51 protein-coding genes, 1 other RNA gene, 1 pseudogene and 1 riboswitch (2 of these 54 only partly in view) are annotated in these 57,671 nt (G+C 62.9%); of the genes and pseudogenes, 23 read left to right on the forward strand and 30 right to left on the reverse strand.

Features of this window, described 5'->3' with window-relative positions:
• The 5 genes from NCR98_RS03190 to NCR98_RS03210 form a co-directional block, all read right to left on the reverse strand.
• Positions 1-158 carry the beginning of an SIMPL domain-containing protein gene (locus NCR98_RS03190; RefSeq protein WP_250463523.1) on the reverse strand. The gene continues 574 nt to the left of window position 1, outside the view, so only the first 158 of its 732 coding nucleotides appear in the window; the start codon lies at positions 156-158; the stop codon falls past the left edge of the window.
• 93 nt (positions 159-251) lie between these two features.
• Entirely contained in the window at positions 252-710 is a 459-nt protein-coding gene (locus tag NCR98_RS03195; protein WP_250491911.1) for an EVE domain-containing protein, read from the reverse strand.
• 77 nt (positions 711-787) lie between these two features.
• Positions 788-970, reverse strand: a non-coding RNA gene (ssrS, locus tag NCR98_RS03200) — 6S RNA.
• Positions 971-1,092: 122 nt separating this feature from the next.
• On the reverse strand, positions 1,093-1,407 hold the full coding sequence (locus NCR98_RS03205; RefSeq protein ID WP_244827262.1) for a cell division protein ZapA: 315 nt from the start codon (positions 1,405-1,407) through the stop codon (positions 1,093-1,095).
• The gene (locus NCR98_RS03210; protein ID WP_244827263.1) at positions 1,404-1,790 is read right to left on the reverse strand and encodes an ATPase; all 387 of its coding nucleotides are present in this window, start codon (positions 1,788-1,790) and stop codon (positions 1,404-1,406) included. Before NCR98_RS03210 ends, NCR98_RS03205 begins: the two co-directional genes overlap by 4 nt.
• A gap of 236 nt (positions 1,791-2,026) precedes the next feature.
• Positions 2,027-2,350, forward strand: a riboswitch (cobalamin riboswitch).
• An 86-nt stretch (positions 2,351-2,436) separates the two neighbouring features.
• On the opposite strand from NCR98_RS03210, the gene NCR98_RS03215 reads away from it, so the two are divergent.
• The 6 genes from NCR98_RS03215 to NCR98_RS03240 all read left to right on the forward strand — a co-directional run bounded on the left by NCR98_RS03215 (position 2,437) and on the right by NCR98_RS03240 (position 8,591).
• Positions 2,437-4,314 carry a TonB-dependent receptor domain-containing protein gene (locus NCR98_RS03215; RefSeq protein ID WP_250525495.1) on the forward strand — a complete coding sequence of 626 codons (1,878 nt, stop codon included), beginning with the start codon at positions 2,437-2,439 and terminating at the stop codon, positions 4,312-4,314.
• A 26-nt stretch (positions 4,315-4,340) separates the two neighbouring features.
• Positions 4,341-5,339: a FecCD family ABC transporter permease gene (locus NCR98_RS03220; RefSeq protein ID WP_250525637.1), complete on the forward strand. Its 999-nt coding sequence runs from the start codon at positions 4,341-4,343 to the stop codon at positions 5,337-5,339.
• Positions 5,336-6,118 carry an ABC transporter ATP-binding protein gene (locus NCR98_RS03225; RefSeq protein WP_250525496.1) on the forward strand — a complete coding sequence of 261 codons (783 nt, stop codon included), beginning with the start codon at positions 5,336-5,338 and terminating at the stop codon, positions 6,116-6,118. The genes NCR98_RS03220 and NCR98_RS03225 overlap by 4 nt, the downstream gene beginning before the upstream one ends.
• Positions 6,119-6,128: 10 nt before the next feature.
• Positions 6,129-7,181 (forward strand): nicotinate-nucleotide--dimethylbenzimidazole phosphoribosyltransferase, encoded by a 1,053-nt coding sequence (gene cobT / locus NCR98_RS03230; protein ID WP_250525497.1) that lies wholly within the window; start codon positions 6,129-6,131, stop codon positions 7,179-7,181.
• 88 nt (positions 7,182-7,269) lie between these two features.
• The gene (locus tag NCR98_RS03235) at positions 7,270-8,031 is read left to right on the forward strand and encodes an adenosylcobinamide-GDP ribazoletransferase (RefSeq protein WP_250525638.1); all 762 of its coding nucleotides are present in this window, start codon (positions 7,270-7,272) and stop codon (positions 8,029-8,031) included.
• Entirely contained in the window at positions 8,016-8,591 is a 576-nt protein-coding gene (locus NCR98_RS03240) for a histidine phosphatase family protein (RefSeq protein ID WP_250463537.1), read from the forward strand. Before NCR98_RS03235 ends, NCR98_RS03240 begins: the two co-directional genes overlap by 16 nt.
• A gap of 17 nt (positions 8,592-8,608) precedes the next feature.
• On the opposite strand, the gene NCR98_RS03245 is transcribed toward NCR98_RS03240, so the two are convergent.
• The 4 genes from NCR98_RS03245 to cobU form a co-directional block, all read right to left on the reverse strand.
• Positions 8,609-9,475, reverse strand: coding sequence for a cobalamin-binding protein (locus tag NCR98_RS03245; RefSeq protein ID WP_250525639.1), 867 nt, complete (start codon positions 9,473-9,475; stop codon positions 8,609-8,611).
• 235 nt (positions 9,476-9,710) lie between these two features.
• Positions 9,711-10,715 (reverse strand): threonine-phosphate decarboxylase CobD, encoded by a 1,005-nt coding sequence (cobD, locus tag NCR98_RS03250; RefSeq protein ID WP_250525498.1) that lies wholly within the window; start codon positions 10,713-10,715, stop codon positions 9,711-9,713.
• A gap of 53 nt (positions 10,716-10,768) precedes the next feature.
• The gene (cbiB, locus tag NCR98_RS03255) at positions 10,769-11,710 is read right to left on the reverse strand and encodes an adenosylcobinamide-phosphate synthase CbiB (RefSeq protein ID WP_250463543.1); all 942 of its coding nucleotides are present in this window, start codon (positions 11,708-11,710) and stop codon (positions 10,769-10,771) included.
• Between the two features lie 6 nt (positions 11,711-11,716).
• Complete coding sequence (cobU, locus tag NCR98_RS03260) at positions 11,717-12,283, reverse strand: bifunctional adenosylcobinamide kinase/adenosylcobinamide-phosphate guanylyltransferase (protein WP_250525499.1); 567 nt, start codon at positions 12,281-12,283, stop codon at positions 11,717-11,719.
• Between the two features lie 55 nt (positions 12,284-12,338).
• Between cobU and NCR98_RS03265 the strand changes: the two genes are divergently transcribed.
• From NCR98_RS03265 to NCR98_RS03275, 3 genes are all read left to right on the forward strand, one after another.
• A complete protein-coding gene (locus NCR98_RS03265) occupies positions 12,339-13,811 on the forward strand; it encodes a cobyric acid synthase (RefSeq protein WP_250525500.1) in 1,473 nt (490 codons plus the stop codon).
• A gap of 125 nt (positions 13,812-13,936) precedes the next feature.
• Complete coding sequence (locus NCR98_RS03270; RefSeq protein ID WP_250525501.1) at positions 13,937-14,710, forward strand: hypothetical protein; 774 nt, start codon at positions 13,937-13,939, stop codon at positions 14,708-14,710.
• Between the two features lie 238 nt (positions 14,711-14,948).
• On the forward strand, positions 14,949-17,159 hold the full coding sequence (locus tag NCR98_RS03275) for a TonB-dependent receptor (RefSeq protein WP_250525502.1): 2,211 nt from the start codon (positions 14,949-14,951) through the stop codon (positions 17,157-17,159).
• 47 nt (positions 17,160-17,206) lie between these two features.
• On the opposite strand, the gene NCR98_RS03280 is transcribed toward NCR98_RS03275, so the two are convergent.
• Positions 17,207-17,623: a PaaI family thioesterase gene (locus NCR98_RS03280; RefSeq protein ID WP_244827275.1), complete on the reverse strand. Its 417-nt coding sequence runs from the start codon at positions 17,621-17,623 to the stop codon at positions 17,207-17,209.
• A 192-nt stretch (positions 17,624-17,815) separates the two neighbouring features.
• Between NCR98_RS03280 and NCR98_RS03285 the strand changes: the two genes are divergently transcribed.
• Entirely contained in the window at positions 17,816-18,442 is a 627-nt protein-coding gene (locus NCR98_RS03285; protein WP_250525503.1) for a nucleotide-binding protein, read from the forward strand.
• Positions 18,443-18,493: 51 nt separating this feature from the next.
• Here NCR98_RS03285 and panD read toward each other — a convergent pair whose 3' ends face one another.
• From panD to NCR98_RS03305, 4 genes are all read right to left on the reverse strand, one after another.
• Positions 18,494-18,880, reverse strand: coding sequence for an aspartate 1-decarboxylase (gene panD, locus NCR98_RS03290; RefSeq protein ID WP_244827277.1), 387 nt, complete (start codon positions 18,878-18,880; stop codon positions 18,494-18,496).
• Positions 18,881-18,901: 21 nt separating this feature from the next.
• Entirely contained in the window at positions 18,902-19,735 is an 834-nt protein-coding gene (panC, locus tag NCR98_RS03295; RefSeq protein ID WP_244827278.1) for a pantoate--beta-alanine ligase, read from the reverse strand.
• Positions 19,736-19,801: 66 nt separating this feature from the next.
• Positions 19,802-20,587 carry a segregation and condensation protein A gene (locus NCR98_RS03300; protein WP_244827977.1) on the reverse strand — a complete coding sequence of 262 codons (786 nt, stop codon included), beginning with the start codon at positions 20,585-20,587 and terminating at the stop codon, positions 19,802-19,804.
• A 116-nt stretch (positions 20,588-20,703) separates the two neighbouring features.
• Positions 20,704-20,892, reverse strand: coding sequence for a DUF3460 family protein (locus tag NCR98_RS03305; RefSeq protein ID WP_244827978.1), 189 nt, complete (start codon positions 20,890-20,892; stop codon positions 20,704-20,706).
• Positions 20,893-21,380: 488 nt separating this feature from the next.
• Between NCR98_RS03305 and NCR98_RS03310 the strand changes: the two genes are divergently transcribed.
• The 7 genes from NCR98_RS03310 to NCR98_RS03340 all read left to right on the forward strand — a co-directional run bounded on the left by NCR98_RS03310 (position 21,381) and on the right by NCR98_RS03340 (position 33,712).
• Positions 21,381-23,123 carry an autotransporter assembly complex protein TamA gene (locus NCR98_RS03310; protein WP_409014971.1) on the forward strand — a complete coding sequence of 581 codons (1,743 nt, stop codon included), beginning with the start codon at positions 21,381-21,383 and terminating at the stop codon, positions 23,121-23,123.
• Between the two features lie 15 nt (positions 23,124-23,138).
• The gene (locus NCR98_RS03315) at positions 23,139-27,329 is read left to right on the forward strand and encodes a translocation/assembly module TamB domain-containing protein (protein ID WP_250525505.1); all 4,191 of its coding nucleotides are present in this window, start codon (positions 23,139-23,141) and stop codon (positions 27,327-27,329) included.
• Positions 27,330-27,684: 355 nt separating this feature from the next.
• Entirely contained in the window at positions 27,685-28,233 is a 549-nt protein-coding gene (locus tag NCR98_RS03320; protein WP_250525506.1) for a fimbrial protein, read from the forward strand.
• Between the two features lie 99 nt (positions 28,234-28,332).
• Positions 28,333-29,076, forward strand: a complete 744-nt coding sequence (locus NCR98_RS03325) for a fimbrial biogenesis chaperone (protein ID WP_250463562.1) — start codon at positions 28,333-28,335, stop codon at positions 29,074-29,076.
• A gap of 216 nt (positions 29,077-29,292) precedes the next feature.
• Positions 29,293-31,992, forward strand: coding sequence for a fimbria/pilus outer membrane usher protein (locus NCR98_RS03330; RefSeq protein ID WP_250525507.1), 2,700 nt, complete (start codon positions 29,293-29,295; stop codon positions 31,990-31,992).
• A 73-nt stretch (positions 31,993-32,065) separates the two neighbouring features.
• Entirely contained in the window at positions 32,066-32,602 is a 537-nt protein-coding gene (locus tag NCR98_RS03335; RefSeq protein ID WP_250491926.1) for a fimbrial protein, read from the forward strand.
• Between the two features lie 39 nt (positions 32,603-32,641).
• Positions 32,642-33,712 carry a fimbrial protein gene (locus tag NCR98_RS03340; protein WP_250525508.1) on the forward strand — a complete coding sequence of 357 codons (1,071 nt, stop codon included), beginning with the start codon at positions 32,642-32,644 and terminating at the stop codon, positions 33,710-33,712.
• Positions 33,713-33,815: 103 nt separating this feature from the next.
• Here the strand turns inward: NCR98_RS03340 and metG are convergent, their stop codons facing one another.
• Both metG and NCR98_RS03350 read right to left on the reverse strand, forming a co-directional pair.
• Positions 33,816-35,972: a methionine--tRNA ligase gene (gene metG, locus NCR98_RS03345; RefSeq protein WP_250463575.1), complete on the reverse strand. Its 2,157-nt coding sequence runs from the start codon at positions 35,970-35,972 to the stop codon at positions 33,816-33,818.
• A 335-nt stretch (positions 35,973-36,307) separates the two neighbouring features.
• The gene (locus NCR98_RS03350) at positions 36,308-36,964 is read right to left on the reverse strand and encodes a YiaD family glycine zipper/OmpA-like lipoprotein (RefSeq protein ID WP_244827286.1); all 657 of its coding nucleotides are present in this window, start codon (positions 36,962-36,964) and stop codon (positions 36,308-36,310) included.
• A gap of 267 nt (positions 36,965-37,231) precedes the next feature.
• Here NCR98_RS03350 and apbC point away from each other — a divergent pair, with 267 nt between their 5' ends.
• From apbC to NCR98_RS03370, 4 genes are all read left to right on the forward strand, one after another.
• Positions 37,232-38,320, forward strand: coding sequence for an iron-sulfur cluster carrier protein ApbC (gene apbC, locus NCR98_RS03355; RefSeq protein WP_244827287.1), 1,089 nt, complete (start codon positions 37,232-37,234; stop codon positions 38,318-38,320).
• Positions 38,321-38,440: 120 nt separating this feature from the next.
• The gene (locus NCR98_RS03360) at positions 38,441-38,980 is read left to right on the forward strand and encodes a superoxide dismutase family protein (RefSeq protein WP_250491930.1); all 540 of its coding nucleotides are present in this window, start codon (positions 38,441-38,443) and stop codon (positions 38,978-38,980) included.
• A 192-nt stretch (positions 38,981-39,172) separates the two neighbouring features.
• Positions 39,173-39,742 carry a dCTP deaminase gene (dcd, locus tag NCR98_RS03365; RefSeq protein ID WP_086972352.1) on the forward strand — a complete coding sequence of 190 codons (570 nt, stop codon included), beginning with the start codon at positions 39,173-39,175 and terminating at the stop codon, positions 39,740-39,742.
• A 106-nt stretch (positions 39,743-39,848) separates the two neighbouring features.
• Positions 39,849-42,134: an arginine/lysine/ornithine decarboxylase gene (locus NCR98_RS03370; protein ID WP_244827289.1), complete on the forward strand. Its 2,286-nt coding sequence runs from the start codon at positions 39,849-39,851 to the stop codon at positions 42,132-42,134.
• Between the two features lie 28 nt (positions 42,135-42,162).
• Here the strand turns inward: NCR98_RS03370 and NCR98_RS03375 are convergent, their stop codons facing one another.
• The 7 genes from NCR98_RS03375 to NCR98_RS03405 all read right to left on the reverse strand — a co-directional run bounded on the left by NCR98_RS03375 (position 42,163) and on the right by NCR98_RS03405 (position 49,566).
• Positions 42,163-43,137 (reverse strand): Csu type fimbrial protein, encoded by a 975-nt coding sequence (locus tag NCR98_RS03375; protein ID WP_244827290.1) that lies wholly within the window; start codon positions 43,135-43,137, stop codon positions 42,163-42,165.
• 1 nt (position 43,138) lies between these two features.
• The gene (locus NCR98_RS03380; protein WP_250525509.1) at positions 43,139-45,559 is read right to left on the reverse strand and encodes a fimbria/pilus outer membrane usher protein; all 2,421 of its coding nucleotides are present in this window, start codon (positions 45,557-45,559) and stop codon (positions 43,139-43,141) included.
• Positions 45,560-45,595: 36 nt separating this feature from the next.
• A complete protein-coding gene (locus NCR98_RS03385) occupies positions 45,596-46,321 on the reverse strand; it encodes a fimbrial biogenesis chaperone (RefSeq protein ID WP_250463589.1) in 726 nt (241 codons plus the stop codon).
• Between the two features lie 91 nt (positions 46,322-46,412).
• Positions 46,413-46,919 (reverse strand): Csu type fimbrial protein, encoded by a 507-nt coding sequence (locus NCR98_RS03390; RefSeq protein ID WP_250463592.1) that lies wholly within the window; start codon positions 46,917-46,919, stop codon positions 46,413-46,415.
• Positions 46,920-47,176: 257 nt separating this feature from the next.
• Positions 47,177-47,683 (reverse strand): Csu type fimbrial protein, encoded by a 507-nt coding sequence (locus NCR98_RS03395; RefSeq protein WP_244827295.1) that lies wholly within the window; start codon positions 47,681-47,683, stop codon positions 47,177-47,179.
• 265 nt (positions 47,684-47,948) lie between these two features.
• Entirely contained in the window at positions 47,949-48,554 is a 606-nt protein-coding gene (gene gstA, locus NCR98_RS03400) for a glutathione transferase GstA (RefSeq protein ID WP_250463595.1), read from the reverse strand.
• Between the two features lie 82 nt (positions 48,555-48,636).
• Positions 48,637-49,566, reverse strand: coding sequence for a bestrophin family protein (locus tag NCR98_RS03405; protein WP_244827297.1), 930 nt, complete (start codon positions 49,564-49,566; stop codon positions 48,637-48,639).
• Positions 49,567-50,161: 595 nt separating this feature from the next.
• Between NCR98_RS03405 and NCR98_RS03410 the strand changes: the two genes are divergently transcribed.
• Positions 50,162-51,649: a lytic polysaccharide monooxygenase gene (locus NCR98_RS03410; protein ID WP_250525510.1), complete on the forward strand. Its 1,488-nt coding sequence runs from the start codon at positions 50,162-50,164 to the stop codon at positions 51,647-51,649.
• A 70-nt stretch (positions 51,650-51,719) separates the two neighbouring features.
• On the opposite strand, the gene NCR98_RS03415 is transcribed toward NCR98_RS03410, so the two are convergent.
• Positions 51,720-52,580 (reverse strand): 2OG-Fe(II) oxygenase, encoded by an 861-nt coding sequence (locus NCR98_RS03415; protein WP_250525511.1) that lies wholly within the window; start codon positions 52,578-52,580, stop codon positions 51,720-51,722.
• Between the two features lie 270 nt (positions 52,581-52,850).
• Here NCR98_RS03415 and NCR98_RS03420 point away from each other — a divergent pair, with 270 nt between their 5' ends.
• Entirely contained in the window at positions 52,851-53,738 is an 888-nt protein-coding gene (locus NCR98_RS03420) for a lytic transglycosylase domain-containing protein (RefSeq protein ID WP_250525512.1), read from the forward strand.
• A gap of 97 nt (positions 53,739-53,835) precedes the next feature.
• Here NCR98_RS03420 and NCR98_RS03425 read toward each other — a convergent pair whose 3' ends face one another.
• From NCR98_RS03425 to NCR98_RS03445, 6 genes and pseudogenes are all read right to left on the reverse strand, one after another.
• The gene (locus tag NCR98_RS03425) at positions 53,836-55,443 is read right to left on the reverse strand and encodes a glycoside hydrolase family 19 protein (RefSeq protein WP_502799717.1); all 1,608 of its coding nucleotides are present in this window, start codon (positions 55,441-55,443) and stop codon (positions 53,836-53,838) included.
• Between the two features lie 204 nt (positions 55,444-55,647).
• Positions 55,648-55,890 (reverse strand): annotated as a pseudogene (locus tag NCR98_RS33650) (carbohydrate-binding protein); the annotation flags it as partial.
• An 18-nt stretch (positions 55,891-55,908) separates the two neighbouring features.
• The gene (locus NCR98_RS03430; protein WP_250463611.1) at positions 55,909-56,445 is read right to left on the reverse strand and encodes a type II secretion system protein; all 537 of its coding nucleotides are present in this window, start codon (positions 56,443-56,445) and stop codon (positions 55,909-55,911) included.
• Positions 56,420-56,797, reverse strand: a complete 378-nt coding sequence (locus NCR98_RS03435) for a type II secretion system protein (RefSeq protein ID WP_244827303.1) — start codon at positions 56,795-56,797, stop codon at positions 56,420-56,422. The genes NCR98_RS03430 and NCR98_RS03435 overlap by 26 nt, the downstream gene beginning before the upstream one ends.
• Before the next feature lie 5 nt (positions 56,798-56,802).
• A complete protein-coding gene (locus tag NCR98_RS03440) occupies positions 56,803-57,270 on the reverse strand; it encodes a type II secretion system protein (protein ID WP_244827304.1) in 468 nt (155 codons plus the stop codon).
• Between the two features lie 22 nt (positions 57,271-57,292).
• On the reverse strand, positions 57,293-57,671 hold the 3' end of the coding sequence (locus NCR98_RS03445; protein ID WP_250525514.1) for a secretin GspD/PilQ domain-containing protein. Its footprint extends 1,550 nt past the window's final position; the window shows 379 of its 1,929 coding nt (coding positions 1,551-1,929); its start codon lies beyond the right edge, outside the window; the stop codon is at positions 57,293-57,295.

Below are 57,671 nucleotides of genomic sequence, written 5' to 3' on the forward strand. Positions count from 1 at the left end.
TGCGGCACTTGCGCGCTGGCTTGCGCGGATAGCGAGAGCACGCCGGATGGCTGCGGATTGGTGATTACCGTCTGAGCGGCGGCCGAAAGCGGAAGCGTGAGCGCGGCGCTCGACATCGCGACGAAGGCGAGGGCGGCGGCGGTTTTCTTGTCGATCATCTAAGGACTCCGAGTGCAAGAGCATCGCGTGATTCGCGACCGCACTTAGGCGCTTCGTTCGTTCCCTTAGTTCCCTTGAACGATTCGCGCGCCCTAGACCAGACGCTCGGTTATGAAGCGCCACTGCGCCTCGGTCACGGGCGTGATCGACAGCCGATTACCGCGCGCGAGCACTTGCATGTCGGCGAGTTCTGCGTGTTCGCGCAATGTCGCGAGCGGAATCAACGGCGTCTTCTTGACGAAACGCACATCGACGAGCATCCAGCGCGGCGTCTCCTGCGTGGACTTGGCGTCGAAGTACGGGCTTTTGGCGTCGAACTGAGTGGGATCGGGGTAGGCCGTAGAACAGACTTTGGCGATGCCCGCAATGCCCGGCTCCGGGCAACTCGAATGATAGAAGAGCACGCCGTCGCCGACTTGCATCTGGTCGCGCATGAAGTTGCGCGCCTGATAGTTGCGCACGCCCGTCCACGGGAGGGTTTTCTTCGGCGCGTGCGCGAGATGATCGATGCTCGCTTCGTCCGGTTCGGACTTCATCAGCCAGTAGCGCATGATGGATTCGGCAACGGGGTTTTAAAACGGGCTCAACAAAAGCAAACGGCATCGGTATGAACCGATGCCGCTGGAGTAGGGTCCCCACCTCGGCCGCTAGGCCGGCATCCTGAACCTGGGTTCAAGATTGGTCGCAGTAAGCAACACTTCGGGTACATCAGACAGAGTGACGCGCGCGCCCGTGCTGCAAGTTTCCACAACCGTGCCAATGTAGCATTGGTTCAAGGAATATATGACCTTGGCGAACCAGGCAGGGAGTAGTCACTCTACACCAATCGAATGTCTAATGCAGCCTCTCGACACCAATTGCGCAGTTTCTTTTTTCGATTGACATCGCGCGACCGATTAGCGTTCGCCAAGGAGCGGCGTCGCGGCACTTCGGTCACTGCACTTCATACTGCGCGATGACAGCACCAAGCTGTTCGTTCATGGAGTGCATCGTGCGGCGAATTTCCTCGGCGGGGAAGGCCTCGCCATGACGCACGCTTTCTTGCAGCCTCAGCAATTCGGAAGCGAGTGAAAGCGCGGCCATCACCGCGATGCGGTCTTGCCCGCGCACGTTGCTTGCATTGCGCACCTTGTTCATCTCGGCGTCGACGCGTGCCACCGCTTCACGCAGCGCACCTTCGGTTTCCGGCGAACAGGCGAGGCGATATTGCTGGCCGAGAATGGATACTTCGATCTGCGTGGTCGTCATGCCTTCTCTCCGTGATGATGCTCACTGTGCTCTCCCGCGTGCGCATGCTCGTGCGCGGCTTGCACATCGTGAGAACGGGCATCGAGGAGATCGAGCTGATTTTCCGTCTCGGCATGATTCGCGGACTTGCCGCGCGGCAACTTTTCGAGAATCGCGTTCAGGCGGACCTGCGCGTCGTCGATCTTGGCCGAGAGGGAATCGCGTTCGGCTTGCAGCGTGTCGCGCTCTTCGCGCATTTGCACAAGCTCTGCCTGCACGTTCGCGTAGTCGCTACGCAGTTGTTCGATTTGTGCTTCAAGCGCGAGACGCGCCTGATTGTGCCGCTCGCTGATCTGGATCAGCCGGCCGATATTTCCTGACAGTGATTCGAGTTCGTTGAGCATGTGCTGCGTCCTCTAAAGACCTCGCATTCTAGCGCGGTTCAACGGAGCTTCCGATAATTGTCTCGTTTCGAGACGTAACAGCACGCGATCATGCGTGCATCGCGATGCATTCGTGTGTGGAAAGCGCGGGCGCTGCCGATGTGTTGCGACGGCGGGTTCTAGTTGGGTTCGTCGTGAGCCGTGTGTCTTGCGATGATCGGCCAGGGTCGTTTCTTGACGGTCCTGAATCGCGCTCCTACACTTGCCGCACTTTTGGTGCTCGCGTCCGCATTCTTTTGCGGGCGCAGTCAAACGGGAAACAGGAAGCGGCGCCGCCAAGGCCACGCCAACCTGTGCTGCCCCCGCAACGGTAAGCGACCGCAACGCAAGTTGCAAGTCGTCCCTTGCGCGTTTTTCGCCGCGCCGTCGTGTGAGTTTGCTTGCGAGTTTGTCTGATTCGCAAGAATCCGCCGCTCGACGCAGGCCAGGCGAAGAACGTGTCGATGCCACTGCGCTTCATGCGTGGGAAGGCGGGACGGTGTGTCGCCAGCCCGGATACCGGCCAACTGTTCAGCGCGTTCGTCTGTTCGCATTCGAGCGCGCTCGTCGCGCATTGGCCTTGCGGGGAGCGAGGTCGCGCCAGCCTACGCATGGGAACATTTCACGCATGGTATCGCCACTTGCCCGACACGCGGGCAGACGCAAAACGATCGAACGCGCCGCGCTCGTCGCCCTCAACACATGGTTGCTCGCTCATGAAGCGCTCGCGGACGAAGCCTCGCAACCGCCGCTCGCGCCCGTCGTCGTGACCGCGACGCGCACCGCGCAACCTCTCGCCGATACGATCGCGCAGACTTCGCTCTTCGACGCCCAGGATATCGCCGATAGCAATGCCTACGACGCGCTCGGCGTCATCGGTCTTGCGCCCGGCGTGCAGGTGACGCGCAACGGCGGCCCGGGAGCGAATGCAAGCGCGTTCATACGCGGCGCGTCCTCGACGCAATCGCTCGTTTTGATCGACGGCGTGCGTGTGGAATCCGCATCGCTCGGTTCGGCGCAGCTTGCGCAGATCATGCCGGATCAGATCGACCGCATCGAAGTCGTGAACGGCAACGTGTCGGCGCTGTACGGCTCGGGCGCGATCGGCGGCGTCGTGCAGATCTTCACGAAAGACGGCGAGGCGCATCCGCCGCGCTTCTACTTCGAGACGGAATACGGCAGCTATCACACGCAGCGGCAAGCTGCGGGCGTTTCCGGCGCGCTCGATAGCGAAGGCCGCACGACCTTCAGCTTCAACGTATCGCGCGAGAAGACCGATGGTTTCTCGTCGATCGATCCCGCGCTCGCGCCCAACGCCAATCCGAACGCGAACGGTTATCTGAACGAAAGCGTCGCGGCCACGCTGCGCCACAAGTTCGGCGACAAATGGGACGCGGGCGTGCGCTTCTATCAGTCGAACGGCATCGACAGTTTCGACGATGCCTACGGCTTGCCCGGCGATCTCAACGATTCGCACAGTCGCGTGCGGTCGACATCGGTGTTTGCGAACGGCCGTATCACGGACCAGTGGACCACGCATTTCACGGTCGCGCAGGGACAGGACCGCGCGAACATCGAGCAGAACGGCATCTATACGAGCCGCTTCAATTCCGAGGATCGCCAGTATCTGTGGCAGAACGACTTTCGCCTGACGGAGGCGCACAAGCTCCTGTTCGGTTACGAGCATCTCGACCAGACGCTCGATTCGGATCAGTTCAGCGCGCCGGATCGTCACGTGAATTCGGTGTACGCGGGCTATGTGGGACGCTTCGGTCCGAGCGAAGTGCAGGCCAATCTGCGCCACGACCAGTATTCCGATTTCGGCGGCGCGAACAGCTACTATCTGGGCTATGCGTACAACATCGACACGCACTGGCGCGCGAGCGCGAGTTACGCGGCGTCGTTCCGCGCGCCGAGCTTCGACGATCTCTACTATCCGTTCAGCGGCAATCCGTCCATTCAGCCCGAGCGCAGTCATTCGGTGGAAGCGGCGCTGCAGTACGCATCGGACCAAGTGGGCGTGCTGCGCGTGACGGCGTTTCAGACGCGCTATTCGAATCTGATCGATTACGTATCGGACGGCAGCGGCTTCTATATCGCGCAGAACGTCGGACGCGCGAAGGTGCAGGGCGTCGAGGGATCGTGGGCAGGGCATGTCGGCGCCACTGATTTACGCGCGGGCGTGACGTTCCAGAATCCCGTCGATGAAACCGGCAATCAGGACCTGACGCGCCGTGCGCGGCGTTTCGCGAGTTTCAGCGCGCATCGCTCGATAGGAAGCTGGCGCGTGGGTGGCGAGTGGATCGTGAGCGGTGCGCGCAGCGATTACGATTCGACGCTCGCGGGCTATGGCGTCGTGAATCTGTCGGCGCGCTATGACATCACGAAGTCGTGGTACGTGAGCGCGCGTGTCGACAACCTCTTCGACCGGAACTATGAACTGGCTTATTCGTACAACACGCCGAGGCGCGGCGCTTATGTCACGCTCGGCTGGCGCCCGTCGTGAGCGACACCGTTGACCTGCGCCGCGCGATGAACGCTAAACGCGCGTTAGGCATCTGGGCTGCGCTCGGGCTTGCCGCGTTGCTTGTGTTTGCGGCGTCGCTCGCGCTCGGCAGCGTCGCGTTGCCCTTGCCGCGCGCCATCGCGGCGTTGCTGCACGCGCATGCGGCCGCGCCCGATATCGCCGATGACATCGTGCTCACCTTGCGTTTGCCGCGCGCGCTCGCGGGTTTCGCTTCGGGCGCCTTGCTCGCGCTTTCCGGCGCGCTGCTGCAAGTGCTGTTGCGCAATCCGCTGGCCGAGCCGTACGTGCTCGGCGTATCCGGCGGCGCGGCGACCTTCGCGCTCACGGCGATGCTCGCGTCGCTGCCGTGGTGGGGCATCGATCTGGCGGCGTGCGCGGGCGCGTTCGCATCCATCGTGCTGGTGCTCGGACTCGCGCGACGCGACCTGTGGCACGGCGATCGCGATGCCTCTCCGCGTCTTCTGCTGACAGGCGTGGTGATAGCGGCGGGCTGGGGCGCGCTCATCACGTTGATCCTCAGCATTGCGCCGGAAAATCGCTTGCGCGGGATGATCTTCTGGCTGACGGGCGACCTGAACGGCGCAGCGACGCCGTGGCCCGCGCTGATTGCGCTCGTCGTCGCGATGATCGTCGTCGTGCCGCTCGCACCGCAACTCAACGTGCTGTTGCGTGGCGATACGGCCGCGCGTTCGCTCGGCGTGCCTGTCTCGCGCGTGCGGCTGTCGGTGTATCTCGTCGCATCGCTTGCGGCAGCGGCGGCTGTCACGACGGCGGGCACCATCGGCTTCGTTGGGCTCGTCGTGCCGCATTTATTGCGGCTCCCGTTCGGCAACGATCAGCGCATGCTCGTGCCGGCGTCGGCGCTGGCGGGCGGCCTCGCGGTGATGAGCGCCGATCTCGTCGCGCGCACGGCGATCGCGCCCGCGCAATTGCCGGTGGGTGTGGTGACCGCACTCGTCGGCGTGCCGATGTTCCTGTGGATGCTGCTGGCGAGACCGCGATGACCCTGCATATCGAACACGTCAGCTTGCGCGCGGGCGCTCGCACGCTCGTGGAAAACCTCACGCAAAGTATCGGCGCGGGCGAGATGTGGTGCATAGCCGGGCCGAACGGCGCGGGCAAGACCACGCTCATTGGCGTGCTCGCGGGTTTGACAAAGCCGGCCGAAGGCGCGATATCGCTCAATGGCCGCGCGCTCGCATCCTGGCGCGCGGCGGATCTCGCACGCGCGCGCTCGCTGATGCCGCAAAGCTCGCACGATGCCTTCAGCGCGACCGTACTCGACACCGTGCTGCTCAACCGCTTTCCGTATGTCACGGGCTGGGGCTGGGAGAGCGCCGAAGACCGCGCTGCCGCGCGTGCTGCGCTCGATGCGCTCGGTCTTCTATCGTTCGCCTCGCGCGATGTCCTGACATTGTCGGGCGGCGAACGGCAACGCGTGACGCTCGCCGCCGTGCTGTGCCAGAACACACCGCTCTTGCTGCTCGACGAACCGCTCGCGCATCTGGACCTGCATCATCAAATCGATTGTCTGCACGTACTGGCCGACGCCGCGTGCAAGTCGGGCCGCACGGTGATTTTCTCGTGTCACGATCTCAATCTCGCGCGGCGCTTTTCGACGCACGCGCTTTTGCTCGATGGCAAGGGCGGCGCGCACGCCGGTCTCGTCGCGGACGTGCTCACGCCTGAACGCGCGAGCGCCGCGTTCGGCTATCCGCTAGCCTTGATTCGCGATGGCGAGCACGAAGCGCTCGTGCCGTCCATTCCCGTTGCACGCACCTGAAGGATTGCCGATGTCAAACGCCCACGACTTGCCTACGCCCCGCGCGCCAGACCGTTCGCGCGAAGCCGAACTGCAACGCATCATCGATACGAAAACGAAGCCGCCGGGCAGCCTCGGTCGGCTCGAAACGCTCGCGCTGCAAATGGGCGTGATTCAGCGCACGACGAAGCCGCGCATCGAGCGCCCGGCGATGATCGTGTTTGCGGGCGATCACGGTATCGCGGCCGAGGGCGTGAGTCCGTATCCGCAAGAAGTGACCGCGCAGATGGTCGCGAATTTTCTGGCGGGCGGCGCGGCGATCAACGCGCTGTCGCGTTCGGTCGGCATGACGCTCGAAGTGGTCGATGCGGGCGTGGCGACACCGATTCCCATCGATAGCGGCTACGAGCGTCTGTCGCTCGGCCTCGGCACGCGCAACTTCGCGAAGGAAGCGGCGATGTCGCGCGAGACCGCGCTCGAAGGCATCGCGCGCGGCGCGGCGCGTGTGCGGCATCATGCGGCGCTCGGCACAAACGTGATCGGCTTCGGCGAGATGGGGATTGCGAACACGTCGGCGGCGGCGTGCCTGATGAGCCGTCTGTGCGGTGTGCCCATTGGCGAATGCGTCGGACGCGGCACGGGTCTCGACGATCGCGGCCTTGCGCACAAGCGCGACGTGCTTGGCCGAGCGCTCGCGTTGCATGCGGCCGAAGGCGATGCAATCGACACGCTCGCGACGTTCGGCGGCTTCGAAATCGCGATGATCGCGGGTGCGTGTCTCGCTGCGGCGGACGCGGGCATGACGATTCTCGTCGATGGCTTCATCGCGACTTCCGGCCTGCTCGTCGCGGCGAAGATCGCACCCGAGGTGCTCGACTACTGCGTGTTCGCGCATGCGTCGAACGAGGCGGGGCATCGGCGCATGCTCGCGCATCTCCATGCGGAGCCGCTGTTGGAACTCGACATGCGGCTTGGCGAAGGCACGGGCGCGGCGCTCGCGTTGCCGATCCTGCGCGCGGCCGTGGCGTTCGTCGATGAGATGACGAGCTTCGAGGCGGCGGGTGTCACGGATAAGCGAGAGTGACGGCGATGAGCATCATCCGCAAGCGCTGCGCGAGGTCGGGGCGCGTCACTGCGTTCAGGCGCGCGGGCGTCTCGACTCGCTTGCCGCAATGACCCGTCCGCTCGACGAACTGCGCTACTTCTTCACCGCGCTCGGTTACTTCACGCGCGTGCCGGTGCCGCGTTGGGTTGGCTTCGAGCGCGCTTATCTGAACGCGGCGGCGCGTTATTTTCCGCTCGTCGGCGTGATGGTCGGCGGTGTTGCCGCGCTCGTCCTGGTCGCGGCGTTGCGCGTGCTTCCGTTGGGCGTTGCCGTGTTGCTGTCGATGGCCGCCACGCTCGTGCTGACCGGCGCGTTCCACGAAGACGGTCTTGCCGATTGCGCCGATGCCTTCGGCGGCGGCTATACGCGCGATGACGTGTTGCGCATCATGCATGACTCGCGCATCGGGGCGTTCGGCGCGATTGCGCTCGTCATTGCACTGGCGCTCAAGTGGCAGACGCTTGCGAGCACGCCGCCGCTTATTGCCGCATGGTTGCTGATCGCCGCGCACGCCGCGAGCCGCGTTTTCGCCATCAGCTATCTCGTCACGCTCGACTATGTGCGCGCCGAGGGCAAGGCGAAGCCGGTCGCACAGCGCATGAGCGCGGGCTCGTTTCTGATTGCGATGATCTTCGGCGTGCCGTGGCTCTTTGTCATCGACTGGAAATTCGCCTGCCTGACGCTCGCGTTGCTCACGGTGCTGCGCTGGGCGATGGGACGGTACTTCGTGAAGCGCATCGGCGGCTACACGGGGGATTGTCTCGGCTTCGCGCAACAGGTGTTCGAACTGGCCATTTATCTCATCGGGCTCGCATGGATCTCGTACTGATCCGGCATCCAGCCGTGCGCGTCGATGCAGGCGTGTGCTACGGCCAGAGCGATGTTCCCTTGCTGCGCGATGCGAATGCATCGGCTTGCGCTCTGAAGGCGCGCATGCTGTCGCTGAACGTGCCCGCGTGTGTCGATGGCTGGCATTCGAGCGGACTCGTGCGATGTGCATCGCTGGCCTCGGCGTTGAGCGATGGCATCGCGCCTCACGTCGATGCGCGCCTCGCCGAGATGAACTTCGGCGCATGGGAAGGGCGCGCGTGGGATGCGATCGATCGCGCGCTGATCGATGCCTGGGCCGCGGATATCGAACACGCGAGGCCGCACGGCGGGGAGAGTCTCGTGCAGTTCGCCGGGCGCGTGGAGGCCTGGTTGCGTGATATCGAGCGTGCCGAACGGCCGGTGCATGTGATCGCGCATGCTGGCGTCATGCGCGTGCTGACAGCGCATATGCTCGGGATGGAGCGCGCGAGCGTGTTGCAATGGCCGATCGAATTCGGCGCGATCGTGCAGTTCAGGCGCGTGAGAGGGAAGTGGCTGCTGGTGCGGTGGAATGCCTGAGGGCAGGGCCGCTTCGGTCACTTTTCGCGACGCCCGCGCGCTTGCTCCAGATCCCTGCAAAGCTCGGCCGCGCCCAGCGCGATGCGCGGCGTAGGCCGATTGATCAGATCGCCATCGATACCGAAGAGGTTGCCGCGCGCCACCGCGGTGAGCGAACCCCATCGCTTCCATCGATCGAGTGCGGGCAACGCGCGATTCGGCGTCGTCGCGCCGGGCGTCGCGGTGACGATGGCTTCCGGGTTCGCCGCGAGCACGGCTTCGGTCGAGATGGTCGGCACGCGCGTGTCGTTCGCGGCGAAGACGTTGACGCCGCCGCACAACGCGATCACTTCGCTGAACACGTTGTCGCGGTTGAGCGTCATGAGCGGGTCGTCCCACACCTGATAAAACACGCCGACCGGCGGACGTTGCGCATAACGCGTCCGCAGACCGCCGATATCGCGCGTGAATGCAGCCGACGCCGCGCGTGCGTTCGCTTCCGTGCCGAGCAACGCGCCGAGCCGGTCGATGTTGCTCGCGATATCGTCGAGATGGCGCGGTTCGCTGAAGAAGATCGGAATGCCGAGCGCTTGCAGCCGATCCATCTGCCGCGCCGCATTGCCATGCCGCCATACGACGATCAAGTCCGGATGCAATGCGACGATGCGCTCCAGATCGAGCGCCTTGTTGTCGCCGACGCGCGGGATAGCCTGCGCTTCCTTCGGATAATCGCTATACGTCACCGCGCCGACGATACGCGACCCGCCGCCCGCCGCGAACAGCAATTCGGTGACATGCGGCGCGAGACTCACGACGCGCGTGGCGGGTGTCGCGAGCGTGATGCTGGAGCCGCTGTCGTCGGTGACGGAGATGGCGGCGAAAGAGGGCGATGCGCTCAGCGTCAACGTCGTTGCGAGAAGGACATGCGGAACGGCGTGTCGAAGCGAATGCGCGGCGAACGCGCGCAGACCTTGGTTGCTTGCGCGCCGGAACAAGCCGATTCGCGCAGCCAAGGTGCGCAAGACGAGTTCTAAGCTCACGCGCAAGCCTCCGGGAGCGAGCGTTCAAGCTGCGCCCGATTGACTTCACTGCCAAGCAAGCCGATCCGCGCAGCCAAGGTGCGCCAGAAAGATTTCGACGTCACGCGCAAACCTCCGCCATCGCTCGTTCAAGCCGCGCCCATTCTCCTTCGCTGCCTGGCAAGCCGATGCGCAAACTCGGCGTCATCCCAGCCGGATCGAAGAGCCGCGTCCAGATACCGCGCGTGGCAAGCGCATGCTGCAAGCCGCTCGCATCCAATGTCTGGAACGACGTAAAAAGCGGCGTCGCACGCGCGTCGAACCCATGACGCGCGATAAGCGCCGCGAGCCGTGCGCCATCGCGCTGCAAGCGTTCGCGGGTTTCCCGTTGCCACGCGCGATCCTCGAACGCCGCCCGCACCGCGTGACGCGCGGGGCCGCTGACGGTCCATGAACCCAGCGCATCGGTGAGCATGGCGATCACATCGGGTGCGGCAAGCACGAAGCCCGCGCGAATTCCCGCGAGCCCGAAGAACTTGCCGACCGAGCGCAGGACGACAAGCCCCGCATCCGCGCTGCGATCGGCAAGAGACTCGGCCGGATCGACATCGGCGAATGCTTCATCGACGATCAACGTACCGCCGCGCGATGCCAGCTTCGCATGCCAATGCAGCAAGACGTGGCGCGGGAGACGCTCGGCGGTCGGGTTGTTCGGATTGGCGACGATCACGTGATCGACGGCATTCGGCAACGTGGCGGCATTCACATCGAGCGGTACGACCGAATGGCCCGCGCGCACGAACGCCGGCGCGTACTCGCCATACGTCAACGGTGCGATGGCCACCGTGCCCTTCTTCAAGAGCCACGGCAAGGCACGAATGGCGGCCTGCGAACCCGCGACGGGCAGCGCGAGCGGCGCGCCGTAATGAGTCGCGGCGAGTTCGGCGAGACCATCGGCGTCTTCGGGCAAACGGCGCCAGGCATCGGGCGGAATGGGCGGGACCGGATAGCCTAAAGGGTTGATGCCCGTCGAAAGATCGAGCCAGTCGTCGAGCGCGATGCCGTATCGACGCGCGGCTTCGCGCAGATTGCCGCCGTGACGGATGGGACGCAGTGGATCAGACATGATGGCGTGTGGAAGGCGCGAAGTGATGGACGCGTCGAATCGAAACAGAAGAATCACCCATGTCCGGACGCGCTCATCAAGGCAAAGACGAGCAGGATGGCAAGCCACAGCAAGATCGAACGCTCGACGAGCCGCAACGCCGCGACCACGTGCCTCGGCGTGGCCTCATGCCCCGCGCCGAGCGTCGGACGCGCTTCGAGCACGCCGTGATAAACCGCCGCGCCGCCAATCAGCACATTGAGGCTGCCCGCGCCCGAGGCCATCACCGGCCCTGCGTTCGGACTGTCCCACGCACGCGCCTGCGTGCGCCAGCAATGCCAGGCCATGCGCGTGTCGCCCGCGAGCGCGTAGCTCGCCGCCGTGAGGCGCGCGGGAATGAAGTTGAGCACATCGTCGATGCGCGCCGCCGCCCAGCCGAAGCGCAAGTAACGCGGCGTGCGATAACCCCACATCGCGTCGAGCGTATTGGCGAGGCGAAACGCGAGCGCGCCCGGCCCGCCCGCGATCACGAACCAGAAGAGCGCCCCGAAGATCGCATCGTTGCCATTTTCGAGCGCGGATTCGACGGCCGCGCGCGAAAGGGCGTTCTCGTCGGCTTGCGAGGTATCGCGCGACACGATCCGCGAGGTGAGCTTGCGCGCGCTTTCGAGGTCGCCGAGCGAGAGGGCGCGGGCAATCGGCGCAATGTGCTGACGCAAGCTCTTGGCACCAAGCGCAAACCACAGCAAGATCACATGCACGGCCGCGGCATACGCGGGCGGCAGCACGCTCACGAGCGCCCATGCGACCAACACCGGCGGCACGACGGCCGCAAGCCACGCAAGCATGCCCGCCGGCCGCGCCCGATGCCCCGTGTTCATGCGCGCTTCGAGCTTCGTCGCATATCGCCCGAAGGCGACGAGCGGATGCCGCGTGCGCGGCTCGCCGAACATGCGATCGACGATCACGCCGAGCACCGCGAGCAAGGACATCGAGTAAAAGGAAAGCAGGAGCATCGCCGGTCAGCCTTTCAGCGCGATCGGCAGACCCGCGACCATCAGCGTCGTGCGCGTGCTTGCGGCGGCGACGCGTTGATTCAATCGGCCGAGTTCATCGACATAAAGGCGCGTGACGGAACCGAGCGGCACCACGCCCAAGCCGATTTCGTTCGATACCACGATGACCGTGCCGCGCACGGCGGCGAGCGCGCGGTCGAAGGCATCGAAGGCATCGGTGGCCTCGCGCGGCAGTGACGCGTTCTGCGCGTCGGCGTTATCGGTTGTGAAGAGCAGATTGGCGAGCCAGAGCGTCAGGCAGTCGATGAGCACGCACGCGCCCGGCCTGTCCGCGTCGCGCACGGCATCGGCAAGACTGAGCGGCGCTTCGACGAGCGTCCAGTGCGCGGGCCGTCTTTCGCGATGATGCCGCACGCGCTCGGCGAACTCGGCGTCGCTGCCGATGCGCGCAGTCGCGATGTATGTCACGGGCAAACCGCTCTCGTTGGCAAGGCGTTCGGCGTGCGCGCTCTTGCCCGAACGAGCGCCGCCGAGAACGAAGATGAGGTCGCGTGGAGAGTGGGTCGTGGTCATCGCAATATTGTACCGGCGGGCTAAGATGCAGGCTTTCACCCGAGGACCGCATTCCATGTCTTTCACGCCGCGCGGCACGCTGATGATTCAGGGCACGACTTCCGATGCCGGCAAGAGCACGCTCGTCGCGGGCCTGTGCCGGCTCGCGCGGCGCGGCGGCGTGAAGGTCGCGCCGTTCAAGCCGCAGAACATGGCGCTCAACAGCGCGGTCACGGTGGATGGCGGCGAGATCGGCCGGGCGCAGGCGCTGCAGGCAATCGCGGCGGGCGTGCCCGCGCGCATCGACTTCAATCCGGTGCTGCTCAAGCCGACGAGCGATCGAGGCGCGCAAGTGATCATCCACGGTCACGCGCAAGCGAATCTGGACGCGCGGGCGTATCACGAATACAAGCGCACCGCGTTCGATGCCGTGCTCGCGTCCTACGCGCGGCTCACGGCCGAATTCGACGCGGTGATCGTCGAAGGCGCGGGCAGTCCCGCCGAAATCAATCTGCGCGATCGCGACATCGCCAACATGGGGTTCGCGGAACGAGTCGATTGCCCGGTCGTGCTGGTGGCGGACATCGATCGCGGCGGCGTGTTCGCGCATCTCGTCGGCACGATCGCGTGTCTTTCGGAAAGTGAGCGGGCACGAGTGCGCGGCTTCGTCATCAACCGGTTTCGCGGCGATATCGGCTTGCTAACACCGGGGCTCGAATGGCTCGAAACGCAGACCGGCAAGCCGGTTCTCGGCGTCTTGCCGTATCTGCATGGCCTCACGCTCGATGCCGAGGACATGCTGCCGTCGCAGGCGCGGTCGCGCGGCGCGGAATCGACGCTGAAGGTGATCGTGCCGGCGTTGCCGCGCATCAGCAATCACACGGACTTCGATGCGCTGCGGGCGCATCCGCAAGTCGATTTCGAGTACGTTCGGCCGGGCATGGCGCCGCCGCCCGCCGACTTGATCGTGTTGCCTGGGTCGAAAAGCGTGCAGCGCGATCTGGCGTGGCTGCGTTCGAACGGCTGGGAGCGGGCGATCGAGCGGCATCTGCGCTACGGCGGCAAGGTGCTGGGCATCTGCGGCGGCATGCAGATGCTGGGGCGCACGGTCGACGATCCTTCGGGCGTCGAAGGCGCGGCGGGTTGTGTCGATGGCCTGGGGCTGCTCGATCTCGCCACCGTGCTCACGCCCGACAAGCAGCTCGCAAACGTGACGGGGCGGCTTGTCATCGACGGCAAGGAGGCGCCCGTGCGCGGCTACGAGATTCATATGGGACGCACGAGCGGCGCGGCGCTCGCGCGGCCGGCGGTGGCGCTCGACGACGGCCGCTTCGACGGCGCGGTGTCGCAAGACGGGCAGATCGCGGCGACGTATCTGCATGGCATCTTCGATACACCCGAAGCCTGTGCCGCGTTGCTCGCGTGGGCCGGCGTGAACGATGCCGCGCCGCTCGACTATCCGGCGTTGCGGGAGGCGTCGCTCGACCGGCTCGCGGATTCGTTCGAGCAGGCGCTGGATCTGAAGGCGGTGCTGGCGGCGTTCGCTTAAGGACGAGCTGCCGCGGGGCGTGCTTTTCCGCATTCAAGTTTTGCGGCAGCGGTCCGTTATCTGATTGTCGGCACGCCGTGACGAGCGGCGGCCTGTGCTCAATCCGATACCAAGAACACGTTCTCATGAAACTTCGCTCCAAGCTTATGCTGCTCGTATTGCCCGTCCTCGCTGCTTGCGGTGGCGGCGGCGGCGACGACAAGACCTGCACGACCGACCTCGGTAATCTGCAGAAATCGTGCGTAACGAATCCGTCGCATACGCTTCCTGAAGGCTTCTGGTACGGCTCGGTGAATTCCGGGCAGTCGTTCGCGGCGCAGACCATCGTCCTCGAATCGGGTCAGTACTTCAGCATCTATTCGCGAGATGGCTCGTTCGTCTGGCTGATCGAAGGCATCATGACGGCGACCGATGGCGCGTTCAGCGACGCGTCGACGGTAGGTTTCCACGAAGCAGGCGCGATCCGTGCCGGCTCGCTCAGCGGCAACTTCACGCAGAAGAGCACGCTCACCGCGACCACCTCGCTCTATGTTTCGCCCGATACCGCCGCCACCGCGTACAACGGCAACTACAACGCGACGTACGACACGCCGATCACCATCAACGACGTGGCGCGCACCTGGACGAGCGCATCGGGCGTCTCGCCGATCTCGTCGATCACCTTTGCGGCGGACGGCACGGCCAAGGGCACGCAGAACGCCTGCACGTTCACGGGCAGCTTCAAGCCGCGCTCGACCGGCAAGCATCTGCTCGATGGCACCTTGAACTTCGCGGGCGGCGCGTCTTGCACGCTCAATAACGTGTCGATGCCCGTGGAGGCCACGGTCGTCAACGGACAGCTCACCGTCGTCGGCGTCACGACGCAGCGGGATCAGGCGTTCTATCTGTCGGGACAGTGAGCCTGTTGCTGGTTTCCTAAAATCCCGGTTCTTTGCTTAGGATTTAGCCCGCCGCGCGCGGGCTTTTTCTCGTCCAGTGTGCCGTGACGCCTCGTACACGTCGCAGCACGACAACAGTTTCTGATACGACAAATACAATTTTTGTACCGTCCGTTTAATAGACACTTTACAATTGTTAACGATTCGCATTTACGCGCTCAGACGGCTCAATTCACCTTTTTTCGAATATCCACGCCTTATGTCACGATCGGTCACCCAGCAAGAAGTCAGTCGCCGCACTGCGGTATCGAAGGCGGTAGAACGTCTTTTCGTGGGACTGGTCGCCGCCGCCGCAATGCAGGCGAGCGCTTACGCGCAAGGCGCGTCGGCGGCGGACGGCACCTCGGCCGATAGCGCCGGTGCTGCTCAATCGACGACCTTGCCCACCGTGATGGTCAAGGGATCGGCGGCGCCCGGCGATCTGCCCGCGCCCTATGCAGGCGGACAAGTGGCGCGCGGCGGCAGCATCGGCGTGCTTGGAACGGCGAACGTGATGGACCAGCCTTTCAGCACGACGAATTACACCGAGCAGATGATCCAGGACACGCAGGCGCGGACCATCGGCGACCTCGTCGTCAACAACGCGTCGGTGCGCACGGAGCAAAGCGGCGGCGGTTTCGGCGACGTGTTCCAGATTCGCGGCTTCGACGTCCAGCCGACCGATGTCGCGCTCAACGGCCTCTACGGCATGGTCTCGGCGGCGCGCGTGCCGGTCAACCTGCTCGAACGCGTCGAAGTGCTGCAAGGCCCGGGATCGCTCATGTACGGCATGGGACCGGGCGGCAGCGTCGGCGGCGCGATCAACATCGTCACCAAGCGCGCCGACGATACCCCGCTCACGCGTCTCACTGCGCTGTTTCAATCGAAGAGCCAGTTCGGATTTGCCGCCGATATCGGCCGCCGCTTCGGCGATGAAGGCCAGTGGGGCGTGCGCTTCAACGGCCAGATCAAGGACGGGCAGACCGGCATTGCGCACGGCAACCAATTGCAGGGCGACAGCGCGATCGGCCTCGACTATCGCGGCAAACAGTTGCGTTGGTCGTTCGACGCCTACAACGTCTCCGAGAACACCGACGAGTACCGCTCGCAGATCGGTTTCGGCACCGCGACCGCCGTGCCCGCCGTGCCTTCGGCATACAACAATCTCTATCCCGGCTCGAAGCTCAAGCTGCGCGATTCGGCCGTCATGACGCGCGCCGAGTACGACATCAACCAGTACGTGACCGTGTACGGCGCGGCGGGAGAGCATTACGGCACGTCGCAGCAGAACTTCCCGTATGCGGCGGGCATGACGGCGGCGGGCGAGTTCAGCGCCTATAACGGCTATTACGACCAGTACACGCGCACCAAGACCGTCGATGCGGGCCTGCGCTTTCACTTCGATACCTTCGGCGTCAAGCACACGCTGGTCACGGGCGTGACGAGCCTGAATCAGGAGATCGGCTACTTCTACGCGCTGGGATCGACCGCGGTGGCGTCCAATCTCTATTCGCCGTCGCCCCTTGCACCCGTCGATACCCCGCGCGGCGACATGCAGCGCAGCAGCCAGACGCGTCTGAACAGTCAACAGGTCATCGATACGATGTCGTTCTTCAACGACCGCGTGCTGCTGACGGGCGGTTTCCGTCGTCAGACGATCGGCCAGGACAATTACGATCCGACCACGGGCGCGCAGCAAAGCTCGCTCGACCAGCAGGCGATCTCGCCGCTCGCGGGCATCGTACTCAAGCCGCTCTCGAATGTTTCCGTGTACGGCAACTTCACGTCGGGTCTTTCGAATGGCGGCACGGCGCCGGCGGGCACCGCGAACGCGGGTCAGGCGTTTGCGCCGTACAAGTCGAACCAATACGAAGCGGGCGTGAAGGCGGATTGGGGCCGCGTGCTGACATCGGTTTCGGTGTTTCAGATCTCGCAGCCCAACGCCGTCACCGATCCCACCACGAATTTCTACGGCTACAACGGCAAGACGCGCGTGCGCGGTCTCGAACTGGCTGCTTACGGCGAAGTGTTCCGCAGTCTGCGCCTGATGGCGAGCGCGACGTTCTACGATCCGAAGGTTTCGGGCACGGCGGGCGGCACGCAGGACGGCAACGATCCGGGCGGCGTGCCCAAGTTCGCCTTCAACCTCGGCGCGGATTACGACTTGCCGTGGGTGCCGGGCCTGAGCGTCAACGGGCGGATCATCCATACGGGCGCGCAGTACTACGATTCCAGCGATACCTTGCGCTTGCCGTCGTGGACGCGTTACGACGTCGGCGTGCGTTACGGAATGCGCATCGCGAAGAAGGACGTCGTGTTTCGCGCCAACGTCGAGAATCTCTTCGGCAGCCGGTACTGGATGCAGCAGGGCACCTACGTGACCAACGCCGCGCCGCGGACCTTGCTGATTTCCGCGCAAGTCGATTTCTGATCGCGACTTGAAAAGCCGGGACAGTCGCGCCGCTGTCCGGCTTTTCCTCAATAAAGAATCATCTGCGTACACCGGAACATGGCGATCAGCTTTCCTTCGCCATTGGTGACGCTTGCATCCCACACTTGCGTGCTTCGTCCGGCATGCACGGCCGTCGCCCGCGCGATGATCTTCCCTTCACGCGCCGTCGACACGTGATTGCTCTTCAATTCGAGCGTCGTGAAATTCTGCGCGTTCTCCGGTAAATGAGCGATGCACGCGTATCCGCAACAGGTATCCGCCAGGCCGACGACCGTTGCCGCATGCAGAAAGCCATTGGGCGCGAGTAACTCCGGCCGGATGACGAGTTCGCCCGTCAACGCGCCTTCTTCGAGTGAAATCAGTTGCACGCCGAGCAACTCGGGCAGACGGCCCTTCTGACGGTTGCGAAGAAAGTCGAGCGTCACATCGGAACGAAGGGGCATGGCGGTCGTTTAGAAGAGAGGGAAGAAAAGGAAAGGGTAGTCCGTTCGGCCAGCGCTTCGCGTGAGCGCCATTTTGCCGATAATATCAACGGCTCGAAATCATGTATCGGTTCCTAAAACGAAACCGCGCGCAGGCGTATCCCGGCGAAGGGCGTCGAAATCAAGCGCGTCGAACAATCTTCTGGACAATTCATGACCGTGATCGTGGTGGCAAATCCGAAGGGCGGCGTCGGGAAAAGCACGCTCGCAACCAATCTGGCCGGGTGTTTCGCGGCAAACGGCGAGTGGGTCGCGCTCGCCGATCTGGACAAGCAGCGCTCCTCGCACGCGTGGCTTTCGCTGCGCCCGGACACGCTGCCAAGAATCGAAGAATGGAATCTCGATGTCGACGCGCCCGCCAAGCCGCCCAAGGGCCTGGAAAAAGCCGTCGTCGATACGCCCGCCGGAGTCCACGGCAACCGGCTCGCGCTCGCGCTGGATATTGCCGACAAGGTGATCGTGCCGCTGCAACCGTCGATGTTCGACATCCTCGCCACGCAAGACTTTCTGTCGAAACTCGCGAAGGAAAAGGCGGTGCGAAAGGGCGCGATTCAGGTCGGCGTCGTCGGCATGCGGGTGGACGCGCGTACGCGCTCGGCGGAACAACTGCATCGTTTCGTGGAAGGTCTCGACTTGCCCGTGCTCGGCTTTTTACGCGACACGCAAAACTACGTGCAACTCGCCGCGCACGGACTCACGATCTGGGACGTCGCCAAAAGCCGCGTGGAGAAGGACCTGGAGCAGTGGCAACCCATCATCGAATGGGTCAGCAAAAAATAAGGCCGGCGGTCCTTGCGGAGCGCCGGCCAAGTCGCGGATGAACTCGGACGATCAGGTCCAGTTCTGCGTCGGCACGTGATCGCGGTTGCCCTTGATGCGGTTCGCTTCATCGACGAAGACGAGGTCCGGCTTCCAGCCCGCCGCGATCTCTTTTTCGTCGACGGCCGCGAAAGCCGCAATGATCACGAGGTCGCCCAACTGCGCGCGCCGCGCCGCCGAGCCGTTCAGCGAGATCATGCCGCTGCCGCGCTCGCCCTTGATGGCATAGGTGGTCAGGCGCTCGCCGTTGTTCACGTTCCAGATGTCGATCTGCTCGTTCTCCAGCAGATTCGCCGCTTCGAGCAGATCCTCGTCGATTGCGCACGAGCCTTCGTAGTGAAGCTCGCAATGCGTGACCGTCGCGCGGTGAATCTTCGATTTGAGCATGGTGCGCTGCATGATGCGTGTGGTTCCTTTACTTCAGATTTCCAGATTGTCGATGAGACGGGTGTTGCCGAGCTTCGCCGCCGCCAGCACGACGAGCGGCGCGCTCGCATCCGCTTCGCCCGGCGCGAGCAGGTCGACGCGCTTGCGCACGCTGATGTAGTCGGGCTTCCAGCCGCGTTCGGCGAGCGCGTTCATGGCCGTGCGTTCGAGCGCGGCCAGATCTTTCTCGCCCGAGAGCACGGCTTCGCGCACGCGATTCAACTGCAGCGCGAGTTGCGGCGCTTCGGCGTGCTCGGCGGCCGACAGAAAGCGATTGCGCGATGACAGCGCGAGACCGTTTTCCTCGCGCACCGTTTCGGCGGCGATGATCTCCGTGGGCAGCGCGAACTGGTGGCACATCTGCCGCACGATCATCAGTTGCTGATAATCCTTCTTGCCGAACACCGCGACGCGCGGCTGCACGCACGACATCAGCTTCATCACGACCGTGCACACGCCCGTGAAGAAGCCGGGACGGAATTCGCCTTCGAGAATGTCGCCGAGGTTATGCGGCGGATGCACGCGATACTGCTGCGGCTCCGGATACATATCCACTTCGGTCGGCGCGAACAGCACGTAGACGTTCTCCGACTGCAGCTTTTCGATGTCGTCCAGCAGCGTGCGCGGATATTTGTCGAAGTCTTCGTTCGGCCCGAATTGCAGCCGGTTCACGAAGATGCTCGCGACCACCGGATCGCCATGCTGGCGCGCAAGCCGCATGAGGGAAAGATGGCCTTCGTGGAGGTTGCCCATCGTCGGGACGAAGGCGGTGCGGTTCTGACCGCGCAACTGATCGCGCAGTTCGTGAATTGAGCTGATGACTTTCATCGAGCGGGTGTCTCCTGGCGGGCGGCAGCAACAGGCCGCACCGAGGCAAGGGTAGAGAAAATGCTTTTAAGCGGGAGAGTACGCGAGTCTCACGTAAATGGGCGCAAAAGGCTCGGCCTGAGTGATTTCGATCAGCGATTCGCGCGACAACTCCAGCATGGCGATGAAGTTCACCACGACCACCGGTACGCCGCGCGTGGGATCGAATAGCTCGGAGAACTCCATGAAGCGCGCATGCTGCAGGCGCCGCAGGATCACGCTCATATGCTCGCGCACCGAGAGTTCTTCCCGCGAAATCCGGTGATGCTGAACGAGCTTCGCGCGCTTGATGACATCGGCCCAGGCGGAGCGCAGGTCGTTCATGTCGACGTCGGGGAAGCGTTGCGTCGACGCCTGCTCGATATAGACGTCCGCGCGCAGGAAGTCGCGGCCGAGTTGCGGCAACTGGTCGATACGTTGCGCGGCGAGCTTCATCTGCTCGTATTCCAGCAAGCGGCGCACGAGTTCGGCGCGCGGGTCTTCGGCGTCCTCGCCGGTGTCGGCCTTCTTGACCGGCAGCAGCATGCGCGACTTGATCTCGATGAGCATGGCCGCCATCAGCAGATATTCCGACGCGAGTTCGAGATTCGACTCGCGAATCTGATCGACATAGCCGAGATATTGCGCGGTGACATCCGCCATCGGAATGTCGAGCACGTTGAAATTTTGCTTGCGGATGAGGTAGAGCAGCAGGTCGAGCGGGCCTTCGAACGCTTCGAGAAAGATTTCGAGCGCGTCCGGCGGAATGTATAGATCCGTCGGCAGCTTCCAGAGCGGCTCGCCGTAGAGATGCGCGAAAGCGACGCCGTCGATGGTGTCGGGCGTCGAGTCGGTCGCAGGCTTGGCGAGCGCGGCGGCCCGTTCATCTCGCGAGTCGTCCGGGGCCTGACGGCGGGGCGACTGCGGCTCGCGGCCGGCTGTGCTCACGTTCAGAAGTTCTGGTAGTAGACGTATGGCGTCTGGTTCACGCGCGCCTTTTGCTGGCGTTCGCGTTCGTCGAGGTCGACCGGCTGCTTGTCCCACAGGAGCGCGCGGCCGCGACGCTGTTCGTCTTCGAGCGTCGGCTTCTGGCTTTTCAACTGATTGATGAACTGGGTGATGTCCGACTGGTACATGATCGGTTTTCCGTTGGCTCGATGCGGTGAATAGGGACGACGCGCCCGGCAGCCTTTGCTGGCGCCGATGCCGCGCGGCACTGGGTTCGATCTCCGGGATTTTACAGCAAGCGTGAAGCGGTAACGCATGGGACTTGGGGCTGCCACGTAAGCGATTATTGGAACCCGCGGAACCCCGCGAGCGTCTGACCGTCCAAAGCCGCACGACAGCGCGCCCGGCAGCGGTCCGCGGACGGCACGCGGCAAACCACACCGCCGCAAGCCGCCGTTGCACATCCGTGCTCGGTTCCCATGCGAAGCTGTGGTGAAATAGCGCCTGCGCGCCGTGACCGGCTCATCGCATTGCAGCCGCGCGTTCGAGGTTCATCTTTCAGTCTCATTCATCCAGATGCCGGAGGTCACGTTTGGCGGGGCGTTCGTTTGATCCGCTGCGCGCGTTGCGCGCCTGTCCGCCGAAACGGCCGCACATGGCGATGTCCACGTCGCCCGGAATGAAGCGCTTGCCGGCTGCACTGCGCAGCTTCCTGGCATGTGCGCTCCTGGCGGCCGCTTGGCCTGCGTTCGCCAAGTACGACATCGACATCGACGCGCCGCGCAGCGTCAAGAAGCTGCTGAAGGACCATCTCGATCTGTCGCGCTTCGCCAAGCGCGACGACGTCAGCGACGACCAGTTCCAGTTCCTCGTCACCGCCGCGCCGAAGGACGTGCGCGACCTCGTCGCGACCGAAGGCTATTTCACGCCGGTCGTGCGCACCGACGTGACGACCGATGGCGACAAGCGCAAGGTGACCGTCAGCGTCGATCCAGGTCCGCAAACGAAGATCGCCTCCGTGCAACTGCATTTCACGGGCGCGGTGACGACCGAAGACCGCAATCAGGAGAACGCCGCGCGTTTCGCGTTTTCAGTGAACGAAGGCGATCCGTTCTCGCAAGGCGCGTGGGACGACGCCAAGAACGCCGCGTTGCGCGCGCTCCAGTCGCGGCGCTATCTCGGCGCGAAAATCGTGCGCTCGCAGGCGCGCATCAATCCGCGCGCGCACCTCGCCGATCTCTCCGTGACCTTCGACAGCGGTCCGACCTTCACATTCGGCAAGCTCGATATCAGCGGCACGAAGCGCTATCCGGAAAAGATCATCGACAACGTGAACCCGATTCATCCGGGCGAGATCTACGACGTCTCGCGCGTGAACGAACTGCAACGCCAGGTGCAGAACACGCCGTATTACGCGAGCGTGGCCATCGACGCGGACAACGACGTCAACAAGCCGCTCGAAACGCCGGTGCATCTGAAGGTGAGCGAGTATCCGTACAACAGCATCCGCTACGGTGTGGGTTATGCGACCGATACCGGCTTTCACGTGCAGGGCGCCTACAGCTATCTGAATACGTTCAACGCGGCCTATCCGTTCACCATTTCCGGCCGGCTCGATCAGACGCAGCAGTACGGCCGCGTGCAACTCGCGATGCCGCCCGATTCGCGCGGCTGGGTCAACGCGGTGTTCGGCTCCTACACCATCACCGACGTATCGAGCACAAAGATTTATAGCGGACGCGTGGGCGTGCAGCGCTCGCGTTCGACGCAGAACATCGACACGACGTATTCGCTCGCTTTCTACGACGACCGCATCACGCAGAACGAGCCGAATCCGTCGACGGCGCGCGCGCTCGTGCCCGCGTGGACGTGGGTGCGCCGCGATGTCGACGATCCGCTGTTCCCGCGTCGCGGCAACATCATTCGCGCGGAAGCAAGCTTCGCGGTGAAAGGCTTGATGACCGATCAGACCTTTGCGCGTCTCTACACCAACGCGCTGCAGTATCTGCCGATCACGAAGAACGATCTCTTCGTGTTTCGCGCGGAATTCGGCGGCGTGTTCACGAGCGGGCCGTCGAGCGGCGTGCCGGCGTCCCTGCTGTTTCGCGCGGGCGGCGCGAATTCGGTGCGCGGTTATAGCTATCTGAGTATCGGCAACAATGTGGCGGGATCGATCTTGCCGACCAAGTACATGGTGACGGGCAGCAGCGAGTATCAGCACTGGTTCACGCACGATTGGGGCGGCGCGGTGTTCTTCGACATCGGCACGGCGACGGATACCTGGAGCGAGCGCGTCTTCCAGCCGGGCGTGGGCGTCGGCGCGCGCTGGCGCAGTCCGGTCGGGCCGGTCAACGTGGACGTGGCCTACGGGCTCAAGAACAAGAGCATCAAGCCGTATCTGACGCTCGGCATTGCGTTCTGAACGGGCGCACGAGCGATGGTGGATATCAAGGGCATGACGGAATCGAGCGCACACGGAAGCAAGGACGAGCCGCGTTGGGATGAGGCGGGCGGCGTCGTTGCGTCCGATGCTGACGCGGGCGGCGGTAATAACGGCGGCAGCGGCGGGTCCGGCGACGATAAAAAGCCGCGCCGCGGCGGCTTCAGGCGTTTCATGCGCTGGTTGGGCGTGCTCGCACTGGTCATCGTTCTGATCGTCGTGCTTGCCATCGGCACCGTGTTGTTCGCGCTCAACACCGAGCGCGGCACGCGTTACGCGTGGCAGGCGGCGACATCGCTGCTCAAGGGTCAGCTGACCGGCAAGCTCGATGGCGGTGCTATCGCCACCGGCGTGAGTCTGCGCGATGTCCACTGGAAGAGTCCCGACGGCAAGGGCACGGACATAGCGGTCGACAGCGTTTCGGGACGCTGGGCGCTCACGCGCGAGCCGCTGCGCTTTACCATCGATTATCTGCATGTCGGCACCATCGACGCGCGCATCGCGCCTTCGCAAGAAAAGTCGACGAAAACGGAACTGCCGAAGGATTTGCGCCTGCCGATCCAGCTTGCCATCCGCGACCTGAGCGTGGAAAAGCTGCAGTTGCATCAGGGTGCGACGACCACCGAATTCTCGCGCCTGCTCTTTAACGGCGGCAGCGACGGGCAGCATCATCAGGCGACGGTGCAGCGGCTCGACACGCCGTTCGGCGCAGTGACGGCATCCGCGAAGCTCGACGGCGGCGCGCGTCCGTTCCCGCTTTCCGGCGATGCCGGCTACACCGGCAAGCTAAACGGCGAAGCGGTGCAGGTGGGCGCGCGGTTATCGGGCTCGCTGGAAGACCTCATTGCCGATATCGACGCCAGCGGCATGAAGCTCAACGGCCGCGCGCATGTCGAAGCGCTGCCGTTCGGCGACGTGCCGCTCAAGCTTGCCATCGTCAATGTCGATCACGTCAATCCGCAAGCGTTCAGCCCGGGCGCGCCGTTCGCCGACCTCGCCGTGAGCGCCGAAGTGAAGCCGGTCGAGAACGCGCCGGGCTTCGTGGTGAGCGGGCCGGTGTCGATCGTCAACGCGAAGCCGGGCGCCATCGACAAAAAGCTGCTGCCGCTCATCGACGCGCACGCCAACGTGCGGCTCGATGCCTCCGCGCAAAGCATCACCGATCTCAACGTGCGTCTCGTGAAAGACGCGACCGTGACGGGTGGCGGCTCGCTCAAGGGCGGCGACGGCAAGTTCGACCTCAAGGTGGCGAAGCTCGACCTCAACGCAATCGAAGCGAGCGTGCGTCCGACCGATTTCTCCGGGCCGATCAGCGTCGTGCTCGCGGGCGATACGCAAACCGTCACCGCCGACCTGAACGATCCGAAAGCGGCGATCCGCGCGCAAGCCAAGGTGAAGCTCGACCCGAAGCAGACCGCGCTCGACGAAGTCAAGCTGACCGTCGGCAAGGGTCGCGTCGAAGCGAACGGTGTGCTCAAGAAAGATACGAATTCGAGCTATGACCTGAAGGCGAAATTCATCGACTTCAATCCGCTTCTGCTCACGCAGCAGTTGCTTCAGCCGAAGCCCGCGCCCGTCAGGAAAGGCGCGCAGAAGAAGCCCGCCGCGCCCGCGCGCGCGATCGAGGCGCGCGTGAACGGCACGCTGGCCGCATCCGGCAGACTCGCGCCCGAACTCACCACCAAGGCGACCTTCAAACTCGCCGACAGCATGTACGACAATTTGCCGCTCACCGGCGAAGGCACGGTGCAACTGGCGGGCATGCGGCTCTTGCCAAGCGCGGCCAAGTTGTCTGTCGCGGGCAACGATGTCGATCTGAACGGCAGTTTCGGCGCGCCCGGCGACCGGCTGCGTTTTCGCGTCGATGCGCCGCAACTCGAGCGCCTCGGCTTCGGTCTCGCGGGGACGGTGAAGGCGGACGGCGATCTGACCGGCTCGATTGCGCATCCGAACGTGGCGGCGAATTATCAGGCCGATGGCGTCGTGTTCGGCGCGAACCGCCTCGGTCATGCGGAAGGTCGCGCGGACATTCGCGATGGCTCGAACGGCGCGCTCGTCTTCACGCTGAAAGCGCGCGATGCGAGCACCTCGGGCATCGAAGTCGCCACGCTCGATGCGAACCTCAACGGCACACGCATGCATCACACGCTCGACGTGACCGCGACCGGCAAGGTTCAGGGGCAGCCGGTGAATCTCGCGCTCGGCGCGAACGGCAAGTTCACCGATGCCGCCGACGGCCCGCATTGGGACGGCACGATCACGAAGCTCACCAACAAGGGCACGCCGTCGGTCAACCTCGAACAGCCGCTGACCGTGAGCTACGGTCCGGCCAGGCTCGTGCTCGGCGCGACGCGGCTCGTCGCGGAAGGCGCGGCGCTCAATCTCAAGTCGTTCGCGCTCGATCACGGCCGCATCCAGTCGGCCGGAACGTTGACGAATCTCTCGGTGCCGCGGCTTCTGGCCGTGCGTCAGGAAATGACGGGCGAGGAGCCGCCGATCCGCACCGACCTCGTCTTCGATGGCGACTGGAACTTCTCGCTCGGCGCCACGGCGACGGGTTATGCGCAGCTCAAGCGCCGCAGCGGCGATGTGACCGTGGAAGGCACCCGTGGCGTCTCGGCGCTCGGCATCAACGACATCTCTGCGCGCGCCGATTTCTCCAACGGCAATACGCTCAACGCGACGCTGCGCGCGCAGGCGACGCGCATCGGCGTGATCGAAGCCAACGCGCACACGCCGCTCGCCAATCGCGACGGCATGCTGACCGTGGTCGACGAAGCGCCGCTCTCCGGCGCGATCAACGCGAATATCCCCGAACTGCGCACCACCGGCGGGCTGCTCGGCCCGAGCTATCTGCTGGGCGGCAAGCTTGCGCTCAAGTTGAGCATCGCGGGGATCGTCGCCAAGCCGAATCTGTCGGGGTCGCTGACGGGCGACAATCTTTCGGCGACGGTCGTCGATCAGGGCGTTCAGTTGAAGGACGGCATCATTCGCATTGCGCTGTCGGAGAATCTGGTGGACTTCCAGCAGGTGGAGTTCCACGGCGCGAGCGGCACGTTGCGCGCGACGGGCAAGGTGCGGCTCGATCAGGCACAGCCGGACCTCACCGCGAGCATCATCGCGGACAAGCTGGAACTGTTCGCCTCGCCCGACCGGCAATTGTCGCTTTCGGGCAGCGCGAGTATCGCGAACGCGGGATTGCAGGGCGGCATGGCGATCAACGGCAAGTTCACCGTCGATCACGCGCTGTTCGACTTGCCGGAATCCGGCGCGCCATCGCTCGGCGACGACGTGGTCATCGAACGTCCCGATGGCACCATCAAGGGCGAAAACACGACGAAGCAGACGGTCGCCGCAACGGAAAAACCGGTTGGACCGTTCACGCCGCGCGCGAATATCGACATCGACCTGGGGCAGCGCTTTCGCTTCAAGGGCGCCGGCGCGGATCTCGGGCTTGCCGGCGTCATCAGCGTGACGAGCGCGCCGAACATGCCGCTGCGCGCGGTCGGCAATGTGCGCGTAACGACGCCGGGTTCGAGTTACACGGCGTTCGGGCGCAAGCTCAACATCGAGAATGGCTTCTTCACGTTCAACGGACCGGTGGCGAACCCCGGCATCAATGTCCTCGCGATGCGGCGCAATCAGGAAGTCGAGGCGGGCGTGCAGGTGACGGGCACGGTGCAGGCGCCCGTGGCCAAACTCATTTCCGAACCGAGCGTGCCTGACAACGAAAAGCTCTCGTGGCTCTTGTTCGGTCATGGCACGGATCAGGGCAATAACGTCGGCCAGCAGAGCGCAATGACGAGCGCACTCGCGTTGCTCGGCAGCACGGGCGGCAAGCGTATTGCGCAGACCTTCGGGCTGGATGAATTCACCATCGGTTCGAGCGAAGTGGGCCTGACCGATCCGCAAGTGGTGATGATCGCCAAGGCCATCAACGAGCGGCTGGTGATTGGCTACGAGCAGGGTCTGCAATCGGCCAGCAACGCGATCAAGGCGACACTGAGCCTGTCGCGATTCTGGTCGGTGACGGCGTATGGCGGGACGTTCCAGGGCGTCGATCTGTCTTACACACGGCGCTTCAATTCGTGGATGCGGCTCTTTTCGTCGACGACGCCCACGCGGTCGGAGCGGGCGGCGGCTTCGTCGGCCGCGGCGGCATCCGAGGTAGAGTCGACCACGGAGTAGATCGCTTTGAAGACGTAAGGGGACAGGGGCATGCGAGTCGATCGCGTGCCCCTTTTTGCTTTTGCGCCGCGCCCGTAACCGATGCCCTATTGCTGATCCCAAAGTCCGCTTCTGATCTGAATCGTTCTCAAAGCGCGGAAAAATCCGCAAGAAAATTCTCAATATGGATGCGTTACATCAACGATTTATGTAGGAACTTTGTAGTTTTAAGCGTGTTCCTAATCGGTCGCATGGCCCGAGTCAGCATACTCAGCCTTTCGTCAGGAAGCGAGTATGAATATCTTGTTCACGACGCGACCTGACGAATTTTCAAATCGGGCTCAGTCACTCAGGTGACGACTAAGGAATACTTATTATGAAGAAGATCATTCTTCCGCTGGTCGCGGTGTCCATGTCTCTCGCAGGCGCTGCCGCGCACGCCGCACCGGCAGGTAACGGTGGCACGCTGACCATCAACGGAGAGCTGACGGCCAACACGTGCACGGTAAGCGGCAATGCCCAGGGCAACAACTTCACCGTGACGCTGCCGGCGCTTGCCGCAGCGGAACTGACGGACGCCGGCTCTTCCGCAGGCGCCACCGGTTTCAACATTGCGCTGTCCAACTGCACGCCGGCTACGGGCAACGTGCACACGTTCTGGGAATACGGCGCGAACACGCTGGCCGACGGCAACCTGAAGAACAACGGCACGGCGACCAACGTTGAAGTCCAGTTGCTGGACTACAACGGCTCGGGGCAAGCCATCGACGTGAGCAAGGCCGACGGTGCGCAGCAGTCGCAAGACGTTGCAATCACGAGCGGCAGCGCAAGCCTGCAATACGCAGCGCAGTACAGCTCGCCGATGGGCGCCGCAACCGCGGGCACGGTGACGAGCCAGGTGACCTATTCGATGGTCTATCAGTAAATCGATTCGCAAACGAGGACGCCCTCGCGGCGTCTTCGTTTAACCCTCGCACGGCGCGCGGGGTCGAGTCATCGCGTCACCGCAAATTTGTTGAATGTCATGAGTCTCCGAAAAGTCGTTTTTAGCGCAGTGACAGCGGGTGTGCTCGCTCTCGTTGCGATCCTGCCGTTCGCAGCCAATGCGTCCGTCGTCGTCGCGGGCACGCGCGTGGTGTACAACGCCACGGATAGCGAAGTGACGCTTAAGCTGTCCAACGCGGGAAAATCGCCGGCCTTGACGCAGGTGTGGCTCGACAAGGGCGATCCCAAGGTCGATCCGGCTCAGATCGATCTCCCGTTCGTGCTCACGCCGCCGTTTGCGCGTATCGATCCGGGCAAGGCGCAGACCGTCCGTATCGCCTATACCGGCGAAGCGCTGCCGAAAGATCGCGAAACCCTGCTCTGGTTCAACGTGCTTGAAGTGCCGCCGAAGCCAACCGAAGCTCAGGCTGGCGCGAACTACGTCCAGCTCGCATTCCGCTCGCGCCTGAAGTTTTTCTTTCGCCCGCAAGGTCTGCCGGGCAGCGCCGACGACGCACCGGGCAAGCTCACATGGCGGCTGTCGTCCCAAGGTGGCAAGTCCGCGCTCGTGGTTTCGAATCCGACGCCTTATCACGTGACGATCATCGACGCTCATGTGGGCGAAGGCGAACATGCCGCCCGATTCGATGAAGGCGGCATGGTGCCACCGGGTGGCGAGCTCACGCTGCCACTGTCCGGTAAGGCGACCGCGAACGGCCAGGTCTCGTTCACGACCTTGAACGACTACGGCGGTCCCACGAAGCACGAGGCAGCGATCCACTGAGACGCGCTGCATGCGGGCTATCTGACCCATTCACGAGCGACGCGAAGGATGTCGATTCCTTCGCCATCGGTCGGCCACACGCCGGGCGCGAATAGCCTGGCGTTCACGTACATCAAGACTTAATCGTCGCGAGGCAGCGAGCCCCGGATGCCGATGTTTCCCATCGGTGGGGAGCGGTGTTGCCCGCGAATCCGGCTCGATATGAATGAACGCTGCATGGAATCGAATTCGAGGTTCGCTCTCTCGCTGAGTCGGACCAGCGTCGCCGTGATGCTCGCCTTCGCCGCGGCGCATGCCAGGGCCGATGCGAACACGCCGGCTCGCACGGACACTTCGTCATCGTCCGGGGTGCGGCCGGATCGGGCTCAGGCCTCGTCCGATGTCAAGGCTGCATCGAGTGGTGCGACGGTTGCATCGACGGCATCGACCTCGACGGCATCAGCCGCATCGGCCGCATCGGCCGCGCCCGAGGCCGTGGAGTTCGACCCGGGCTTCCTGCGCTTCGCGGGCGCGGCGGTCATGGACGTCAGCCGCTTCGACAAGGGCAACATCGCACTGGCCGGCAATTACCGCGCCGCACTGTACGTGAACGGCGTGTGGCTCGGCATGACCGCCATCACATTGCGCAATGTCGGCGCGCCGGACCATCGCGCGGTCCCGGTCTTCGATCGCGATCTGCTCGCGCGCGCGGGCGTCGATACCATGCGCCTGCCCGATTCCGCGTTAGCGCAACTCGACGCCGCGAACAGCACGGGCGGCGTGGCGCTGCCGGACCTGATCCCGCAGGCGACGGCCACCTTCGACATGGGCGAACAGCGCCTCGACGTGAGCGTGCCGCAAGCGATGATGAGCCGCAACGCGCGCGGCTGGGTCGATCCGAAGCTGTGGGACGAAGGCGTGCCAGCCGCGACCTTGCAGTACAACGCCAACGTATATCGCTCGAATGGCGGCGGCGTGTCGAACACTCAGGGTTATCTGGGCGTGACGGCGGGTCTCAACTTCGACGCCTGGCGATTTCGCTACAACGGCAACGTCACGACATCGTCGTTTGGCGGCACGCATGCACAGAGCCTGCAGACGAATGTGCAGCGCTCGCTGATTCCGCTCAAGAGCCAGTTGACGCTCGGCGACTCCTACACCGACGGCTCGATCTTCGATTCGTTCGGCGTGCGCGGCGTGCAACTCGCAACCGACGACCGCATGTACCCCGAATCGCAGCGCGGCTATGCGCCGATCGTGCGGGGAATCGCCAATACCAACGCGAACGTTCAGGTCAAGCAAAACGGCAATCTCATCTACGAGACGACGGTCGCGCCGGGTCCTTTCGAGATCAACGATCTCTACCCGACCGGCTACGGCGGCGACCTGCAGGTGATCGTCACCGAAGCGGACGGCAGCCAGCACGTTGCATCCGTGCCGTATGCCGCGCCCGTGAATTCGCTGCGCGAGGGGCGTTGGCGCTTGAACGTGGCAGCGGGCCAGTATCGCAATTCGAGCGAATCGGGCCATCCGTATGTCGTGCAGGCCGGTGTGCAGCACGGCGTGAACAACCTGGTCACGCTGTATGGCGGCTCGATCGTCGCCGAAGACTACATTTCGGCGGCGCTCGGCGCGTCGCTCAACACGTCGGTCGGTGCATTCGCCTTCGACGCGACGCAAGCCAATGCGAATCTGCCGAAATCCGGCAGCCGGAGCGGACAGAGCCTTCGCCTTTCGTTCTCGCGCAGCTTCACGCCGACGAACACCGACGTCACGCTCGCGGCGTACCGCTATTCGACGAGCGGCTTCCTCGGGTTCCGCGACGCCATGAACCTGCGCGACCTCGAGTCGAAGGGCACCGCGTTCATGAGCAACGGCATCCAGAAAGGTCGCCTGCAGCTCACGCTCAACCAAAACCTCGACAAGTGGGGCTCCATTTACGCATCGGGCTACACGCAGAACTACTGGAACAAGCATGGCAACGATACCGCGTTCCAGGTCGGCTACAACACGAACGTCGGGCGCGTCGGCGTGGGGGTTTCGGCTTCGCGCGAACTCGACACGTCAACCGCGAACTGGGACAACCGCGTGATGCTCACGCTGAGCGTTCCCCTCGATCTGGGCACGAACATCGCCAATTCGACGACGAGCTTCTCGCACGACTCGCGCGACAACACGAACCAGATTCAGGAAACCTTCACGGGCACGCTCGGCAAGGACTATGAGATGAACTACGGCGTGAGCGCGGGCCACACATCGGGTGATTCCGGCAGCCACAGCGACAGCCTTAGCGCCAACGTCGGCTATTTCTCACCTGTCGCGCAGTTGCGCGCGAATGTTGGCCGCGCCAACGGATACACGCAGGCAGGCGCGGGTGCGTCCGGTTCCGTGGTCGCGTACGGGGGCGGTCTGGTGTTGTCACCGCAAAGCGGCGACACGTTGGCGATTGTCGAGGCGAACGATGCCGCCGGAGCGCGCATTGCCAGTTCGCCCGGTGTGCGTCTGAACGGCGCCGGCCGCGCGGCCGTGGCGGGCATGCAGCCGTATTCGCAGAACGCGGTGGAGATCGACACCAAGGGCTTGCCGATGGGCGTGCAGCTCAAGACCACCGAGCAGCACTTTGCACCAACGGCCGGCGCGGTGTCGCTCGTGAAGTTCGATACCGAAGACCGAGGCCGCGCAATCGTCATGCGCTTGCGTCGTCTGAACGGCGAGCCGGTGCCGTTCGGCGCGGACGTGCTGGATGCGAGCGGCGAATCCGTTGGCGCCGTGACGCAGGGCAGCCGCGCGATGTTGTATAGCAAGGCCGCGAGTGGCGATCTGATCGCCCGTTGGGGCTCGGCGGCCGATCAGAGTTGCAAGGTGCATTACGCGTTGCCCGAAGCCGACGGGAGCCGGGCGGCATCGACTGCCTTCGCGGACGCAGCCTGCAACTAAGCCGATATCTCCACGACATGAATCTGCAATCGACAAAGACCCGCACGAGCGGCGGCAACATGAACACGTTTGAATGACTATGCGCACACTTGGATCACTTCTGGCTAATCTCGCCGTCACCATCGCCGTCACCGCGACCGGTTCGGCATTCGGAGCGGATGCCACGCTCAACTTCACCGGCACCATCGTGCCCCCGTCCTGCACGGTGGACACCGCTTCGGCGAATCAGACGATCAATCTGGGCAGCGCCAATATCCTCGACTTTCCGAGCGTGGGATCGACGATGAATCCCACGGCGTTCAGCCTGAAGCTGACCAACTGCACGCCGGGCACCACGGTATCGATGGCCGTATCGGGCCAGTCCGACACCGTTCCGAGCGTGCTCAAGAACACCGGCACCGCGACGCAGACCGGCGTGCAACTGCTGCAGGCGAGCAGTGCGGGCGGGACCACCGGTACGGTCGTCACGCTTGGCAACACCTCCAATCGCGGCCAAGTGGACGCGACCAACGCCATGACCATTCCGATGGTGGCGCAGTTCTATCGTCTTGGAACGATGACAGCCGGCACGGTGACGACCTCGGCGACGGTCAACTTCACCTACAACTGACGCGCGCGTGACTTCGACACCCTTTGACGGAATAGCGATATGAAAGGCATCGGATTTGCCCGGCTGCGACGATATGCTTGGATCATCTTGTCGAGCGCGCTGGTTTTGACAGGCGGCATGCAGGACGCATGGGCCGACGCTTGCACGGGCGGAGGTCAGAGTGTGCAGGCCATTCTCCCTGCGACGATTTCGGTGCCGCGCGACTTGCCGGTGGGCGCCATTCTGGCGCCCTGGAGCATCACGTCGATGGTCAACTACGTGTGCACCATGTCGACGACATCCGGTTCCGGCATGTATTCGAAGTTGAATGTCGCATGGCCGAAAAGCAGCGTGACGATCGCGAGCACACCGGGCCCAGGTCTCGCGTCCTATACGGTCTTGCAGACCAATGTGCCCGGCGTTGGCATGGCCATCGCGTTCGACGGCGAGCCGAGTTCGTGTGGCGGCGCGGATTGGCTCGACGAGGTGTCGCCCTCCGTGCGGCCGCCCTACGTGGGCTGGACCTGTACCGCCACTGGTTCCAACCTCAAAAACTATGGGCGTTGGGCAGTTGCGCTCGTGAAGACAGGCGTTGTGAGCGCGGCAGGCGTGCTGGGCGCGCAGACGCTGGCGAGCTCCAGCTCCATGATCAATTTTGTCCCGGACAGCCCGGGCACCACGCCTTTTTATCTGATCGTCCCGGCGGTGACGGTCGTCCCGCTTACCTGCCAGACCCCCGATGTGCCGGTGCCGCTCGGCACCCATTTTCCGGTGGAAATGGCGTCTGTCGGTGCGACTACCGCGGCGGTCCCGTTCAACATCAGCCTCAACAATTGTCCCTCGGGGATGAATGGCGTCCTGTATGAAATCGATCCCACGACCAGTGTGCTTAACAGTTCGCAATCCGTCGTGGCGCTCAATGGCTCGTCGTCGGCCACGGGCGTGGGCGTGCAGCTACTGGATGGCTCCGGCTCCGTGTTTCCGCTGAGCACGTCCAAGGCATTCTCCGGCTATAACAGTTCCACGGGTGGCAGCTATGTGATCCCGATGAAGGCGCGTTACTACCGAACCGGTACCGTGACGCCCGGTCCGGCGAACACGTCGATGATCCTCACCATGACCTATCAATAGGCATCGCCGGGCAGCGCTGCTCAGGTTGCTTGCCACAGACAGACGTCCGAAAAAAAACGCCCCTCAAGAGGGGCGTTCCTGTTTCGAGCGTCGCGGTTGTCGTTCAGCGCACCCGCATTCCCGGCGTGGCCCCGCCATGCGGTTCGAGAATGTAGAGCCCCGGCTCCTTCTTCTCGTCGGCGGCGGACGCCGCCAGCACCATGCCTTCCGACAGGCCGAACTTCATCTTGCGCGGCGCGAGATTGGCGACCATCACGGTCAGCTTGCCGATCAGATCCTGCGGCTGATAAGCCGAACGAATACCCGAGAACACATTGCGCGTTTTCTCTTCGCCGATATCGAGCGTCAGTTGCAAGAGCTTGTCGGAGCCTTCGACCGTTTTGCAATCGACGATCTTCGCGATACGCAGATCGATTTTCGAGAAGTCGTCGATGGAGATGACGCCCGGCGTCTCTTCGTTCGCTTGCTTTTTGGCGGGCGCCGCGCTCTTAGCCGCACTCGCACTTGTGGCAGCGGCAGAAGCAGCGGCCGCTTCCGGCGCCGCCTGCAACGACTCGCGATTCGCCGCGAGCAAGGCCTCGATCTGCTTCGGGTCGACGCGCGTGGTCAGATGCTTGTACGCGTTCACGGCATTGGCCGACGACAGCGGCATGTCCGCATCCGCCCAGACGAGCGGCGCGATGCCGAGGAACGCCTCGACCGCTTCGATCAGCTTCGGCAACACCGGCTTCAGCGCAAGCGACAATAGGCGGAACGCCTCCAGACTCACGCTGCAAGTCTCGTGCAACGCGACCGAGTTGGCCGGGTCCTTCGCCTGTTCCCAGGGCTTCGCGGTATCGACGTAGCCGTTGACGGTATCGGCGAGATCCATGGTCGTGCGCAGCGCGCGGCCGTATTCGCGCGACTCGTAGAAGCCGGCAATCTGCGGAATCGCGGCGCGCAGTTGCGCAAGCAGCGGATGCTGCATCGCGCTGTCCTGCACGCGGCCGTCGAAGCGCTTCAGAAGAAAGCCCGCCGCGCGGCTCGCGATATTCACGTATTTGCCGACGAGATCGCTGTTCACGCGCGCCTGGAAGTCTTCCAGGTTGAGGTCGATGTCTTCCATCGTGCTGTTCAGCTTGGCCGCGAAGTAGTAGCGCAGCCATTCCGGATTGATGCCGGTATCGATCACGCTTTGCGCCGTGATGAACGTGCCACGCGACTTCGACATCTTCGCGCCGTCGACGGTCAGAAAGCCGTGCGCGAACACGTTCGTCGGCGTGCGATGACCGGAGTATTCGAGCATCGCGGGCCAGAAGAGCGTGTGGAAATACAGAATGTCCTTGCCGATGAAGTGGTACTGCTCGGTCTTCGAACCGGGCTTCACCCATTCATCGAAATCCAGGCCGATACGGTCCGCGAGATTCTTGAAGCTTGCGTAATAGCCGACCGGGGCGTCGACCCAGACGTAGAAGTACTTGCCCGGCGCACCGGGGATTTCAAAGCCGAAGTAGGGCGCGTCGCGCGAGATGTCCCAGTCGGCGAGCTTGGCCTCGCCCTTGTCGCCGAGCCATTCGCGCATCTTGTTCGTGGCTTCGGGCTGCGCGAGTCCGCCGACCCAGCCGCGCAGGAAGTCTTCGCAACGCGGGTCCGACAAGCGGAAGAAATAATGCGTGGAAATCTTGCGGATGGGCGTCGCACCCGACACCACCGAATACGGGTTGATGAGTTCGGTGGGCTGATAAGTCGAGCCGCAAACCTCGCAATTGTCGCCGTACTGGTCCTTCGCGCCGCACTTCGGGCACTGGCCCTTGATGAAGCGGTCCGGCAGGAACATTTCCTTGACCGGATCGTAGGCCTGTTCGATGTCGCGCGCGTCGATCAATCCCGCTTCCTGGAGCGCGGCGTAGATGGTGTTGCAAAGGACGCGGTTTTCCTCGGCATCGGTCGAATAATAGTTGTCGAAGGAAATGCCGAAGCTGTCGAAGTCGCGCTTGTGCTCTTTCCAAACGCGTTCGATCAGCGCTTTCGGCGTGATGCCTTCTTTTTCGGCGCGCAGCATGATGGGCGTGCCGTGGGTATCGTCGGCGCCGACGTAGTAGACCTCGTGGCCATGCATGCGCAGCGTCCGAACCCAGATGTCCGTCTGAATGTATTCGACCATATGGCCGATATGAATCTGACCGTTCGCATACGGCAACGCGGACGTGACGAGGATCTGGCGAGCGCCGTTCTTGACGGCGGGCGCGGCGGTGGCGATGGCTGAAATCGGTGCTGACATAAGGCGCGGCCCGGAGGAAATGCAGAAGTTGATCGAAGAACGCAAAAAAAGCGATTTTCGATTTTAGCAGGGAGGGGAAGGAAGACGGGGAGGTGGGGAGACGGGGAGACTTGGGCGCGGCAGCCGAAAACCATCGCACCAAAAAAAACCGGGGTCCAAAACCGGGCCCCGGAGCAACAACGACAAGAGGAGAATGGCAGGTGGCGGCCTCGCCGCGCGCCTACCGTAAAGACAGACACGCGCCGTGCGCCCAAGTTTCAAATTTTTTTCAGGCGGCTTCGCGCGCTTTGCCACGCTGCGCCGGCATCTGCCGATTCTCCTTATAAATCAGAAATTTATTGCACTTGGCCCGGCTGTGCCGTCGCGCGCAGGTAAATTTCCACGCGACGATTTTGCGCGCGGCCTGCTTCGGTCGAATTGTCGGCGATCGGCTGGTTCTGTCCCATGCCCTGCGACGAGAGACGCTGACCGGCGACACCATGCGTGGCGATATAGGAAGCCACGCTTTGCGCGCGATTCTGCGACAGCGTCTGGTTGTAAGCCGCCGTGCCGGTGTTATCCGTATGGCCGATCACGTTGGCGATCAACTCCGGATGCTGCTGCAACGTTTGCGTGACGGAGTTCAGAACCGGATCGAACGTCGGCTTGATCGCGTAGCTGTTGGTGTCGAAAGAGATCGAGTTCGGGATGTTGACCTTGAGCGATCCGTCTTGCTGCTCGGTCACCTGCGTGCCGGTGCCCTTCGAGTCGCCGGAAATCTTGTTGCGAATGGCTTGCCAGTTGTATCCGGTCACACCGCCGACAGCCGCGCCTGCAGCCGCGCCGATTGCCGCGCCCTTGCCGCCGCCGAAAATCGCACCGAGGCCAGCGCCGGTCGCGGCGCCGACGCCCGTGCCGACCGCCGCATTGTTACCCTGCTCCGTCGCGCAGCCCGCGACTAGTGCGCCAGCAACGACGAAAACCGACAAACGGGTCATCAACTTCAACTTCATGTTTGATCTCCTTGAATCAACGAGCGATTCGGCGCGCCGCGCCGACAGTACGTAAGGGTCTTCGGACGTGCGTCCGGACGAACCTCTACAATTATGAGAAATGAGAGCGCGTCAGTCGCCAGTGGCGATGCATCCCCGGAAACAATTACCGCGCGCAATAGTGCAATGCGCGGGGACGCGGCGCAACGGCTCTAACAATTACTTTCACTTTCCTCAGTTTGTTGCAATGCGCCGTCGCATCAGCACAAACCATTCCATGGAGTTGCAATGAGTATCGACCGCGCGAAGATCGACGCCGCACTAGCCACACTGACCGATCCGAACACCAGCCGCAAGTTCGTCGATACCAAAAGTATCCGCAACGTTTCGCTACAAAACGGCACGGTCTCGGTGAGCGTCGTACTGGGTTATCCGGCGCGTACGCAGTTCGCGGCCACGGCCAAACTGGTCGAGGATGCGTTGCGTGCGGTTCCCGGCGTGGAAGACGTCGTCGTCGATGTGTCCTCGCAAGTCGTCGCGCACGCGGTACAGCGCGGCGTAAAGCTGCTGCCGAACGTCAAGAACATTATCGCGGTGGCGTCGGGCAAGGGCGGCGTCGGCAAGAGCACGACAGCCGCGAACCTCGCGCTCGCACTGGCGGCGGAAGGCGCCAATGTCGGCATGCTCGACGCGGACATCTACGGCCCGTCCTTGCCGATGATGCTCGGCATCTCCGGCCGGCCGGAGTCGCCCGACAATCAGTCGATGAATCCGCTGATCGGTCATGGCATTCAGGCGAATTCCATCGGCTTTCTGATCGAGCAGGACAACCCGATGGTCTGGCGCGGCCCGATGGTCACCTCCGCGCTCGAACAACTGCTGCGTCAGACCAACTGGAAAGACCTGGATTATCTCGTCGTCGACATGCCGCCGGGCACGGGCGACATTCAGTTGACGCTCTCGCAGAAAGTGCCGGTGACGGGCGCGGTGATCGTCACCACGCCGCAGGACATCGCGCTGCTCGACGCCAAGAAGGGCCTTAAGATGTTCGAGAAGGTCGGCATTCCCATTCTCGGTATCGTCGAAAACATGAGCACGCATATCTGCTCGAATTGCGGGCACGAGGAGCATATCTTCGGCGCGGGCGGCGGCGAGCGCATGGCGAAGGAATACGGCGTCGAGATTCTCGGCCAGTTGCCGCTCGATATCGCGATTCGAGAACGCACCGATGCCGGTCAGCCGACAGTCGTTTCGCAGCCGGAAAGCCGGATTGCCGAGACGTATCGCGCGATTGCGCGGCGCGTGGCGATTGCCATTGCCGATCGTCAGCGCGACATGACGTCGAAGTTTCCGAGCATCGTCGTGCAGAACACTTGATGTGGCGCGCTTGGACGCGTTTCGCCGAAGCCTTGTGCGGTGCGGCTCGCGGTATCATGTCGCCTGCTATGGGCGGCCGCGCGGATGCACCGGGTGTCGGCGGGCCGCCGAGAGGATCGCATGAGACATAGATTCGACGGAAGGGCGGCCCACGCCGGACTTGCTTCGGCGCTCGTCGCCTGTAGTGTTCTCGTGAGCGGCTGCGGCATCATCTTCCAGAATCACGAGAAACGCGCCGACGCAGTGCTTCAGCCGACGCCTGGCAACGCGGCGCGCGGCACCATCACGCTGATCGAGCGCGCGGACGGCGTTCAGGTGTCGTATAGCCTGATCGACATGCCGCCCGACAGCGATCACGCGCTGCAGGTTCACGAGCGCGGCGACTGCATCGCCATGGACGATCAGGACGCAAGCCCGGTCTTCGCGCTGCCGGCGGAGCGCAAGCGCGCCACCGCGCGTCTCGAAGGCGAACTCGGCAACATTCACGCGGATTCCACCGGATCGGCCACGGGCTTTTTCGTGGCGACGGACGTGTCGCTCGACGGCGTGCGCTCGGTCATCTCGCGCGCTATCGTGCTGCATCGCGAAGCCACCGATCCCTACGCCGCCAGTCCGCACAACGTGGGACCGGCGCTCGCATGCGGCGTCATCCGGCGCTGATCGATGAAGACGCCGCGAGTATCATCCGAATGGTCGATCACGGTCGAGCGTCGCCGATACGACGCGTCGTTCGCGTAAAATACGCGCTTTCCGTTTGGCCGCAGCGCGCGACAAAATCGCTGCCGCCATGCCCCGTTTCACCGCAGGCGTCCGGTCGCATGACCGCGAGCCGCAACGCTGGGTAGCGTCCCTATGAGCATCAAGTCCGACAAGTGGATCCGGCGCATGGCCGAAGAGCACAAGATGATCGAGCCGTTCGTGCGCGATCAGGTGCGCGTGACCGAAGACGGCCGCAAGATCGTGTCGTACGGAACGTCGAGCTACGGCTACGACATCCGCGTGGCCGACGAATTCAAGATCTTCACGAACATCAATTCCACCATCGTCGATCCGAAAAACTTCGACGAGAAATCGTTCGTCGACTTCAAGGGCGATGTCTGCATCATCCCGCCGAATTCCTTCGCGCTTGCCCGCACGGTCGAATATTTCCGTATTCCGCGCTCGTGCCTGACCGTGTGTCTCGGCAAGTCCACCTACGCGCGTTGCGGGATCATCGTGAACGTGACGCCGTTCGAGCCGGAATGGGAAGGCTACGTCACGCTCGAATTCTCGAATACGACACCTTTGCCTGCCAAAATCTACGCGAACGAAGGCGTCGCGCAGGTTCTGTTTTTCGAAAGCGACGAGATTTGCGAGACGTCGTATGCGGATCGCGGCGGCAAGTATCAGGGGCAGCACGGCGTTACCCTGCCGAAAACCTGATTCCTTCGCTTCTCAAAGAAACGCACACCGCATACGCTTGTCGAAAGACCGCTGTCGTCGAGCTTCCAGTCTCGGGCAGCGGTCGTTCCATTTGGAGATTCGCACGATGAAGTTCCGCTTTCCCGTCGTCATCATCGACGAAGACTTTCGCTCCGAGAATATCTCGGGTTCCGGCATTCGCGCGCTTGCCGAAGCGATCGAGCGCGAAGGCGCCGAAGTGCTCGGCCTGACGAGCTACGGCGACCTCGCGGCCTTCGCGCAGCAGTCGAGCCGCGCGTCGTGCTTCATTCTGTCGATCGACGACGACGAACTCCTGCCATATGCCGATAACGTCGTCGTGGAAGGCGACACGCCGGAACTGGCTTCGGCTATCGTCGCGTTGCGCGCGTTCATCAACGCCGTGCGCCGCCGCAACGCGGACATCCCGATCTTCCTGTACGGCGAGACGCGCACCTCGCGCCACTTGCCGAACGACATCCTGCGCGAGCTGCACGGCTTCATCCACATGTTCGAGGACACGCCGGAGTTCGTTGCACGGCACGTCATTCGCGAAGCCAAGGTGTATCTGGATTCGCTCGCGCCGCCGTTTTTCAAGGAACTGGTGCAGTACGCAGAAGAAGGTTCGTATTCGTGGCATTGTCCGGGACACTCGGGCGGCGTCGCGTTCCTGAAGAATCCGCTCGGACAGATGTTCCACCAGTTCTTCGGCGAGAACATGTTGCGCGCGGACGTCTGCAATGCCGTCGAGGAACTCGGCCAGTTGCTCGATCACACCGGGCCGGTCGCGGCGTCCGAGCGTAACGCGGCGCGCATCTTCAGCGCGGATCATCTCTTCTTCGTGACCAACGGCACGTCCACCTCGAACAAGATCGTGTGGCACGCGACCGTGGCGCCGGGCGATATCGTGCTCGTGGACCGCAACTGTCACAAGTCGATCCTGCACGCCATCACCATGACGGGCGCGATCCCCGTGTTCCTCACGCCGACGCGCAACCAGTTCGGCATCATCGGACCGATTCCGCGCGACGAGTTCAAGCCCGAAAACATTCGCAAGAAGATCGAGGCGAATCCGTTCGCGCGCGAGGCGCTCGCGAAGAACCCGAAGATCAAGCCGCGCATTCTGACGATCACGCAAAGCACGTATGACGGCGTGATCTACAACGTCGAGATGATCAAGGACCTGCTCGGCGACCTGCTCGATACGCTGCACTTCGACGAAGCCTGGCTGCCGCACGCCGAGTTCCATTCGTTCTATCAGGACATGCACGCAATCGGCGCGGGCCGGCCGCGTACCGGCGCGCTCGTGTTCGCCACGCACTCCACGCACAAGCTGCTCGCGGGCATCTCGCAGGCGTCGCAGATTCTCGTGCAGGACAGCGAGAACAGCACCTTCGACCGGCATCGTTTCAACGAGGCGTACCTCATGCATACGTCGACGAGCCCGCAATACGCGATCATCGCGTCATGCGACGTGGCCGCGGCGATGATGGAAGCGCCGGGCGGCACGGCGCTCGTCGAGGAATCGATTGCGGAAGCGCTCGATTTCCGCCGCGCCATGCGCAAGGTCGACGACGAATACGGCGACGACTGGTTCTTCAAGGTCTGGGGCCCGGAGGCGCTGGCCGAAGAGGGTATAGGCGACCGCGAAGACTGGATGCTGAAGCCGAACGACCGCTGGCACGGCTTCGGCGCGCTCGCGGAAAACTTCAACATGCTCGACCCGATCAAGGCGACCATCATCACGCCGGGACTTGACGTGGACGGCAGCTTCGGCGACACGGGCATTCCGGCCGGCATCGTCACGCGCTATCTGGCCGAGCACGGCATTATCGTGGAGAAGACCGGGCTCTACTCGTTCTTCATCATGTTTACCATCGGCATCACGAAGGGCCGCTGGAACTCGATGGTCACCGAACTCCAGCAGTTCAAGGACGACTACGACAACAACCAGCCGCTATGGCGCGTGCTGCCGGAATTCATCGCGCAGCATCCATCGTATGAGCGCATCGGCCTGCGCGATCTGTGCGAGCAGATTCACAGTGTTTATCGCGCAAACGACATCGCGCGTCTCACTACCGAGATGTATCTGTCGAGCATGGAGCCGGCCATGAAGCCGTCCGAAGCGTTCGCCAAGCTCGCGCACCGCGAAATCGACCGCGTGCCTATCGACGAACTCGAAGGGCGCGTGACGAGCATTCTGCTCACGCCGTATCCGCCGGGCATTCCGTTGCTGATTCCGGGCGAGCGCTTCAATCGCACGATCGTCGATTACCTGCGTTTCGCGCGCGAATTCAACGAACGCTTTCCGGGCTTCCACACCGACATCCACGGGCTCGTGGGCGAGGTGATCAACGGGCGTATCGAATACTTCGTCGATTGCGTGCGCGACTGAGTTGCGCCCAGCTGCGCGCTGATCGTTGCTAGAAGACGATCAGCGCCATGATGGTGTCGCGATACCTTCCAGGCGGTTTCGATTCCTGCGCCGGGACCTGGCCATAGACCACGAGCGTTTGCGGCTGGCCGGTTCCGGTATTGAAGGCCATCGTCGTGCCATTCGTGCCATCGGCCCAAGGCACCTTGTGCGTCGGGTCGATGTATAGCTGATAGTCGATGGTCTCTGTCCCGCCCTGGCGAGCGAGCTTGCGGTTGGTGGTCGTCGCGCCGGGCGTCATGCCGCGGTCCAGCGCCACCGAAAAGGGCATGCCCGAGACGCACGTCACCCGCAACGAACTCGTCGACTCGATCGGTTGGTCGAGCAGGCTCGCCTCCCGAAAGACGAGGGGCGACGCGTCTATCGTGCAAGTCGGGCCGACCGTCGCCGTAACCGTGAACGGACCGCTCGTATAGGGCGCCGTTGCCGTCTTGCAATCGGGTGGCGTGCCGGTGTATCCCACATAGACGAAGTAGGTGTCCGAGGCGCTGAACGGCATGGTGTACGTGCCGTTCGGTACGGGCTGGTTAGGCGGAATGCGTCCATAGAACGGCTCATGTTCCCAGACCTTGCCGCCCGGATGAACGGGAAGATCGAGCGTCAGCGGCACGGTGTCGGGCGCCGTGACCGATCCCCACACACCTTGATGGTCCGGATCGACGTAGAGGTTGTAGTTCAACGTTGCGCCGCTTGGGCCAATGAGCGTGCGCGAGTCGGTGTGGCCGATGTTCAGGCACATGCGAACCATCGCCGTCGAATAGCCGCTGCACAGAATGTGAATGCCGCCGACGATATCGGCGGGCTCGGTGTCCGTCACATCGATGGAGCCGAAATCCGTATAGCCCACCGAAAACGTGCAGGTTTGCGAGCGCGCCGCGCCAGAGAGCGCGCAGAGCACGAGAAACACGAGCGCGTATCTGACGGGACGAAACGAGCCGTGCGTGCGGCGAAGCGGTGCGTGCATGTCATTTCTCCTTTTGGCTCTTGCCCTTGTCCGGCTGGCAGGTGATCGGCCCGAGCTGTGGCAGGTCTCCGGCCTTCGGCGGGTCGAGCCTGAAACCGGCTGAACAGTCGCCTTTCGCCTCGTGAATCGTCACGTGGTTGTCTGAATCGAGACGGCGGAAAAATGCAACGCCGTCGTAGCCGACGATCGCCGCTTCGCCCGTGCTCGTGAGCGTCGCCACGGCGCCGGCGGGCAAGGGCGCGCCCGTGGTATCGACGAAACTCACCGACGCGCCCTGATAGCGCGACATGCCGAAGTGCGCGAGCGCACCCGAGCGCCGCTGCGGCGCGATGTCCAGTTTCGTTCTGTCGATGGATGCGTCTGGCGGCAGCGCGAGCGGGTCGATCGCCAGTTGATTGCGCTGATAGGAAGTCAGATTCGGCACGAGCAGATAGCCCTTCGAGTTCGTCACGCCGACAAAGCGGTTCTCCTGCGTGACAGGAACATTGGGGACGCCATCGGTCGAGACGAGCGCGAACGCGTCGGTGACCGTGCGCGTCGGCAAGATGGCGCCGTCCATGATCGCGATGCCGCCCGCCATGTCCGTGCTGAGCGCCGTCGTGCCGTTGAAGCGCTGCGCGGTCGCCTCGAAATCGCCGAACTTCGAGCGATAAGTCGTTCCGGCGAAGGCATGACGATAATCGGCACCGGCGCCGCCTTGAACCGACCAACCCCAGCCGCCACCGTAGTCGGCGGGACGCGATGCGGTGACGTCGGCGGTCGTGTGTCCACCCGACTGCGCCACCGTCGTGCTGACCGACGTATTGCCGCCGAGCGCGATGGTTATGCCAATCGAACCGCCCCATACTCCGCGCTGCAGAAAGTCGCGATACGTGCTTGCGAAAAGCGACCAGCGGCTGCCGATCTGGGCGTTGTAGGCAAGCGTGACGACGCGCGCGTGTCCCGAGAACGTGTCTTCGGAATCGACGTAGCTCACTGTTGCCGATTGCGACCGCATCAACGCGACCGATACGGTCGCCTGGTAAATATGCTGAAACACCGAGGTGCCGTCGAGGGCCGCGATATCGCGATAGTTGTTGGTCGCGTGCGTGGTCTGCAGCGTCAGCGAAGCCGCAGGACTGATGTACTGGTAGCCAAGACTGAAAAGCGCGCCGGTCGCGCCATTCAGCTTGCTGCCCGCGGCCGCCGCATTGAAGACGCCGAATTGGCCTGCGCGCACGATCGCGCCCGTGCCGGCGTTGCTCAAACCTTGCCCGCCTTCCGCGTGGGCTTGCAGTGTGAGCCAGTCGGTGATGCCATACGCGGCGGTTCCGCTGAAGACGGGCGATGCCTCGTACGACCAGGAGCGCAGCGTGTAATCGTCGCGCAGAAAGCCGAATTCCGCCGAATAGCTCGACAGGCCTTTTGACAGCAGATGCGTGTCGATATAAAGCGGCACGCTCGTCGTGACGCGACGGCCGAGCGCATCGGTCACGACCACTTGCGCCGTGCCCGCGCCTGTCAGACTGGGCGCCTGCGCGATCTGGAACGGACCCGGCGCGACGTTGCCGTTGTACTGGCGCAGACCGTTGATATACAAGTCGACGGCAGAGGGCACCGCGGCCGATCCGCTGAACATCGGCAGGGGAAACGTCACGAGATCCGGGCGCAGGCTGAAATCGCGCTGTATCTGGAAGCCGCCGAATCGCACCGAGCGCGTCCACGCGAGCGAGCCGGAGATGGCGTCGCCGAACGTCATCGTCATGAGTTTGGCCGGATTCGAATAGACCCAGTTCGTGTCCAGCCGCGTGTAGCCGTTGGTTCCTGCGCCGTTGAGGTAAGTGCCGGTGTTGTCGAATACGCCCGCCGGACTGAAGAGCCGCTGTTCGTTCCAGACGCCGAACTGACCGGCCGCCATTTCGCCCAGTTGGCGCGTGTACGTCACGTCGTAGTTGAGCGCGAAGCCGGTGCCGGGCGTTGCCTTCGGTGTAACGGGAAGCCGGTTGCCGAGGCGCTGCGCGATCTGACGCGACCGGTCGACGTCAAGAAGCGCCTGCTGACGCGCGGAGGAATAAGTGGCGCGCACGCCTGGAATCGATGAAACGGCGATCCATCCGTCTGCATCGGCATGTAAGTCGTCGACCCGGATGCCCGCATTTTCGAGCGTGGCGCGCTCGGCATAGAGCTGGCCGTGACGCAATTCGAAGTTGGACGGCTCGCCCAGGTTCGTGCCGTTGACGACGATCTCGAGCACGAGCGACTGCGTTTCTTGCGATTGCATGTCGAGCAAGGCGGTGCGCGGCGAGCCCGCGATATTCGGAACCTGGCTGGGCGAGCCGCCGGTGATATCGACTTGAGCAACAGCCGCTTGGGAGATCACGCCCAGTGAAATCAGGAGAGGAACACCGCGCGTCACGAGCCTTGGGCGAGTCGATCCATCCATGACGATGCACGCTGTTCCCGTGGCAACCCCGAACGATCAGGGCGCGGCCGGATTGCTCAACGATCCGTTCATGCTGGCGCCGTTCACCGTGGCGCTGACTTCGCCCGTCTTGCCGCGCATGGCGCTGGCCGCGTCGGGGAGTATCCATGAGCGCACCCGGCCTGGCAGCACGTAGCCGAGCAAACCGCCGGACACGCGCACATCCTTGTCCGATGTCTTGAGTGAAACAGTGCTCAGTTGCGCGTGAATGTCGCCATCGTTTTGCACTCGCAGATACGCCTTGCCGTTTCTTTCGACGACGGACCATTGCAGCTTCGGCGTGCTCGCCTCACCGCGCGGCGAAATGAATAGGGGTACGGAATATCTAAAGCGAAACTGAACCGCCGATTGCTTGTCGCCGCCGTCGGGCGGCAACTCGTCGATAATCAGGCGGTATGCGCGTTCCTGTGCAACGGGTGCGGCGTTGGCGCGAATGACGCGGATGACTTGCTGACCGCCGGCGGGCACTTCGGCGATAGGCGGACTGGCGATCAGATCGCGGGTTGGCGTGAGTTTGTCTTCTTCGTCGGACTGATCCCAGACGAAGGTTCGCACTTGAGCGTGAATCGGTTCATCGCCATCGTTGCGTAACGTGACGACCTTGCCGTTTTCCGGGCCAGCGAGCTGGATTGAAACCGGAGATATCTGCAATGACGCGGCGAGCGAGGCAGCGCATTCCAAAAACAGAAAGGCTGCCCATGCTGGTTGTGTAAAGCGTGGCATCGTCGGTCTCCCGAATTACTTCCGACGATGCCAGTGATATAGCTTTATTCGAGCTCTGGCAAGCTTTGCACATGAAGCGAAGCGAGTTGCCTCAGAACACGACCGTGGCGGTAACAGTCGAGCTATAGGTGCCTGCGGCCGGGGTGGTTTGCGACGGTACGCGGCCGTACACGACGAGGCTCTGACTGTCGCCATTACCTACACCCGAAGCCGTGTCGATGCCGGTCTGCTGGCCCCAGAGCTTGGTGCGGGCTGCGTCGCGATACAGGTTGAAATTGACCGAGGCGTCGCCGGTGGCGTTGGCGAGCTTGCGCTTTGCGATGAGCGAACCGGCTGCCGTGCCGGCATCGAGCGCGACGTTGTAGGGCGTTCCGGACGTGCAAGTCACCGCGAGGTTGCTGGACTGATCGACGTTGTCGGTAAGCGCGCCGGTGTCGCCGAAATTCAAGGGGTTCGCCGAGATCGAGCAATCGTCTTGAACGTTGAGCGTCACGTCGAACGTCGCGGTCTTGTTGCCGGCGAAGGCGCTGGGCGTGGCGACGGCAACGGTGCTTGCAACGATAGCGATGATGGCGACATTCTTGATCAGGTTACGCATGCTTGAGACTCTCCGGTACGAATTTAAGCGGGAAGCTTTTGATTCGGCGCTGCGTTTTTCTGCATCGCCGCGACATGTATGAATCATAGGGACGGGCGCTTTAAGACTGAATGAGACGAATCTCATTTGAGATAGCGTTGTGCTGCCTTTCCCTTGCTGCATCAGGAGACGCGGATTTATTGGGATAGATTCGTTGCGCCGTCAGATGCAAAAACGGCCTCCCGAAGGAGGCCGTTCCGTCTGCTTATCTACTCGCTTCAGAACACGACCGTTGCGGTGACAGTCGAGCTATAAGTGCCTGCGGCCGGTGTGGTTTGCGATGGTACGCGGCCGTACACGACGAGGCTCTGACTTTTGCCATTACCCACGCCCGCTGTCGTGTCGGTGCCGGTCGTCTGGCCCCAGAGCTGCGTGCGGGCTGCATCGCGATACAGGTTGAAGTCGACCGTCGCGGTGCCGCCGGCATTGGCGAGCTTGCGTGTCGCGACTTGCGAACCGGTTGCCGTGCCGGCATCGAGCGCGACGTTGTACGGCGTGCCCGTGGTGCAGGTCACGGCGAGGTTGCTGGACTGATCGACGTTGTCGGTAAGCGCGCCGGTGTCGCCGAAGTTCAAGGGGTTCGCCGAGATCGAGCAATCGTCTTGAATGTTGAGCGTCACGTCGAACGTTGCGGTCTTGCTGCCGGCGAAGGCGCTGGGCGTAGCGACGGCAACGGTGCTTGCAACGATAGCGATGATGGCGACATTCTTGATCAGGTTACGCATGCTTGAGACTCTCCAGTACAAATTTAAGCGGGAAGCTTTTGATTCGGCGCTGCGTTTTTCTGCATCGCCGCGACATGTATGAATCATAGAGGCGAGCGCTTTAAGACTGAATGAGACGAATCTCAATTGAGATAGCGTTATGCTGCGTTTCCCTTGCTGCATCAAAGGCTGCGGCTTTATTAAGATAGAAGCGCTGCGCCGTCAGATATAGAAACGGCCTCCCGAAGGAGGCCGCTGTCTGCTGCGATCAGGCCGCGCGGTGCGCTCAGATCAACCCTTCGGCCTTCAGCGCCGCCTGCACGCCGGCGCGCTCACCCACGCGCGACCGATACGCCACGAGCACCGGCCACTTGCCGAGATCCAGATCGATGAACTTGGCCCAACCGAGCACCGTGAACAGATAGGCGTCGCCAATGCTGAATTCGTCGCCAAGCAAGTACGGCTTGTCTTCGAGTTGTTGCGCGGTGTAGGCGAGGCGGCGTTCGAGATTGCTCATTGCCGCCGCTTTCCAGTCGCTGCTTGCGGACGGATTGAAGAACGGAGAGAAGTTCTTGTGCAACTCGGTGCCGATGAACGTCAGCCAGCCTTGCAGACGATAACGCGCCATGGCGTCGTTCAGCGGCGCGAGGTGCTTTGCGGGCGCCTGGTCGGCGATGTATTGCATGATCGCGGGACCTTCGGTCAGCACATCGCCATTGTCGAGGACGAGTGCGGGAACATAACCCTTTGCATTGATCTTCGTGAAATCCGCGCCGCTGGCGGTGACTTTCGCCTTCAGATCGACCGCTTCGATATCGAACGGAAGGCCGGATTCAACGAGCGCGATATGCGAGGCCAACGAGCAGGCCCCGGCTTTGTAGAACAGTTTCAAAGCGAATCTCCACAAATAAGGCTCGAAAGATTATGAAGGAGAGCGCTTGCGCCAGGCACGATTGACAATGAAATTAAGTGTCTCAATCCAGTATGTAGAGCCGCGACGAAGAAGAAGCCTTGGGCGCGCGTTCGAAGGCGGGATCGGCCGACATGTCGTGCAGGACGGCTTCGAGCGTATTGCACATTGCGTTCAGGGCGAGGTCGTTTTCTTCGAGGCCGAACGGATCTTCGATCTGTGCGGCGATTGCTTCGAGCGCCATGAACGCATAGGCGACGAGCAGCGCGAACAGTGGCGTGAGCATACCGGCACCATCGACGAGACCGAATGGCAGCAGCACGCAAAACAGATAGATGGTGCGGTGAATCATCACCGAATAGGAGAAGGGCAGAGGTGTGTTCGCGAGCCGCTCGCAGCCGCCGATGACGTCCGACAGCGCGTTGAGGTTACGGTCGATCGCGATGAGCGCGTAGCCGTCGATCGTGCCGTCGCGCTGGCGTTGTGCGAGCCATTCGCCGAACCATAGCAGGATGATGCCCGGCTTGAATTGCGCGGTCGAGACGCGAGCGTGCAGTTCGGGCGTCAGCCGTGATGCGAGATCGGCGAGCGCATCGGTGCCGCGCAACTGATGCCGCAACGCATGTGCAAAGCCGCCGATCGCCGCGAGGAAGTGCCGCTGTTGTAGAGGATCGAGCGAATCGGGCATCGACAGAATCTGGCGTGCGAGCGAGCGCGCCGTGATGAAGAGTTCGCCCCACAGTTTTCGGCCTTCCCACCAGCGCTCGTAACTTGCGCTGTTACGAAAGCCGAGAAACACGGCCAGCGCGATGCCCACGAGCGCAAACGGCGGCGTGCCCAGGTTCACCGGATAGTTGCGAATGTGATCGTGCATGAACATCGCCGAGATCGACAGCACGAAGATGAGCGCGAGCCTCGGCAGCAGTTGGGGCAGCACGGAGCCGCGCCAGACGAACAGCAACCGGAACCAGTTCAGTTTTGGGCGAATGATCATGAATGACTACCTTGTGCGAAGCGTGGTCGCTGTCGTTGTCGATTGATGCAGAAACAATCAGCATGATAAGCGGGCCGTAGAAAGCGGCAGCGAAACGACGCGCGCACTGCGGTGCATGCGCGTCCTGATGGCGAACATCGGCTACGCTGACAACATCCGGGATGTCGGTCCGCGTGTGCTACCGCATATCGTTTGAAGCGTCTAGAATGAAACCCAAACGAAGGGCAAGTAGATTCCGTTTAATTTAGTAAAGCGAACTATTTCAGATGGCGTAAGCGAAACATGCGTCGAAGCCAGATGCGAAAACAGTCCGTGTGAATCCGCGATACCAGACCCCTCTCCAGTTGCCTGTTTCATTTCTTCTATGCCGGGAGTGCGCACGTATCGATACGCGTGATCTTGCATAGCCGATCGAGGAGAAGCAAACAACAAGCTCGGGCACCAATGCCGTTCGAAACTGGAACGAGGCATCGAGTGACTCGACGTTCTGAAAATGAGTCCGCTTGCCGACGTGTTTCGAATCTTTATCGAGGCAATTCGGCTCGTCGTACACAAAGCGGACGCTGGCTATTGAACGAGCGTAGGAGTGTCTCTCATGTTGCGTCACAAGAAGAAGGTTTTGGCAATGCTGGTACCGCTGGCCGTTCCATGCCTTGCGTGGAGTCACGGCACGATGGAAACGCCGATCAGCCGGGTCTACGCCTGCTACAAGGAAGGGCCGGAAAGTCCGACGTCCGCGGCGTGCAAGGCTGCGGTGGCCGTCGCCGGGCCAGCGTTTCTTTATGACTGGGCGGGCGTCAACCAGCTTCCCAATGGCGATCACAAATCGTTCGTACCCGACGGGCATCTGTGCAGCGCCAACAAGTCGAATTATTACGGTCTGGATCTGGGTCGCAACGACTGGCCCACGACGACGATCTCGCCCGACCTGAGCGGCAACTACGAGTTCGTCTGGAACGCGACGGCGCCGCACGTGACGCGCTACTTCCAGATATTCATGTCGGCGGATGGTTACGACTTCAATCAACCGTTGAAATGGTCCGATCTCGACAGCAAGCCGTTCTGCGAGATAACCAGCGTCACGCTCGACAACGGCCGCTACAAGTTGAAATGCAAATTGCCCGCAGGCAAGACAGGCAAGCGCATCCTTTATGCGATCTGGCAACGCAACGATAGCGCGGAAGCGTTCTATGCGTGTATGGACGTGGTCATCAACTCGACTAAAACGAGCTGGCGCGAAGTTCGTCCAATCCCGACCACCGCGGTGGATCAGCCGGTCGGCACGAAGATCACCTTGCGAGTATTCGATAACGACGGTCACGATCTCGAATCGCTCAGTTACACGGTGACGCAGCAAACGACCGCTGCGGCCGACTGGGTGTATGCAATGGCCACGAAGATCAACACGGACTCCGGGCGCGTGCATCTCGGTCTCGTGGATAACAGCGGGAACATCGTGCCGCAGAAGGTCATGTCGGCGAACCGCATCTACGTCGATAGCGCGCAAGACTACAACTTCGCGATGGACTACACCGGAGCGCCCGCGCCAACGCCTGCTCCGTCGCCGACGCCCACGCCCGCTCCGACACCGACTCCCACGCCGGCCCCGACGCCAACGCCCACGCCAACCCCTGCGCCTTCACCGAAGCCGCCATCGCCGGCCCCGGCGCCAACGCCCACGCCAACACCGACGCCGAGCCCGACGCCGAGCCCGACGCCAACCCCTGCCCCGTCGCCAAGCGCGGGCGGATCGACGTGCTCGGTTGCCTGGCAAGCCGGCACGCTCTATAAGGCGAAGGAAACGGTATCGGATAGCGGGCACAACTACAGCGCGCGCTGGGAGAACTCCGATCAGCCATCGCGCAACGCGGGTAACGGCAAGTCGTGGCAGGACATGGGGACGTGCTCCGGACAGACCGCGTTGACATGCGCGCCGGCCTGGAGTTCGAGCAAGACTTACTCGACAGCCGGAACGAGTGTCAGCGTGAGCGGCATGAACTATCGCAACAAGTGGTGGAGTTCGGGCGTCGACCCGGCAACCAACTCCGACGGTGCATGGGAAAAAGTAGGAGCGTGCAAGTAGCAGTGCCAGCGTGTCGCGCCGGAGCGAATGTTCCGGCGCACACGCGGCGTGGATCGCTCATTTGAATGCGTCAGGCTTCGGCGCGAAACCTGCCCTGACGAATCCACTTGGTGGCAATCCACTTCTCGCCTTTTTCGACAGGCGTTCCGGCATGTAGCGTGCGCGCGTCGGTTTGACCGAGGTCATTGACATACTCGAAGTACAACGCGCTGCCGCGACGCGGATGAATGCGCAAGCCGACGTCCGGAAAGGTGGTATCGCCGCCTCGTTCGACTTCGTTGAGATAGAGGATGACGGTTGCAATACGCTGTCCGCCGCGCAGCATATGGTGCCGGCTGCCGGCTTGCTCTTCGGGAAAGTAGTCGAAATGCGGACGATATTCGCCACCTATGCCGTAGCGCAGAATATGCAGGTCCTCGCCGTTCTCGATCGGTTGCCGCACGAGTTCGGCGAGCCTGCGATCGATCCTGGTGACGAGTGCATCGGTCGATGCGTTGACGAACGCGCCTTCGCTCTTGCGTTCCTCGATAGTGATCTCGTTGCCCGAGTCGGGATCGACGACCGATGACTGCTGCACCCGCGCGCGGCCGATATCGATCAACCTCGCGCATTCGTCATCGGTCAAGACGTCGGCCAACAGCGCGACTACCGGCGTCTCGCATGTGAATACCTTTAGCGCTTCGCAATCGCTCGCGCTCAGCACGCGACCATCGGGAAGCATGGGCTTGCCGTATCGATACACGCCGGGCGGATCATCGCCGTCATCCGACGTATCGCCTGCAATGTGACGCGCGATGATGGAGCGCGCGGCGTTCGGATGGAACGCGCTGGCGACCATTGCGTCGATGAGCGATTGATGCGTGCAGCCACGGCGGATATTCTCGTCGAGCCAGTTCTTCCATGTAGCGTCGAAGCGCGGGTTAGTGCTCATCGTGGCGTCATCAAAAAGCGAGAGTTTCGATTCGTCCCGAGCGGTGCGTGACAAGCCGACGCTCGGTTGAACGCTGGGCAAATCAGCTTTCATGGAAGCACAAATGCTGGCGTAAAACAACGGCATCCTTGGACAATCCGCCATTGAAGATCGTGCTAAAGAAGTGAATCGGCCAATGAATCGAAACGCTGACTGCATGGCGGTTTGGTTCGTCGGCTCGGTTCGTCGATTAAGCGTGGCGGAAGGCCCGAAGCACACTATCCTTGTTGAATGTCCGCACGTTCAACTGTAGCGCTCGTCTTGAGAGCCGGCACGCGTCATTCCATATCGACGCTGCTGGCCTGCGCGCTCGTGATGTCGATGAGGCAGGCGAACGCAGCTTCCATGTTGAGATGCGAGGCCGCGGATAATTCCGTCCGCTATGCGAGCGAGAATCTCGACAACGCGAAATGCAGTCGCGTGAATCTGATCTGGCAAGCCGCCTATCCGCCGGAGGCGTCGAGCGTTGCGCCAGCCCGTGCCGCCGCATCGGGCGATCCGGGCGCGCTGGCATCGAGCGTGGCGTTACCGCGTCGTGCAAGTCTTGCAAGGCGCGAAGCCGTCACGCCTGTCTATACCTACGTGGAAGACGGCGTCAGGCATTACCTCACGAAGATGCCGGTGGGCGTGGCGCAAAACGTCGAAGTCATCAAATTGCACTTCATGGAGACGTGCAGCTTGTGCGCGCCCGAAGAAAACATCGGCATCCCCGCCTTAAAGCTCGACTTGCGTTCATATCAACGTGAAATCGATGCGGCTGCTTCGACCTTCGGCGTCGATAGCGCATTGGTTCGTGCCGTGATTCATGCGGAATCGGCGTATCGCAAGAACGCGATATCACGCGCGGGCGCACAAGGGCTCATGCAACTCATGCCCGCGACGGCGCTGCGCTTCAACGTCAACGATCCCTTCGATGCCGCGCAGAATATTCGCGGTGGCGTGAGTTATCTGGCGTGGCTGAAAACGCGCTTCAACGGCAACGTCGATCTCATGTTGGCGGCTTATAACAGCGGCGAATCGAGCGTCGACAAATACAACGGCGTGCCGCCCTACAGCGAGACGAAGATCTACGTCTCGCGCGTCAAGGAGTTGACCGAGCGTTACAAGAGCGGCAAATGACGATGGCACGGTCTTCGAAATCGGACGCACGATGCCGTCGTTCGCAGGCCGCGCGTTTAACCAGAACGAACCGTTGAACGCGTGCCCGTGGACGTTGCTATTGCGTGTTGTCTATCACGATCTGCCCGTTGTATTGAACCTTGCCGCGGAAGAAGTAGTCGGTGCAGGCTTTGTAGTCGCCGGGCGTGAGAAGCGAGAACGGCATCTGATAATCGACGAGCTTGCATCCGGTGACGGGCTTGCCGTTGGCCCACGCATAGTCTTTGTCCAGATACGCCTTGATTGCCGCGGCCGAGCCTTCCGTGAAGCCGCGCATGTTCGCGCAGCCTAGCGGTTCGTCGGCGGGAATGGTGACGCCGAGTTCGCGCGCGAACTCCTTGTACGCGTTGATGCGATTGGTGACTTGCGAGCGTTCCGCGCCGCCCTGACCGCACTCTATGCCGCCGTTGATGATGTAGATCGTCGCGCCGAAGCCAGGCTTCATGTTGTTGCCGACGTCGACGCTATTAGGCTTCCAGGTGCCGTCGATCGCCCAGGTCATCGGCGGCTTGGGCGTCTGCGGGGTCACGGCGAACCATACCGCCGAGGCGAAGTTCAGCCATGTATCCGCGACGCGGCCGGGGTCGTCGAGCAGCACGTTGGGGTCGCCGTATAGCGCCTGCGAGAACGGGCCGAAGTTGTAGTTCCAGGACAATTGCTTGGCGCCGCGCCCGAAGTAGTCGAGGTACTTGCCTGCCGCGCTCTTCGCGCACGGAAAGAAGATCCAGTTGGTCGCATGCGAGCCCGGCGCGCATTGTTGATACGCACCAACGGCCGAGCCTTCCTCGTAGCCCGACTCGCGAAGGAACCATAAAGCCTGCTGCCAGAACGGGATGGCCGTGTCTTGCGGCATTTTTGCGAGCACGACGTTGTTGTGGTCCGCATAGCCCGAGCGCACTTGCGCCGGCGTGAGCGACGGCCAGTTGGCGCCCGTCTCCTGAACGAAGTGCGCGAAGGACGTGGCGAGCAGCTTGCGGCAGATGGCGGCGGCGTCGCGTCCATCCGTGTAATCGCCGCAGTACGCCGGAAACTTGGCGATCCCGCGCAAGAAGCTGACGTAGGAGTATTTGATGTTGCGCACCGGGAAGAGCTGGTCGAACTTCGCTTCGCTTACGATCGACTCGACTCGCTTCACATTCGATGGATTCGCCGCGCGTCCGGGCGTGACGGCATCGACGTCGGTATCGGGCAGCACGCGCAGCGCGTCGCGGATCAAGCCGATCTGGCCGTTGGTCTGATCGACGAGTGTCTTCTCGGTCGCGTTGAACTGGGCGACGGTCGGATAGCCGGTGGGTTCGGGGATGTAGGTGATCTTCGGCTTGTAGGATGCGATTGGAGTCGGCGCCGGTGTTGGCGTCGGCGTTGGCGTTGGCGTTGGCGTTGGCGTTGGTACGGGCGCAGGAGCCGGCGTTGGTGTCGGTACGGGTGTTGGCGTCGGCGCTGGTACAGGCGCGGGCGTCGGCGTTGGCGTTGGCGTCGGAGTTGGTGTGGGCGCGGGCGCGGGCGTAGGCGTTGGCGTTGGCGTTGGCGCGGGCATAGGCGTAGGCGAAGGTGAGCCGCCAGAACACGCACCGAGATCTTCCCACGCACCATAGGCGCCCGATTGCGCCGGGTTGTCTCCCTGGGTCCACCACTTATTTCGATAGTTGCGGCCGTTATAAGTTATGCGCGTACCCGGTGTTGCATAAGCTTGGGTAGCAGACCACGCTGCAAAGCACGATGAAGTTGGCGTTGGCGTTGGCGTTGGCGTTGGCGTTGGCGTTGGCGTTGGGGCGGGTGTTGGTGATGGCTTTGGAGCTGGCGCAGGCACAGGAGCCGGAACTGGCGCAGGAGCAGGAGCCCCCGCCGCCCCCACATCCTTCCAAAGCGTCGGCGTAGTCGCAGGAAACCATCCCGCGCCCGGATACGCCGTATGCGCCTGCTGCGCCTGATAAACGCGACCGCTATAAGTCACCGTGGCGCCAGCCGCATAGGTCGCGCCTTCGCGCCATGCTTCCTGCGCGGACACGATGCCGGCATGCAATAGCAACGCGGCTGGAAGCATCGCCAACTTTCTACGAACGGTCAACATATCAGCACCTCTTTTGGAACGCGACGGCCAGCAGCTGCACATGCCGGCCCGATATGAAAACTACCTTCGATTCATGCTCATTTCCGGGTAGCTCGTGAACTTCCAGTCCTCGTAGCTCGTCTTCAACGCGAAGCTCGCGTCCTCGTCGGAGAAGCCATCCGTTTTCAGCGGCGTTTGCTTCGATGAGCTGTACACGCCGTACAACTCGCCATTGGGGCCGCGCACCGTTTGCCATTCGCCGTTGGTCATCGGGTCGGTGTATGCATCGCGCAGGTATCGGCGCACGAAGGACGCGCGCGAGTCGCGCAACAGGTCATCGAGGCTCTTCGGAAAAGCGCCGCCAGGGTCGGCCTTGACGTACTCACGAATCGCGTTGCGGATCGCATCGCCCTTTTTCAGCAGTTCGAATTCGCGGTTGCGCTGAATCTGCGTGCTCCATACGGTGCCGATCTGCATCAGATAGATGCCGATGAGCGCCACGCACATCAGCGCCCACAACATGCCGAAACCATGCTGCCGCTTGCGCGATGCAAACGCTCGACGCGCTCGATCCGAATGCCGCCCGCGCGCGCTACCAGCTGCCGTAGTCGGTGCCATCCCTGGCCTTGCCTTTTGCGCCGCTGCGCACGTTATAGACGCCGGGCGTGCCGTCGTTGGGCGGCTCGGTCGTCCAGGTCGTGCGGCTTTGCGCGACCGGGTCCATCGGCACCTCACGCAGATAGCGGCGCTCGACCAGTTCGTTGAGCGATTGCGGATAGCGCCCCTGATCGCCGCGAAAGCGGTCGATGGAATCACGCATGGCGGCGAGATTCTCCTGCAGCACGGTTTCCTTGGCCTTCTCCGCCTGCCCGAAGTAGCGCGGCACGACGAGCGTGAGCAAGGTCGCGATGATCGCCAGAACGACCAGCAATTCGATTAGCGTGAAAGCGCGCAGCATTCGTTTGTTCATGACGCTCACCACTTGCGGTAAGGGACGCCGTTGAGGCCGGTTCCTTCCGAAAGCGAGTAGACGTCGTAGACGTCGTTGCCTTCGCTCGGTGAATCGGCGGAACTCGAATAAGCGCGCTTGCCCCAGGTCTGTTCATCCGAACGGCTCGGGCAATCGCACATCGGATCGCGCGGAACACGCCGCAGGAAGAAGATGCGCGCGTGAGTCGGATTGGTCTTGTCGACTTCGCCGTCCACCAGTACGTCGAGCTTGGCGGGATAGCCCGTTTCGCCGAGCGGACGATCGAACTTGCCGGCATCGCCGGCGGCTTTGTAAGCATCGATGGCATCGCGAATACTCCATAGGGCGCGCCGCAATTCGTCTTCGCGGTTGCGTTGCGCGGTCACCTGCACCAGCGGCGCCGCGACCATCGCCAGCACCGCGATGATCGCGAGCGTGATGAGCAACTCGATGATCGTGAAGCCCTTGTCCATGGTCGCGGCTGGTTGCACGTGTCTAGGGTTGGGTCGGCGGCGGCGAGGTCGCGGCGGGTGGCTGTGGCGGCGGCGTGGGTGCGGGCAGCGCCATTACGGGCGGCGGCGCGGAAGGCGTCGGCACGGGCGGAGGCAGGGCAGGCGCGCTGCCCGCGCCGCTTGGCGGAACGCGCACGCTTGCGTTCGGTCCGACCGGGTCGCGCTCCGTCGAAATGCGCGTCTCCGTGCCCGAATCGAAGGACACGACATTGCCCGCCGGAATGGCCTGATTGCGCACGATGCGCGGCGTCAGCATCAGCACGAGCTCCGTCTGATGCTGGTCGTTCGCGCGCGTGCCGAAGATCCGGTCCAGCAGCGGAATGCGGCTCAGGCCTGGCAAACCGGAGCCGGACGCGCGCTCG

Source organism: Caballeronia sp. GAWG2-1 (assembly GCF_023631405.1).
Lineage (GTDB): Bacteria > Pseudomonadota > Gammaproteobacteria > Burkholderiales > Burkholderiaceae > Caballeronia.

Coding starts and splice junctions, on each gene's coding strand:
- NCR98_RS03335 (WP_250491926.1), top strand. CDS start 32,066: ATGACTATGCGCACACTTGGATCACTTCTGGCTAATCTCGCCGTCACC.
- NCR98_RS03430 (WP_250463611.1), bottom strand. CDS start 56,445: ATGGCACCGACTACGGCAGCTGGTAGCGCGCGCGGGCGGCATTCGGAT.
- NCR98_RS03205 (WP_244827262.1), bottom strand. CDS start 1,407: ATGACGACCACGCAGATCGAAGTATCCATTCTCGGCCAGCAATATCGC.
- cbiB (WP_250463543.1), bottom strand. CDS start 11,710: ATGCTCCTGCTTTCCTTTTACTCGATGTCCTTGCTCGCGGTGCTCGGC.
- NCR98_RS03270 (WP_250525501.1), top strand. CDS start 13,937: ATGAAACTTCGCTCCAAGCTTATGCTGCTCGTATTGCCCGTCCTCGCT.
- NCR98_RS03285 (WP_250525503.1), top strand. CDS start 17,816: ATGACCGTGATCGTGGTGGCAAATCCGAAGGGCGGCGTCGGGAAAAGC.
- NCR98_RS03340 (WP_250525508.1), top strand. CDS start 32,642: ATGAAAGGCATCGGATTTGCCCGGCTGCGACGATATGCTTGGATCATC.
- NCR98_RS03420 (WP_250525512.1), top strand. CDS start 52,851: ATGTCCGCACGTTCAACTGTAGCGCTCGTCTTGAGAGCCGGCACGCGT.
- NCR98_RS03385 (WP_250463589.1), bottom strand. CDS start 46,321: ATGCCACGCTTTACACAACCAGCATGGGCAGCCTTTCTGTTTTTGGAA.
- NCR98_RS03315 (WP_250525505.1), top strand. CDS start 23,139: ATGGTGGATATCAAGGGCATGACGGAATCGAGCGCACACGGAAGCAAG.
- NCR98_RS03440 (WP_244827304.1), bottom strand. CDS start 57,270: ATGGACAAGGGCTTCACGATCATCGAGTTGCTCATCACGCTCGCGATC.
- dcd (WP_086972352.1), top strand. CDS start 39,173: ATGAGCATCAAGTCCGACAAGTGGATCCGGCGCATGGCCGAAGAGCAC.
- NCR98_RS03435 (WP_244827303.1), bottom strand. CDS start 56,797: ATGAACAAACGAATGCTGCGCGCTTTCACGCTAATCGAATTGCTGGTC.
- NCR98_RS03220 (WP_250525637.1), top strand. CDS start 4,341: ATGAACGCTAAACGCGCGTTAGGCATCTGGGCTGCGCTCGGGCTTGCC.
- NCR98_RS03410 (WP_250525510.1), top strand. CDS start 50,162: ATGTTGCGTCACAAGAAGAAGGTTTTGGCAATGCTGGTACCGCTGGCC.
- NCR98_RS03370 (WP_244827289.1), top strand. CDS start 39,849: ATGAAGTTCCGCTTTCCCGTCGTCATCATCGACGAAGACTTTCGCTCC.
- NCR98_RS03210 (WP_244827263.1), bottom strand. CDS start 1,790: ATGCTCAACGAACTCGAATCACTGTCAGGAAATATCGGCCGGCTGATC.
- NCR98_RS03225 (WP_250525496.1), top strand. CDS start 5,336: ATGACCCTGCATATCGAACACGTCAGCTTGCGCGCGGGCGCTCGCACG.
- NCR98_RS03375 (WP_244827290.1), bottom strand. CDS start 43,137: ATGCACGCACCGCTTCGCCGCACGCACGGCTCGTTTCGTCCCGTCAGA.
- NCR98_RS03415 (WP_250525511.1), bottom strand. CDS start 52,580: ATGAGCACTAACCCGCGCTTCGACGCTACATGGAAGAACTGGCTCGAC.
- NCR98_RS03350 (WP_244827286.1), bottom strand. CDS start 36,964: ATGAAGTTGAAGTTGATGACCCGTTTGTCGGTTTTCGTCGTTGCTGGC.
- NCR98_RS03380 (WP_250525509.1), bottom strand. CDS start 45,559: ATGGATGGATCGACTCGCCCAAGGCTCGTGACGCGCGGTGTTCCTCTC.
- NCR98_RS03320 (WP_250525506.1), top strand. CDS start 27,685: ATGAAGAAGATCATTCTTCCGCTGGTCGCGGTGTCCATGTCTCTCGCA.
- NCR98_RS03325 (WP_250463562.1), top strand. CDS start 28,333: ATGAGTCTCCGAAAAGTCGTTTTTAGCGCAGTGACAGCGGGTGTGCTC.
- metG (WP_250463575.1), bottom strand. CDS start 35,972: ATGTCAGCACCGATTTCAGCCATCGCCACCGCCGCGCCCGCCGTCAAG.
- NCR98_RS03195 (WP_250491911.1), bottom strand. CDS start 710: ATGCGCTACTGGCTGATGAAGTCCGAACCGGACGAAGCGAGCATCGAT.
- cobT (WP_250525497.1), top strand. CDS start 6,129: ATGTCAAACGCCCACGACTTGCCTACGCCCCGCGCGCCAGACCGTTCG.
- NCR98_RS03235 (WP_250525638.1), top strand. CDS start 7,270: ATGACCCGTCCGCTCGACGAACTGCGCTACTTCTTCACCGCGCTCGGT.
- NCR98_RS03275 (WP_250525502.1), top strand. CDS start 14,949: ATGTCACGATCGGTCACCCAGCAAGAAGTCAGTCGCCGCACTGCGGTA.
- cobU (WP_250525499.1), bottom strand. CDS start 12,283: ATGACCACGACCCACTCTCCACGCGACCTCATCTTCGTTCTCGGCGGC.
- NCR98_RS03310 (WP_409014971.1), top strand. CDS start 21,381: ATGAAGCGCTTGCCGGCTGCACTGCGCAGCTTCCTGGCATGTGCGCTC.
- NCR98_RS03280 (WP_244827275.1), bottom strand. CDS start 17,623: ATGCCCCTTCGTTCCGATGTGACGCTCGACTTTCTTCGCAACCGTCAG.
- cobD (WP_250525498.1), bottom strand. CDS start 10,715: ATGTCTGATCCACTGCGTCCCATCCGTCACGGCGGCAATCTGCGCGAA.
- panC (WP_244827278.1), bottom strand. CDS start 19,735: ATGAAAGTCATCAGCTCAATTCACGAACTGCGCGATCAGTTGCGCGGT.
- NCR98_RS03360 (WP_250491930.1), top strand. CDS start 38,441: ATGAGACATAGATTCGACGGAAGGGCGGCCCACGCCGGACTTGCTTCG.
- NCR98_RS03240 (WP_250463537.1), top strand. CDS start 8,016: ATGGATCTCGTACTGATCCGGCATCCAGCCGTGCGCGTCGATGCAGGC.
- NCR98_RS03265 (WP_250525500.1), top strand. CDS start 12,339: ATGTCTTTCACGCCGCGCGGCACGCTGATGATTCAGGGCACGACTTCC.
- panD (WP_244827277.1), bottom strand. CDS start 18,880: ATGCAGCGCACCATGCTCAAATCGAAGATTCACCGCGCGACGGTCACG.
- NCR98_RS03330 (WP_250525507.1), top strand. CDS start 29,293: ATGGAATCGAATTCGAGGTTCGCTCTCTCGCTGAGTCGGACCAGCGTC.
- NCR98_RS03215 (WP_250525495.1), top strand. CDS start 2,437: ATGGTATCGCCACTTGCCCGACACGCGGGCAGACGCAAAACGATCGAA.
- NCR98_RS03395 (WP_244827295.1), bottom strand. CDS start 47,683: ATGCGTAACCTGATCAAGAATGTCGCCATCATCGCTATCGTTGCAAGC.
- NCR98_RS03405 (WP_244827297.1), bottom strand. CDS start 49,566: ATGATCATTCGCCCAAAACTGAACTGGTTCCGGTTGCTGTTCGTCTGG.
- apbC (WP_244827287.1), top strand. CDS start 37,232: ATGAGTATCGACCGCGCGAAGATCGACGCCGCACTAGCCACACTGACC.
- NCR98_RS03390 (WP_250463592.1), bottom strand. CDS start 46,919: ATGCGTAACCTGATCAAGAATGTCGCCATCATCGCTATCGTTGCAAGC.